The sequence below is a fragment of the Kitasatospora sp. NPDC058444 genome, assembly GCF_042721415.1.
In the GTDB taxonomy this organism is placed as follows: Bacteria; Actinomycetota; Actinomycetes; order Streptomycetales; family Streptomycetaceae; genus Kitasatospora.
Genome location: NZ_JBHXLL010000010.1, coordinates 110,207 through 167,151 on the forward strand (window position 1 = coordinate 110,207; position 56,945 = coordinate 167,151).

Below are 56,945 nucleotides of genomic sequence, written 5' to 3' on the forward strand. Positions count from 1 at the left end.
CTTCCCGATCGGCGGGACGGCTGGCGGCCGCTGGTTCAGGTCCGTCATCTCGACCTCGTTCGCATCGTTCTCCCCCTGGCGCCGCCGGGGAGGTTCGAGCGGCCACACGTCGGTGACGATGTGCGAGCCGGCCAGCCGCCGGTGCTCGGAGACCTCCAGCGGCACCGCGTAGTGCGCCTCGGCCGCCGGCGGCAGGTTGGCAGTCTCCCGCTTCGGCACGGCGACGTGACCGGTGACCGGGAGGTCGATCGGCTGCGGCGTGTGCCACGGGCCGGGCGCGCCGTGGAACTTGGCGTCCAGGAACTCCACGGTCACCGTGAACGGGGTCTCGAAGAGGTCCGCCAGCTCGACGGTCTTGCCCCGGGCGCTCGTCCGGCTGGCCTCGGCGGAGGTACTGCCGTTCATCCAGCCGTGCTGGTAGCCGAGGGTCTCGGTGAGGTCCCGGGCGCTGCCCAGCTTCGCCCTGAGCTGCGCACCCGCGTTGACCTGGGTGAGCCGGTCCTTGGAGACGCCGACCGTGCTCTGCTGCTCCGAGCCGTACTCGAACTCGAAGTTGCGCAGCGTCCTGAGGTGCCGGGCCTCCCCCAGGGCGGCGCTGATCCTGATCTGGCCGGACCACCGGCCCGCCTGGAACGGCACCTCCCGCACGTCCCCCCGGGACAACGCGGAGACCGTCGGACGCAGCGCCTCGCTGCCGAACAGGCTCTCCGCGAGCGTCCGCGCGGCCTTCCCGTCCCCGTGCAGCGCCGCGGTGAAGCGGCCCACGAGGCTCTCGAAGTGCTGCCCCTGGAGGTTCTCCAGGTGCACCAGCACGTCGTAGGCGGACAGCCCGCGCTCCCGGAGACGGGTGGGCGGGGTCGGAACGAGCGGCTGCTCCGGCGGCGGGACGACGATCGGCGCGGCGACCACGAGGGGCGGCTCGACCACGAGGGGCGGCTCGACGACGGTGTCCTCGGTCACCGTGTTCTCGGTCACGGTGTTCTCGGTGGCGCCCGGGTTCAGGGCCAGCTCGATCTGCTGGTCCAGCGAGAGGTGGTCGGACTCGTCCTCCGTGTGCTGGGCGGTCTCCTCCTGCACCTCGACGTGCGCGGGCTGCTCCTGCACCTCGACGTGGAGCGGCTGCTCGTCCGTCCTCGTCGCCGCGGTCTCCATGAACTCCCGGAAGCCTTCGAACAGTTGCTCCTCGGCATCCGTCCGGCCGACCTGGTTGGCGGGCTCCGTGCGCTCCGGCTGCGGGCCGTGCCCGAAGAGGTCGCCCAGCAGCTCCACCAGCTCCGGCGCGTTCTCCCGCACCCACTCGGCGCCGTTGTTGCGGGGCAGCCCCGTGGACGGGTCGTTGCCGTGGTTGTGCCCGAGGTACGCGGTGACCAGCTGCGCGAAGAACTCGTGCTCGTTGCGCGCCGAGTAGTTGCCGACCCGGTTGCCCTTCGCGTCGTTCAGTCCGCCGTCCGGCCAGTTCGCGAGCGGCTCCTCGCCGAACAGCTCCGCCAGGGCGTCCGCGACGCTCCGCTCCCGGTAGGCCTGCCCGATCAGCTCCTTCTCCGCCGGCGTCAGGCCGAACTCGTGGATCGCGTGGGCGAGTTCGTGGGCGGAGCTGGAGTACCCCTCGGCATACGTCGGGATCCCGCCGATCCGCGTCCTGGCGCCGAGCAGGTTCTCCTCGGTGATCAGGACAGTCGTCGGCCCGCTCGATCCCCGGACCACCGCCCAGTCGCGACCGTCGCCCGTGCCGTGCTCGGAGGCCACGAAGCCGGGGACCTCCGTCATCGGCACGTCGCGCGGAACCACGCCGATCCGCACGCCCGACGCCACCACCCGCTCCGCGACCGCCTTGTTCGCCAGCATCCGCGCGACCAGGTTCTCGGCCGTCCGGCGTGCGGCGACCGGCTGGTGGGTCCGGGGATCGACGTCGATGAGCAGCTTCGCCGCCGCCTGCGCGTAGTCCTCCGGCTCCAGTCGACGCAGGCTCTCCTGGAAGGCGCCGTCCTCCACCAGGAGGCGCCGCTCCTCCGACGACAGGTGCTCCAGCGCCTGCACCCGCTCGTGCAGCGGCCCGGGCACCGGCATCCCGCCGCCGCCCAGCCCGACCGGCGCGTGCGCGGCGACGACCTGCCCGTCCTGCCCGGCCGTCGGCGGCGCCGCCATCGTCGTCGGCGGCGGCGGCGAGGAGCCCGCGAGCGAGGACGCCGCCTGCGGATCGACCTTGGGCTTCCGCGCGGCCGGACCCTCGTCGTCCGAACCGCCCTCGTACCTCCGCTTCGGTACGGTCGCCGACGGGTGCGCGGTGGCCTGCGGAGGCGCCGACACCAGCGGAAGGTAGTGACTGCCGCCGACCACCAGTTCGAACCCCGCCCCGCCCTCGCCGCTCTGCGGCCCCATGGTGCGCCACGTATTCCCGTCGAACACCTGCACCTGCCGCTGCAGGACCGAGGCGACCAACTCCGGGACCGCGTAACGGTACGCCTCCCCGGCGTTTCCCGGCGCACCGAGCAACGCGCGGAACCCGTCGGGGTCCAGCTGGTAGTGCGCCGCCCACTGCGCCGTCAGCTCCGGGTTGGCGTCGCTCCAGGTGAGGAACTCGTCGCGCCACTGCTGCGCCCCGCCGGGCTTGCTCTCCAGGACGTCGAGGGCATGGTAGACGCCGAGCTCGCCGGCGGGGACCGGCACGAGCCGACGGCCCGACGAGGCGGCCACGGCGAGACCTCGCTCGAAGGCGCGGAGCCCGGACATCAGGGGCAGTCCGCTGACCGCCGCCCAGTCGTAGAAGGTTCGGGAATCGGCCTCTCCCATCGGCTGCCGGAGGACGGTGTCGTAGCCGTGCAGCAGGCCCGCCCACTGCTCTTCGCCGCCCTGCGCCACGATCGCCTGGCGGAGCTTCTCGTAACGCCGCCACAGGTGTCCGACCCGGTCGGACCAGAAGCCGGACTGATCCACGCGCATGGCGGAGCTGGGATCGAGGCCCTGCCGGATGTCCTGGAGCGCTTCGTAGTCGAAGCCGCGTTCCTCCCGGTACGTCTCGATCGGCTTGGGCCACCAGCCGTCGGGGTTACGCACGTAGGTGTTGCCGGCAGTGCCCTCGCCCCGCCTGTCGAACTGCTGCGCGTACCGGCCGGATCCGGTGGGCGGGCGGGAGACCTGCACCCGCTCGTAGCCCACCGGATCGCCTCCGACCCGGGTCTTTCCGGTTGCGGGGTCGAGATGCCACCTCTCCATCCGCTTCGCCCCGGTCGCGCCGTGTTCCTCCAGGTAGGACACGCTGTGACCGATCAGGGCGACGGATTCCAGGTTTCCGGAACGGAATCCGAGGTGGTCCAGCCGGTTGTGGCGGTGGAAGTAGTCGTACAGTCTCAGCTGCCCCACCCTGGTGTCCTGCGTCCAGGCGGAGACGAGCTCGTTCTGTCCCCGCCAGAAGCCGGTGACGTGGTGGATCTCGTCCTTCCCGAGTTCACCGCGCATGCTCGCGACCAGTTCGTCCCACTTGCCGCTCCGGGTCGGATGGGGGTCACCGGTGATGATCACCGTGTGGTAGTCCCCCGCGAACTCGCGCAGCAGTTGCCGCATGCCCTCGAAGCTCGTGTCGTGCTCCATCCGGCCGGACACATCGGACCACTGGGCCACCTTGCCGCTGAAGCGGGACCAGAGCACGAGAACCTTCGCCCCGTCAGGGGGCAGCTGGATGCCCCGGTCCGTCAGCCACGTGCGGATCTGCGGGTCGAACCGGTCGTGCATGCCCCAGGCCGCGCGGATGGGGTTGCGGTGTTCCGCTTCCCTGAACGCCTGGCCGACGTAGTAGGTGCCGTCCGTGACGTTCCTGACCACCGCCTGCCACGAGCGGGGGTTCTCCCAGGTCTCCCCCCACTCGGCCTCTGCGATCCTGGTGGCCTCCGTCTTCAGGTCGTGCAGAACGCTTTCCATGCCCGTCGAGGTCGTGACGTGGATGCGGCTGCCGACGTCGGGGATCCCGGCGGAACGGTAGAACGCCTCGATCTGTGCGGACTTGTCCCGGAGCGGGTCGTGGCCGGGCTCACCGGGCCCCGGCCCACGTCCGATCAGGATGTGCAGCCGCGGGTTGATGATCATGGCCGCCGCGATGCCCCACTGGTCCCCGGACGCGTAGGGGGGGTGCATGATGATCCATTCGCCCTCCGTCGGCGGGTCGACCCACCTGGGGGGCGGCGCCATCGGCGCAACTGCCTCCTGCGGGCCGCCGTCGTGGCCGACCGTGTTCGGCCTGGACACCGGGTCGACCCAGACGTGGTCGCGCTCGTGCGGAGCCGCCGCGTCGCGGGCCTGCTGCCAGGTCAGGTCCTTCGGGCCGGAGGTCGGGGGCCGTTCCACCTCGCCGACGATCCGGGAGATCAGCGACAGGTGGCGCTCGCGCAGACCGCCCTGGTGGAGGCCGCCGGGGGCGGGGGCGCGGTGGTCGCCGAGGAGGCTGCCCTTGACGTCGGGGCGGTGGGCGAGGCCGTCGGCACGGTACTCGTCGCGCAGGCCGAGCTGGTGGCTCAGCTCGTGGGCGTAGTCGATCGGGTCGGCGTCGGGCCACCACGACTTCTGGTCCATGGGCCGCTCGCGCCCGATCAGGTCGACGGTCAGGTGCTCCTTCTGCCCCGGCTCGACGGGCAGCACCGTGACGTGCATCCGGTCGCCGTTGGCCAGCGTGTAGCCGGGCCCGTTGAGGTACTCCTCGACGCCCCGGACCAGCTTGTCCCACACCGCGGCCGAGTCGTGCCCGTCGCCCCTGCGGATCGCGATCCGCACCGTCAGGTCGGTGACCGGGCCGCCGTGGTCGAAGCGCCGGACGTCGAAGGACGACGCCACGACGAAACGCGGCGTCCGGTCGGGCCCGGGCCGGGGCACCAGGGACTGCGGGTCCGGGGTGCCGTGGCTGCCGACCGTACGGACCGGCGTGGGGGGCTGCGGCGGCGGGGCCGGGGTCTCCTGCCGGACGGTCACGTCCGCGGGCGGCTCCTCGACGACCGGCCGCTCCTCCGTGGGCGCGGGGTGCTGCGGGGTCAGCGCGTCGGTGGTCAGGTCGGCGGCCCCGTCGTCGTTCCGCTCGACCGGCCTGTTCGGCGGCCTGTCCGCCGAGCCGTCCGCCGAGCCGTCCCCCGGCCTGTCCCCCGGCCTGTTCACGACGGTGAGGGCGCCGGCCTCCACCGGCTGGTCGGCGGTCTCCTCGGAGCCGTTCTCCTCGTTCCGGCGGCCGAAGGCGTTCTCGTGGGCGCGTTCGTGGGCGCGCCAGCCGGCCGCGTCGAGGTGGGCGAGCTTCCACAGCTCGCGGTAGCGGGTGAACAGCTCGTCGCCGTACTCGCCCCTGTGGTGGTCGGTCAGCTGCTCGTCGAGGGCGTGGCGGGCGGCGATGCCGTCGAAGCCGGCGGCGGCCTCGCGCAGGGCGGGGGCGGCCTCGTGCTCGAAGGCGACGTGCTCGGCCAGTTCCTCGGTGAGCTCGTGGCGGCCGCGCTGCCAGTGCTCGTGGCGCTCGTCGGTCTCCTCGCGCGAGCGGAAGGACTCGTCGAAGGCCCGGGCGACCCGGTCGCCGTGGCCTTCCGTCAGGCGGTCGGCGGTGGATCCGGTGAGCCCGTTCTCGCGGGCGGCCGTCTGGGCCTCGGTGGTGGCCTGCCGGCGGACGGCGAGGCGCGCGGCCTCGTGGGTGAGCCGCTCGTTGAGGGCGGCGGGGTCGGTGAGCCGTTCGAGGGCACCGCGGAGCCCGGCCGGGTCGCCGACGCGCTCCGCGGCCGCCCGGTCCAGCTCTCCGGCGAGTTCGCGGAGCACCGTGGCCTTGGCCCGCAGGACGTCGGACTCGTCGCCGCCGAACTTCTCGACGAACTGCTTGCGCGCGCCGTTCTCGGCCCAGGAGTCGGCCGCCTTCTCGGCCTCGTCGGCGGCCCGGCGGATCGCGGCCTCGCGGACGGCCTGGACGGCGAACTCGTGCGGCAGCGCCTCCTCGCGCTCGGCCAGCGAGCGGGTGAACAGCTCCACCGCCTCGTCGCGCGCCCGGCGCCTGCCGGTCGCCTCGTCGAGCGGGCCGACCGCCCGGTCGAAGTCGGCGGCGAGGCGCTCGCGCAGCCGGTCCCGGATCGCCTGGTGGCTGCTCGGGGACAGCTCGGGCCGGTCGGTCACCCCGGCGGCCGCGAGGAGCTCCCGGTCGGCCGGGGACAGCCGCTCGTACCAGTCGGCGCCGGCCCGTTCGACCGGTTCCCTGGCCCCGGCCAGGGCGTTCGCCCGGTCGGTGTGCAGGACGAGCTCCGCGCGCACGTGCTCGGTGAGCCGTTCCAGGGCCTTCGCGGCGCGGGTGTTGCCCGCCGCGTCGAGGCTCTCCGCGTCGGCGTAGACCTTGGCGACCTCCGCCTCCGCGCGCACCGTGAAGTCGTTCCGGACGAGGTCCACGACGGGCTCGGGGATCCGGTCGGGGGTGTGGGCGGTCCCGGTGTCGCCGTAGGTGATCCGCGGGGCGCTCCAGGCGCCGACCGTCCGCTCGAAGTGCTGCGCCGCCACCCGGACGGCGGCCTCGCGGACGGAGGCGACCCGCACCAGGCCGTCGAGGTCGCCGAGGATCCGCTCGCGGTCCCCCGGGCGGGCCTCCAGCTCGGTGTACATCATCGCCCGGGCCCGCTTGGTCACCGCCTCGCGCAGGTCCGCGGGCGCCCCTTCGGGGAAGCGGTCGGGGGCGTCGAGGGCCTCGGCCAGCTGCCGCTCGGCGTCCTCCTGGCGCCGGTGGCCGGTGCCGTCCGGGTCCAGCCGCAGTTCCTCGGCCGCCTCGGAGAGCTTCGTCTCGTACCGGTCCTGGAGGTCCCGCTGGGTCTGCCGCCACCGTTCCGCGCGCTCGCCGCCCGCTTCGGCGCGGACGTGCGCCGGGGCCTCGGTGTAGTGGTACGCCGGCCCTGTGCCGCCGGCGTCGCCGTGCGGGGTGGCCGGAGTGGCCGGGGTGGCCGGGTGCGCGGGCGGGTCGGCGAAGGCCAGCGCCCCGGGGAGCTGCCGGTTCGGGTCCAGCTCCTCCTTGGTCTCCGCCCGTCCGTAGCCCTCGGGCGGAACGCCGTCGTGCCCGTTCGGTCCGAGGTGCGCGCCGAGCGGGACGGGGGCCGGCCGCGGGTCCTGCTCGGTCGGCCGCCGGAACTCCAGGAACTCGCCGCCCGGGACCAGCACCGGCCGGCCAGCCGGGTCGTAGCCGACGTGGGAGGCGACCACGAGGTGCCCGGGGCCCTCCACCACGGAGCCGGCCTCGACCTTCGGGACGAAGAAGACCTTCCCGTTCGCGGCGATCGCCGTGGTGCCCAGGCCCTTCTCGCCGAGCAGCCGCATCACCTCGGTCACGTAGTGGCCCTGCACGCCGCCGGCGAGGTCGCAGACGACGAAGTTCAGCGCGTCCCTGCCGTTCCAGGTCCCGCGGTCGGCCAGCTCGATCAGGGTGCGGGCCATCTCGTCCGGGGTGATCGGGGATCCGGCCCGGGTGGGCTGCCCGTCCGCCCCGCCGTGGACGGCCACGGTGAAGGTGTTCTCCCGCACCGGGAAGCGCGAGAACGCCTCGGCCAGGTGCCAGCGCTGGGAGGCGTCCAGCTTCACGTCGCCCATCCAGCGGCCCGGCACGGTGCTGCCGAAGTCCCCGAGCGGCTCGCCGTGCTCCCTCCGGTCCAGGTAGTCGCGCAGCTCCTCCCGGAGGACCTCGTACGACGGCTGTTCCGTCATGGCGTGGTCGATCATGGTCCTGGCGCGCTGCTCCGAGGCCTCGGGCGTCTCGGCCGCGGCCCGGTGCTCGTACGCCGCCACGACCGCGTCGGTCAGGGGCCCCTCCTGGCCCCTCCTGTCGGCCCGGAGGGCGTCCCGGAAGGCCGTTTCCAGCTCGGTGCGCAGCGCCTGCGGCACCGTCCGGTCACCGGTCCGGTTGTAGTGGTCGGCGAGGGTTCCGGAGAGGATCTCCCTGAGCTGGCGGTCGGTGATGGTGAAGTGGCCGTCCGGCAGCTCGACCTGGCGCACCGCGCCCTCGACCCACTGGGCGTCCGCCTCCAGGATCTTGAGCGACTTGAACTGCGCGAAGCCGTCGAAGGCCTCGTTCTTCAGGAGCTCGCCCAGCTTGACCCCGGACTGCCCCACGGGGCCGCCCTCGGAGAGCGGCAGCAGGTGGAACTTGTCCAGCCAGTCCCGCCGGCGGTTCACCATCTCCGTGGGCGCCCCCACGAGCTGCCTCCAGAGCGTGCGCTCCTTCGGGTTGGCGATGGCGTTCACGATCCGGCTGACGGACGAGGTGTTGATCTGCTGGTGCATGGCCAGGGCCTCCACCACCGGGGAGTCCAGGTCGGACCGGCCGCGCAGGTACTCCTGCACGTAGTGCTGGGCCGCCACCAGCGACTGCGCGCCCTGCACGTAGTCGATCATCAGGACCTTGCGGCCCCGCAGCACGTCCGCCGTCAGCGAGCCGAGCTCCGTGTCGAACGCCATCTTGAGGTGGTCGAGCTGCCGCTCGCTCGGGACCGGGTTGGGCCGCCCCAGGTCGCTGACCAGGCCCCATCCGGCGACCGCCATCGGATCCTGCGGCCTGGGCCGGAAGCTCGACAGCGGCATCGACATCGCGCTGTGGTCCGACTCGTGCAGGTACGCCACCACACCGGCGGGGCTGCGCCCCAGGCCCAGGTAGAAGTACTCCGTGGGCGGGTACTCCTCGACCACCAGCTTGGCGGTCCGCTCGACCGCCTCCATCGCCTCCACGTGCTCCCTGCGCCGCTCGTACGAGGCGAAGCGGTACACGTCGGCCAGGAACTCCTCCTGCTGGCCGTGCCGGTAGTCGGTGCGCGGGGCGTCCTCCAGGAAGCGCTGCACCAGCGTCGCCAGGTCCCCCTTGACCAGCGGGCGACCGCCCTCCTTGAGCCAGTCCTCGATCGCCTTGGCACCGTGCCGTTCGCCGTTCACGCTGATCCGGTCGTACGGAACCGGGCGGTTGACGAACGTGCCGTCGACCTCCGTCCACCGGGTCATCTGGAGGACGTCGGACTTCGGCTCCGCCTCGCCGAAGCGGGCGGTGCCGGGGATCGGCTCCGCGACCCGGCCGGAGGTGTAGTGCTCCGGCGGCTTCGAGCCGCGCACGGTCATGATCAGCCCGCCGTCCACGGAGGGCGAGTGGACGAACTCGACCCAGTTGCCGCGGCCCTGCAGCACCGGCCGGCCGGCCGCGTCGAAGCCGACGTTCTCGGCGACGATCAGGTGGCCGGTGCCGGGGCCCGTCCGTGCCGTCGCCGAGCCGTCGAACCCGGGCACCACCCAGACCGGCCCGTCCGCCGCGACCGCCTTCAGGTGCCTCAGGTTCGGGTCCTTCCAGACCTGCTCCATCACCTCCGCGACGTAGTCGGTGTGGCTCGTCCCGGCCAGGCCGCAGGCGACGAAGTCGATCGTCGTCCGTCCGTCCAACTGCCCGTTGCGGGCCAGGGCGCCGATGGCGCCGGCGAGCTTGTCCGCGCTCAGCACCTCGCCCTGATGGACGGGCAGGCCCTCGGCGTCGGTGTGCATCACCAGGGCGTAGCGCGAGGAGTCCAGGGGGCGCAGGTCCAGGGCCTTCAGGGCCTCGGCGGAGGGCGGGTCGCCGACCACCCAGCCGCTCCGGTCGTCGGCGCCGGTCAGGCGCCGGCCGTACGTCGTGGCGTCGCCGAAGTCCTCGGCGGACAGCGGGTGCCGGACGGGGGCTTCCTGCTCGACGTGGTGGGTGGTCCGCTGGTGGTCCCCCGGCTGCTCCTGGTGGACGACCTGCTGCTGCGACGGCTCGGGGTGCCCGCCGGTGGTCGGCACGTGGACCGGCGTCTCCGTGCCGGGCGGCGTGGTGTGCGAGGGCGCCGGCGCGGCGGTCGACTCCGACGTCTGCTGCGCCGTGTGCTCGGGCGTGTGCCCGGGCTCCTCCTTCGCACCGCCGACCGTCGTGCTCCGCTTCGGCGGCTCCGGCGTGGACGGGTCCGAGGAGGACTTCGACGGCGCGGACGGCGCCTTCGCCTCGTCCCCTCCCGTCACCTTCACCGGGGTGTTCGCCGGCGGCTTCGCGGACTTGTCCCCGGACGGCGCGGCCGAGCCGTCGGAGTCCAGCTTCAGGTGTTCCGGCCGGGTGCCCTCGGGCAGTCCCGCCCCGTGCACGGTGCCCCCGGCCCCGGCCCCGGCCCCTTCCGGGCGCGAGACCCACAGCGAGGTCGGGTGGCCCATCAGGGTGGACACCACGGCCAGCGGGAAGCGCGCGTAGTTGGGGAGGTTGATGTCCGAGAGCTTCAGCCGCAGCGGGCCGCCGGCGATGTGCCCGAGGTGGCCGAGCGCCCCCATCGCGACGCCGCCGTAGAAGCTCTCGACGCTGACGGTGAAGGTGTGGTCCTCGCCGAAGGTCAGGTTGTAGGCCCCCTCGCTGAGGACGTTCTGGACGCCCCCCTTCAGGTAGTTGCCGACCCCCTCGCCGAGCCGGTACAGGAACTGCCCGGCGGTCTGCGGGTGCAGGCCGTCCATCAGGCCCACCGCGCGCTCCGCGAGGTCCTGGGTGGCCCGGATGGTCTCCGAGAGGTGCTGCTGCTCCGCCCGGAGGAAGCCCAGGTCCCTCGTCCCGCTCTCCAGCGCGTCGCCGCTGAGGTGCTTCAGCTCGTTCTGCAGCTGGCCGATGTTCTTGAGGACGCCCTTCAGGTCGGCCTTGAGCGCGCCGACCTCGACCCCTCCGGCGGTCTCGGCCAGCGTCTTCACGAGCTTGTTGAAGGTTCCGAGGTCGATGGCGTGCCGGGCGCCCTCGCTGGCGAGCCGCGCGGCCACCAGGCGTCCGGCGGCGTTCGAGAGCTCCTTGTCGACGCCCAGGTGGACGAGCTGCTGCTCGAACGCCTCCCCCATCTGCTGGGTGAGCTTCTCGACCTTGCTGAGCTTCTGCGCGACGTTCTCGACGGCCTCCTTGCCCGCCTCCTTGCCGACGCCCTTGGCGGCGCTCTCCCCGGCCTCCCGGGCGAGGTTGTTCTTGACGCCGTCCGCGATCTCCTTGAGGGCGTTGTTCTGGACCTTCTTCCCGACGTCCTTCGCGACGTTCTTCCCCAGGTCCTTCGCGGCGTTCTCCCGGACCTGCGCGATGGCCTCCCGGATGGTGAGGTTCGTCTCGTTCCTCCGCAGGAGGTTGACGGTCTCCCTCAGCTCGGCGCCGCTCAGCGACTTGAGCTCGTTCTCCGACAGCTTCTTGAACTCGGAGCCGGCCAGCGCCTTGAGGTCGGCCTGGAGCTCCTTGCTGAGTCCCTTGCCGAGGATCCGCCCGAACAGCTTGCCGATGCCGAAGGTGAGCAGCTCCAGCGGACCGGTGAGCAGGCCGTTGATCGCGCCCATCTCGATGGCCTGGATGAAGGACTCCTTCTCCCAGCTGTCCTTGTGGCCCTTGCCGATCTGGATGCCCTGGATGATCCCGTCCATCACCGCGGCGGTGGTGATGGAGAGGAACTCGTGCAGCAGGAGCTGCTTGAACAGCCAGATGAAGATCTGCTTGATGATCGCGCCCGCGGTCTCGTACGCCGCGAAGATCGCCGCGACCGAGCCGCCGAAGGTGATCGGCAGCATGGCGATCGCCCAGGCGATCTGGGCCACCAGCTGGATGAGCTGGGCGATGATCATCCACTTGGCGTACTCGACCTGGTTGGCCACCTTGTGGGCGAAGTCCCCGAGCTGCTTCGCCATCACGCCGGCCGAGGTCACGTAGTCGGTGCCGCCGGTGCCGCCGATGAGCGGCAGCACCCGCTGGTAGAACCGGTCGGCCGCCTCGCCCGCGAACTCGTCGTTGTCGTGGACGGTGGTCAGCAACCGCCGCAGCCAGTCGCGGAGTTCGGGGATCTCCGCGGCGATGGCCAGGTAGTCGTCCCCGGCCGTGCGCAGCCGGTCCTCGTCGGCCTCCGGCCACTTCATGCCGGTCACGATGCTGAAGAACTTCGCCAAGCCCGGCGGCAGCATGATCGACACTGGGGCGCACTCCTGGCGTTCGGGGAGCTCGGGCGGCGCACGGCCGCGGGCGGGAGCCGGTGGGGACGGGAAGCGGGGGTGGGAGCGGGGAGGCCGGGCGGACCCGTCAGGCGTGGCGCCTGGCGTCCTCGTCCGCGTTGTGCAGGATCAGGGAGGTCCGCCGGCCCTTGAGGCCGAGCTTCTCCACCTCATCGCCCACCGTCGCGAGCAGCTTGACCAGGTCGACGGTCGCGCTGTCCACGTTCTCGTGGTACGTCTTGCCGATCTCGTCGTTCCCGGCCGACTCCTTGTTGAAGGTGTTGATCTCGTCGCACCGGCGGCCGATGTCGTCGAGGATGTCCGAGAGCGGCGCGAACTTCTTGAACTTGGCGTCCAGGTCCGCGCCGATGTTCAGCTGGTTACCCACGGAACTCCTCCTGCCGGTCGCGCTTGCGCCGCTCCTCCGCGGCTTCCGTCTCGGCGTACCCGGGGCGCATCTCCCGCAGCGGCGCGAAGAGTTCGTCCAGTTCGGTGCCGCCGGTCATCGAGGCCCGGAGGGTCTCGCCCAGGCCGCTGAACGGCCCCATGGTCTCGACCAGCCGCTCGCCGAGGTCGGCCCGGGCGGTGTTCAGCACGTCGGCGATCATCGCCCCGAGCTGGGCCGGAGCCATCGTCCGGTACCCGGTGGTGTGGAAGACCAGGGACACCACCTGGCCCTGCGCGCCCACCGTGGCGGTGACCATCCGGTCCTTGCTGGTCGCCGAGGCGGTGGCCGCCTGCAGCTCCTTGGCCGCCTCGGCCATCCTGGCCTGCTGTTCCGCCAGGGCCGCCATGGCCTGGTCGATCTGCTCGGCGTACGAGAACGTCATCCGCCCGTGTCTCCCGTCTCTTCCCGGTGTCCCCGCGGCGCGTCCCGGACCGGGGGTCCGGCCCGGGACGCACCCGCTCGTGGGGTCGTACGGTTCTCTCTACGGCCGGGGTGCGGCCCGCGGTTCGACGCCGGGCCGGATCGGCCTGCCCCGGCGGTCGCTCCGTCAGCGGCCGATGACGCCCGTCACCGCGCCCGAGTCGGTGCCCCAGACCTCCTCCTCCTCGGACAGCCAGGTGGTGCGCTGCCGCTCCTTCTCGCTCTGGCCGGGCGCCCCTGCTCCGGCTCCGGCACCGGCGCCCATCGGCGGCATCATCGGGCCGCCCATGCCGCCGGTGGTGGGGATGCCCCGGCCCGAGAGCTGGGCCTCCTCGGCGGCGGCCGCGGTCCTGCCGGCCGCCGCGGCGCGTCCCGCCGCGGCCTCCTCGGCGGCCAGCTCGGCCGTCGGTCTGACACCCATGGCCTCGGCCAGCTTGCCGCCGACACCGAGGTTCGCCGGGCCGGAGGAGACACCTCCGACGGTCTTCGGGCCGGCGGCGCCCCGCGGCTCGCCGAACAGGTCCGACCCGGCCCCGCCGGATCCGCCCGAGCCGAACGAGATGCCGCCACCGCCGATCGAGCCGGGCAGCCCGCTCCAACTGCCGCCCCCGCCGGTGCGGATGTCCCCGGCGCCCCTGGAGAGGGCGTGCTCCTCGTCGGTGAGCAGTTGCTCGAACTGCGAGACCGGCCGCCCGTTCGCGTCCTTGACGGTGCCGTCCTCGGCGATGGTCCGGTCCTTGCCGAGCACCACCGGGTTGCCGTTGGAGTCCCTCACCAGCGTGCCGTCGGGGCCGGTGACCGTCCCGTCGTCGTTCTTCTTCGAGCCCGGCGGCACCTTGAACGGCGCGCCCGATCCGGTGCCCGCGCCGCCCGACCCGGTGGTGGAGCCGCCGGAGCCCGTACCGGGCTGGCCCACGACGGTGCCCGGCGGCACCGTCCGGGGCTTGCCGTCCTTGTCCAGCAGCGGCTTGCCGTCCTTGTCGACCAGCTGGCCCTTGTCGTTGACGCGGGTGCCGGGCGGGACCATCTGCGGCTTGCCGTCCTTGCCGAGCAGCGGCTTGCCGTCCTTGTCCAGCAGCGGGACCATGCCGGTCGTCCCGCCACCGCCGGTCCCGCCGATGCCCCCGATGCCGCCGGTCTTCCCGCCGCCCTTACCGCCGCCGATGCCCCCGATCCCGCCGGTGCCGCCCCCACCGGCGCCGCCGCCCCCGGTACCGCCGGTCCCCGGGGGCCCCTTGACGTCGGTCTTCGACCCGTCGCCGCCCTTGTCGTCCTTGCCGTCGGGGGTGGTCTTGGGATCGACCTTGTCCTTGGGCAGGTCGAGCGTGACCGGCCTGATCGGGATCAGGAGCTTGCTCGCGTCGTCGTAGGCGTCGCTCAGGAGCCTCCCCGCGTTGGTCGCGGCCGAGTCGAGCTTCTCGATGACCCAGTCGTTCCACTTCTTCTTCGCCGCGGCCTCCAGCTTCGCGACGAAGGCGTCCAGGGCTCCCTTGTCGACGCCCTTGTCGTTGGTCGCCAGGGTGACCCCGCCACCCGAGACCGTGGCGTCGGCCGAGAGGCTCCCGTCCTCGTAGCTGATCGTGGTGAGGGTGAGGACCGCGGTGAGGTCCTTGACCAGCTCGGTGAACGCGAAGTGCACGCACGTGTACGGCGAGGCGAAGCTGCCGCCCTTCGAGCCGTCGGTGTACTGCCAGTGCTCACCCTTGTCGTTGCTCGCGCCGACGGTCACCAGGGCGGAGTTCCCCATCCAGGGCTCGTAACCCTGGTAGTACATGTTCCCCTGCTGCTGCTTGAGGGCGTCCCCGGCCGCCTTCAGCTTGGTGACGATGGGGTTGCTCGTGGACCCGTCCTTGGGCGGGTCCTTGGGGGGGTCCTTGGGCAGGTCCTTGTACGCGCCGAGATCGCCGCTGAGCCCGAAGTGCATGGCGATGAACTCGTTCTCCAGGCCGTACAGCACCTCCTTGAACCGGCCGGCCGCGCTGCCCTGGAACTCGCTGTCCGAGCCACCCACGTCGTTGAACCAGGTGTGCACCTTCCTGCGCTGCTCCACGAAGAAGGTGTCGACCTCGCCGATGATCCGGGCGGCGTCCCACAGCGTCGGAGGCGCCGTGACCTCGTTGCCGGAGCAGCTCCCCCAGATCGACGGGCCCATGATGTCGCCCGGGTTGGCCTTGAACCGGGTCCACGGGGTCGGCGTCTTGTCGTCGGGCTTGCCGTCCCAGAAGTGCCAGTCACAGGTCACGCCCAGGATCGTGCTGTAGGTGCCGCCGCCCTCGACCAGGTACACCCACTCGGCCCACATGTCGTATCCGGCGTCGCCCTTGGCGATGCCGTTCTGGACCTTGCGCTTGTCGTTGTTGGCCTTGGTGTCCGTGTACAGGTAGCGGGCCTGGATCCACTGGGGGCCGGTCACGTCGGTGCGCTGCGCGACGTCGCTGTGGTCCGTCCCGGCGAACACCTTCAGCATCTGTTCCCAGGTGTACTTCGTCTCGTCGGCCATGGTCATCCTCCGGGCGGAGTGGAACGGTTCTCGGGCAGCGGTGTGCCGTCGGCGCCGGCGGGCCGGGCGGCCCTGCGGCGCCGACGGCGGGCTCCGGGCGTCAGGGGAGCTTGGTCGTCGGGGCGACGCCGGTGAGCACGTCGTGGAGGACCTCCAGCAGCTGGGCCTCCGTGAGGGCGTCGTCGTTGCCCTCGTGGAGCGTCCGCCCGGCCTTCAGCAGGTCGTTGACGATGTCGTCGAGCGTCTTGCGGACGGCCTCGATGCCCTCGCCCACGCTCTTCGCGTAGTCGAGGTAGGCCTGCTTCAGCGCCTTGGCGGACGGGAACGCGTCCTGGCCCGCCTTCAGCGCCGACGGCGCCTTCGCCCAGTTCGTCTTCTGGCCGTTCACCTCCTGCTCGAAGGCCCGCAGCTCCGCGAGGCGGCCCTCCAAGTAGGCGATGGTGATCTTGGTGGTGTCGCCGCTCATGCGCGGACCCCCCTCCTCGTCAGGCGAACTGGTTCCCCGCGTGGACGTCCGACTCGACCATGATCTCGTGCATCGTGCTGAGGGTGTTCGCGGCCGCCGTGATGTCGTCGTCCATGGCGGACTCGTTGGCCGTGACCACCCGGGAGAGGTCCTCGAAGGCCGTGGCCGCGACACCCTGGAAGTGGCCGCCGTCGATCACGCCCCGCAGCTTGCTCATGAGTTCGTCCAGGTTGCTGCGCATCATGTTGCCGGCCTGGCGCAGCTCGCCGACCGCCTGCGACACGGTCTCGTGGTGGAGCTGGATGTTGCCGAAGTCCATGGGGTTACTCGATCCTCTTCTGGTGATGAACCGTCAGGCGCCTTGCAGGCCGTTGTAGATGCCGTCGGCGGCGTGGGCACGGGCGTCGTCCTCGGCCTGGGTGAGGATCGCGTTGGCGCCCTGGGTGGACTGCACGAAGCGCTCGAAGGCGCCGATGACCTGCTGGTAGCGCGTCATCCAGTCCTCGACCTTCCGTTGGAACTCGCTGCTCGCGCCGGAGATGTAGCCCCCGGCGATCTCCTCCTTGATCCGCTCGACCGTGCGACCGGCGGTCACCATGTGCTCGATCTGCTGCTCCAGGCTCGCCAGGACCTGGCGGATCGCTTCGTCTTCCTTGGTCAACATGCCCGGTGTGGTCATGCTCTGCTCCCTTCCCTGCGCTCGCCGGACGGACTGCCCGGCCGAGACGTCTGATCGGACCAACGGCCCTGTTGAGGACGGTGGTTCAGCTGCACGCCGACGGACTCGCCGCCGCGGGTGCCGGCGCGGCGGCGATCGCCGCCACCGTCGGCGCGGCGGTGGGCGCGGCGGCGTCCCCCATGGCCGCCGGATCGAGGCTCGGGCCGGAGGGCAGCAGCGCCACCACGGCGGCCGGGACGGCGGTCGGCGTCGCACCGCCGTAGCCGAGCTGCCTGACGACCGCCGGCGAGGGCAGCGGGTAGCGCACCCCGCCCTCGGTGACCAGGTACTCGGTGCCCCCGGCGCCCGCTCCCGACAGCGCCCGCACCAGGGCGCCGCGGCCCGGCCGGACGGCGATCCGGTCGGCGACGGCGCAGGCCGCACCCCCCGCGGCCCCCGCGTCGGTCGGCGGCGTCGGCGGACGGCCCGCGTAGGCCCGATCGGCGGGCAGCACGGTGACGGCGGTGGTCGGGGCGCCGGCGCCGGTGTGCAGGTCGGCGCAGACGCCCTCGCCGTGCAGCGGGGCGACCAGCGCCGGCGGCGACTCCGGGAGCCCCTGGGGCGGCGGTCCGCCGGGCGCGGCGTGCCCGGCGAGGTCCAGGGCGCCGATCGGCGCGGGCGCCGGGGCCGCACTGCCGTACGCCTCCTTCTGGGTTCGCGGATCGCCGAGCAGCAGGGCGTACAGGGTCGGGGTGAGCGGAGCGAGGCCGTCCTTGGTGAGCAGGTAGTGCGCGCCGCCCGGGGCCTCGAAGAGCTGGCCGATGCGGGTCGGCTTGCCGCCCAGCGCCGGGCCCGCCTCCCCGCGCCGGGCGACGGCGGGCGCGGCGAGGTCGGGTCCGGCGGGCAGCGCGTTCAGCACTCCGGCCGGCACCGGGAACGGCGTCGCACCGCCGTAACCGAGCGCCTGGAGCGCCTGGTTGGCGGTGTCGACGCGCAGCCGCTGGCCCTGCCAGAGCAGGTGCGTCGAGCCGTCCGGGGTCGCGACCAGGAGCCCCTGGCCGGGCGTCAGCGCCCGCCCCTCGGCCGCCGGGTCCACCAGCACCGCCAGCTTCGGCACGGGGGTGCCGGTCGGGCCGGGCTGGGCGGTGGCGCAGACCAGCCAGGTGCCGCCGGCCAGGTCGGCGGCCGGCGGCAGCCCGTCCGGGGCGCCGACGATCCCGACCGGGGCGCCGCGCGGCGCGTCCGCGATCGAGGCCCGGCTCACCTGCCGCACCGTCATCTGCTCGCCGGCCAGCAGCCTGGCGCTGGTGTCGTTCAGCACCGGATGCAGCTGCCCTCCGACGGACAGGTACCGGGCACCGGTCTCCTCGACCACCACCAGCGTGCCGGGCTTGGCCCAGCCGTCACCGCCACCGGGCCGGATCACCCCGTACACCGTGACGCCCAGCCCAATCAGCACGCCCACCGCCAGGCCCGTCATGGTGCCCCGGGTGGTGCGCCCGGTGGGGGTGTCCGGCGCGTCGGGCTCCGCCCGCAGCATGCCCGAGGCCAGCCTGCTCATCACGAACAGGTGCGCCTGCACCTGGTCGCGTCGGGACTGCATCCAGTTCCTCCCCGGTTCCTCACGGACGCCCCCGCTGCTTCGCGGCCGCACCGCTGCGCGCGCCCACTTCGGTCCTACGGCCCCCCGCACCGGTCGGGTTCACCACCCCGTCCGGCGCGGGGCGGCGACCGCCGCCACCCGGCCCGCCACGTCGCCGCGTACCGGGGCCGACGCCCCGGCGGACCCCCGCGGACCACGCGCGGGCCCCCAGGACCTCGCGCGGGACGCCTCCGCGTCAGCAGATCGTCAGCGGAGTGTCAGCAGCCCGTCAATCCGGGCCTCGGCGCCCGCGGAGCGGCGGAAGCTGGACGGACCGCACCTGCACGACCCGCAGGTCCTCCCGGAGGTGAGCCGCATGTCCGTCCTCGCTGCGTTCCATTCCGTCGTCCCCGACGCGCGCCGCCACGGCCACGGCCTGCGCACCACCGTCGCGCGGGTGCTGGACCGGCTGGCCGCCAGCCCGCTCGACAACACCGTGCTCGGCGCCATCGGTACGCCCCGCCCGGTCACCCGCCCGGTCGCCCACCCGGCCGGCCTGCACGCCCGGTGGCACCGCGCGCCCCGGCCGGACGGCTCCACCGCCCTCGAAGCCACCTGGCACCGGGACCGCTGACGCCGCCCGCACCGCCTTCCGCGCCCCGTCCGCGCCCGGCGCCGGCCGGGCGCGGACCGCCGTTCGGCGCAGCGCTCCCCCGCGCGGCCGGGCCCCGGCCCGGGGCGCGTGCCTAGGGTGGGCGAATGACCGATCGTCGGACCGCCCGGCCTGGTGTCACCCGGGTGGGGTACCTCGTCGCCGCCGCCGCCTTCGCCGTCTGCATGGCGGGCACCACCCTGCCCACCCCGCTCTACGGGCTGTACCAGGAGGAGCTCGGCTTCTCCGAGCTGACGGTGACGGTCGTGTTCGCGGTGTACGCCTTCGGTGTCATCGGCGTCCTGCTGCTGATCGGCAACGTCTCGGACTCGGTCGGGCGCCGGCCCGTACTGCTCTGCGGGCTGCTCTGCTCGGCCGCCAGCGCCGTGGTCTTCCTGAACGCGGACAGCGTCGCCCTGCTCTGCCTGGGCCGCCTGCTGTCCGGGTTCTCGGCGGGCCTGTTCACCGGCACCGGGACGGCGTACGTGCTGGAACTCGCCCCGCCCGGGCACCGGGCCCACGCGGGCTTCGTCGCGACCGCCGCCAACATGGGCGGGCTCGGCTGCGGGCCGCTGCTGTCCGGTGTGCTCTCGCAGTACGCGCCGCACCCCCTGGTCCTGCCCTTCGCCGTGCACCTGGGGCTGCTCGCCGCCTCCTTCGCGCTCACCTGGCTGCTGCCCGAGACGGTCCCCGGGACCCGCCCGCTGCGCACGGCCCGGCCCGACCGGCCGTCCCTGCCGCCGGAGGTCCGACGGGTGTTCGTGCCGGCCGCGGTCGCCGCCTTCGCCGGCTTCTCCCTGCTGGGCCTGTTCACCTCGGTCAGCCCCGCCTTCCTGGCCACCGAGCTGGGCGTCCACAACCGCGCGGTGGTCGGCCTGGTGGTCTTCACGGCCTTCTTCGCGTCCACCCTCGGCCAGCTCCTGGTGCCCCGGCTCGGCACCGCCCGGGCGATCCCGCTGGGCTGCCTGGTGCTGATCGCCGGGATGGCCCTGCTGGCCGTCTCGCTCGCCCGGGAGACCCTGCCCCCGCTGGTGCTCAGCGCCCTCGTGGGCGGTGCCGGGCAGGGCATGGGCCTGCGCGGGGCGGTGGGCGAGGTGGCCGCGGCCGCTCCCGCCGAGCACCGCGGCGGCGCCCTCTCGGCGCTGTTCGTGGTCGCCTACTTCGGCATCTCGATCCCGGTCATCGGGGTGGGCCTGCTCACCGGGCCGCTCGGCCTGGCCGACGCGGGCCTGGTCTTCGCCGCCTGCATGGCCGTGCTCGCCGCCGCCTCCGGCCTCTACCTGCTGCGCCGGTCGCGCCCCGCGAGCTGACCCGCGGCGTGCCCCGGCTGACCCGTGGCGTGCCCAGGCAGGCGCGCGGCCCTCGCCCGCGCGCTCCCGTCACGCGCCACCCGCGCACGCCCGCCGGCTGCCGCCCGGACCCGCTTGCCGCCCGGACCGGGTACCGATAGACACGGACCAGACACCTCGCGCGACATCCGGAGGTCCCCGCCATGAGCGTGACGAGTCGCTACCTGGGCGCCTGGGAGGGCTTCTGGCGCGACGCGCCCGAGGAACCGGGCGCGGTGATCTGGGACGCCGACCCGGCCCTCAGCGCCGAACGCCACCTCACGCTGTTCCGCCCCCACCTGGCCGACCCGGCGCTGCCGGTCATCGACCTGGGCTGCGGCAACGGCACCCAGACCCGCTTCCTCGCCGAGCGCTTCCCGCTCGTCCTCGGGGTCGACCTGGCCGCCGCCGCGGTGGACCGCGCCCGGCGCGGCGACCCGGCCGGGCGGGCCGAGTTCACCCGGTTGGACGCCACCGACGCCGAGGCCGTCCGGGCGCTCCACCACCGCCTCGGCGACGCCAACGTGTACGTGCGCGGGGTGATCCACCAGAGCGAGCCGGCCGACCGCCGACGGGTGGTCGACGCCGTCCGCGTCCTGATCGGGGCACGGGGCCGGGCCTTCGTGTTCGAGCTCGCCGAGGCGGCCAAGGGCGTGCTGGGCGAGCTCGCCCGCGACCCGGCCGGCCCGCCCCCGAAACTGCGCCCGGTCCTCGACCACGGGCTCGCCCCCGCTGATGTCGCCGACGCGGCCTTCCCCGAGCTGTTCCGCACGGCCGGACTCGACGTCCTCGCCGGCGGTGAACTGCCGCTGGCCACCACGGAGTCCACCGCCGACGGCGCCCGGATCGAGCTGCCCGCGCACTGGCTGATCGCCGGGCCGGGCGGGTCCGCGCCGCGCTGACTCCGGCGCGGCAGGCCCCGTCGGCACGGCAGGCGCGGCAGACCCCGTCGGCACAGCAGGCGCGGCAGGCCTCGCCGGCGCGGGAGGCGCGGTCGGCGCGGCAGGAGCGGCCCTACTCCGGCCGGATGTTCAGGTTGCCGCGCAGGACGTTCCCGGGGTCGTAGGCCTTCTTCACGGCCGCGAGCCGGGCGTAGCGCTCCGGGCCGTAGATGTCCCGCGCCCTCCGGTCGCCCTCGCCCTGGACGTAGTTGGCGTACGCCCCGCCGGTGCCGAAGGCCCGCAGGCCCTCGATCGTCGCCCGCGACCAGGCGATGTGCTCCGCGTCCCGTTCCGGGTCGGTCCAGTGCGCCTCCGCCGTCACCTGGTAGGGCGCGGCGCGGCCGGGGAAGGCGGAGTCCCGCTCGGGGACGTCCGCGATGGCCCCGCGCAGGAACTCGAAGTCGATCGAGCAGAGCGCGGACGGGTTGGCCCGGGTCGCCTCGACCATCCCGGCCACGGCCCCGGGCGAAAGGTCCTGGAGGTAGCGGGACTTGACGAAGTACCGGTCGCCCTTGGGCTCGCTGCTGTCGCCGAGCGCCTGGAGCTGCGGGTACGACATGGGGATGCTCACCCGGGCCGCGGGCGCGACCTCCCGGTAGAGCGCCTCGGTGTGCGCGCGGCCCTCCTCCTGGTCCCCGTTCCACACCGCCAGGAGCAGCAGCGCGTGCCGCCCCCGCAGGTGCTCCGGTATCCAGTCCTGCTCGCCCGCGCGCTTCAGCCCGCCGACGACGTGCAGGCCGGCCGGCTGCCGCTCGGTGTACGCCCGGTAGGCGGCCAGGGCGTCGGGGACGCCGTCCACGGCGTGCACGCCCATGCTGAAGAGCGCCGGTCCGACCGGGCGCAGCCGCAGCGTGAAGCGGGTGACCACGCCGAAGTTCCCGCCGCCGCCGCGCAGTGCCCACAGCAGTTCGGGGTGGCTCTCCTCGGTGGCCTCGACCACCGAGCCGTCGGCGAGGACGACCTCGGCGGCGAGGATGTGGTCGCAGGTCAGGCCCCAGCGGCGGGCGAGCCAGCCGTATCCGCCGCCGAGGGCCAGTCCCCCCAGGCCGGTGTGGGAGATGACGCCGGCGGGGCAGGCCAGTTCGTACGGCGCGGTGGCCTGGTCGAGGTCGCGCAGCAGGCAGCCGCCCTGGGCCTCGGCGGTGCGGGCCCGCGGGTCGACGGTGACGGCGCGCATCGGCGACAGGTCGATCATCAGCGCCCCGTCGGCGACGGCGCTGCCGCCGACGTTGTGGCCGCCGCCGCGGACGGTGACGTCGAGGCCGTGGGCCGTCGCGTGGCGCAGCGCCTCGCTCACGTCGGCCGCGGTGCGGCAGCGGGCGATGTGGGCGGGGCTGCGGTCGTGCATGCCGTTCCACACCGTGCGCGCCTCGTCGTACCCGGCGTCGCCGGGGCTCAGCCAGTGGGCGGGCGGTGTGGCCCGTGGCAGAACGTCGTCCTCCGGCATGGTGGCGGCTCCCCGTGATCGATGCGCCGATGCGATGGCGCACACACGATAGGTGGCCCGTCGACGGCCCGGAGGTGAAGATTTGATGATCCATCACCTTTCGGCCATCCTCCGTTCCTGGTCGAACCGTCCCGGACGGGCAACGCCCGCTGCCCGGCCGGTCCCGATCTCCGCTGGTCAGCCTCGGACCGCCCGGCGAGCCACCCAAGTCCCTTCGGCCACCGGGATCTTGGCGCATTTGCGGGGCCGGAGCGACGAAAGCGCTCGAACTACGGAGCCCGCCGTGTTTTGCTTCCCTGCACATGACATCGGTCGGCGCGGCAACGGGGTGAGGGATGACTGGGACCGAAGGTACTCCGGACCGACCGCGTCCGTCGGGCGTGGCCCGCTACCGCACCCGCGGCGTCCCCGACCTGCACCACCGCTTCATCCGTGACGCCCGCTCGCACGACTGGGAGCCGGCCGAGGTGGTCCACCGGGCCCTGCGGGACCGCCCCGGGACCGCACCGCCCTCCGAGCTCTCCTGGCTGATCGCGAGCGGCAGCACCTACGCCGAGCAGGTCGGCATGGACGTGGCGGCCGGCCTGCTGCACGCCTGCCCCGAGGGCGACATGAAGCTGGTGCTCGCCACCGCGGTGGCCGACGAGGCCAAGCACTCGGCCGTCTTCCACCACTACGCGCACGCCGTCGCCGGGTCGGTCAAGGATCCGGGCGACGCCGTCGACGAACTGTCGCGCGACCTGTGGTCCCTGGACGACTACACCGCCCGCTTCCTGGCCCACACGCTGGCCGAGGGGTTCGCCGCCGACGAGTTCCGCTGGTTCGACGAGGGCCTGCGCGGGGACGGCCTGGGCGAGGTGTACCGGCTGGTGCGCCGCGACGAGTCCCGCCACGTCGCGCTCGGCATGGCCTACCTCACCCACGGCCCCGGCGCGGACCGACTGCGCCGTCTGCCCGCCGAGTTGCTGCTCGCCGCCGAACAGGTGGTGCTGAAGCACAACGACGTGGACAAGCTGGCCTCGCTGGTGCACCGGCTGCTGCCCGGTACACCGGCACCACTGGTCGCCGCCCGGCTCCGGGCGCGACACGCCACCCGCATGCGGGTGCTCCTGAACGTCCGGGACGACCGGCAAGACCTGTCCCGGCACGGCAAATCCACGCGAGAACACATGGAGGTGTGATGGAGATCAAGAAGGTTGCCGTCCGCGCTGAGACCAAGGCGGCCAACAAGTACAGCGTGAGCACACGCCGCGCGAGCAAGTAAGGCGCACTGGTTCCACCCGAGGCGGCCGTACCCCCGGTGGTACGGCCGCCTCTTCCACTGCCCGCTCCACCGCCCGAGAGTCCGAAAGTCCGAAAGTCCGAAAGTCCGAGAGTCCGTGAGTCCGTGAGTCCGAAAGGCCAGGGAATGCGTATCGCGCTCGTCTCCATGCCGTGGCAGGCCCTGGAGATGCCGTCGCTCCAGGTCGGCCTCCTGCACGCGCTCGTCACCCGGGAACGGCCGGCCGACGAGGTCGCCGAGTACCACGGGTGGCTGCGCTGGGCCGAGTTCCTGCTGGAGCACAGCGACGGCGAACTGACCCCGACGGAGTACATGACCGTCGCCGACGACCAGGTGTTCGACGGCTTCGGCGACTGGGTCTTCTCGGGCTGCCTCTACGACGACGACCAGTGGGGGACCGAGCAGCTCACCGCCTACGCGGCCCGCACCGGCTCGTCGATCGACAGCCTGCTGCGGATGCGGCCGCACGCCGCCCGGTTCATCGCCGAGGCCGCCCGCGACGTGCTCGCCACCGACCCCGACGTGGTCGGCATGACCACCACCTTCCTGCAGAACGTGCCCTCGCTCGCCCTCGCCCGGGAGATCAAGCGCCTGCGGCCCGAGGTCGTCACCGTGCTGGGCGGCAGCAACTGCGACAGCGTCATGGGCCACGCCCTGCACCGCAACCACCCCTTCCTGGACCACGTCGTGCGCGGGGAGGCCGAGCGGGCCTTCCCGGCGCTGCTCGCCCACATCGAGCGCGGCACGGCCCCCGCGGACGTCCCCGGGGTCTGCTGGTGGGACGGCGGGACCTCGCGCGCCAACCGGGAGCCCCGCGGCACCGTGCCGATCGGACTGCTGCCCAGCCCCGACTTCGACGCCTGGCAGGAGTCCTTCGACTCCTCCCCGGTGGCCGAGTTCGTCGAGCCCAAGCTCGTGGTGGAGGGCGCCCGGGGCTGCTGGTGGGGCGAGAAGCACCACTGCACCTTCTGCGGGCTCAACGGAAGCCTGATGGAGTTCCGCTCGAAGAGCGGTGAGCAGCTCTGGTCCGAGATCGAACGGCTCGTCCACCGGCACAAGTTGCTCGACGTCATCACGGTGGACAACATCATCAGCATGGACTACTTCCGTGACTTCCTGCCACGGGCCGCCGAGAGCGCGTGGGACCTGCGCATCCACTACGAGGTGAAGTCGAACCTCAGCCAGGAGCAGATCGCCCTGCTGGGCCGCGCCCGGGTCACCCACGTCCAGCCCGGCATCGAGAGCCTGAACAGCCGGGTGCTCGGTCTGATGGACAAGGGGGTCACCGGCGCCCGCAACGTCCGTACCATGAGGGAGTGCGAGAACCACGCGCTCACCTGTGTCTGGAACTACCTCTACGGGTTCCCGGGCGAGCGCGACGAGGACTACACGGAGATCATCGACCAGATGCCGGCCCTGCGCCACCTCCAGCCCCCGGGCGGTGCCACCCGCATCGCGCTGGAGCGCTTCAGCCCGCACTTCACCAACCCCGCGCTGGGCTTCACCGAGCGCCGCCCCGCCGACATCTACCAGCACGTCTACCAGCTGCCGCGGGAGGAACTGGAGGACCTGGTCTACCTGTTCGACGCCCCGGCCACCGGCATCCAGGGCGAGCTGGAACGGCGGCTGGTGGAGGAGATCGACCGCTGGACGGAGGCCTACCCGTCCTCCCGGCTCCTGCTCGAACCGGTCACGGACGGCCCGGACGGCGGCGACGGCGAGCAGGGCGACCTGCTCGTCCACGACGAACGCGAGGGCTGGCCCCGGCGCACCCACCGGCTGACGCACTGGCGGGCCGCCGCCTTCCGCGAGCTGGAGCACGGCCGTACGCCCGCCGCCCTGCACCGCCGCCTGGCCGAGGCCGGGTACGAGGTCCCGCTGGACGAGCTCACCGCCTGGGGGCGCGAACTCCTGGCGCACGGACTGGTGTTCAAGGACGGCGACACCCTGCTCGCGCTGCCCACCCGGGCGGTTCCGGTCCGCGCCCCCGGCGTCGGCGCCGCGTTCCCCGCCGCCCTCCCCACCCCCGAGGAGGTGGCGTGATGCCGATCGCCAAGCCCTCCCTCGCGGCCCCGGACCGGCCGGACCTGCCGGACACCGTGCCCCACCGGCTGGACGGCCGGCTGGTCGTCCTCGCCGCACCGGTCCGCCTCGGCGCGGGCGGGCGCCCGGCCGCCGAGGCCGTCCGGCTGCTGCGCGAGTGCCAGGGCCAGGTGCTCCCGGTGCGGTGGTCGCTGGCCCCGGACGACCCGCTGCTGCACGACCCCGACGCCGCCGACTTCGCCCTCCACCACCTGCACCACCTGCCGCCGCCCGCCGCTTCGGCCACAGAGGCCACAGAGGCCACAGAGGCCGAACGTGCCCTGGCCGACTGGCGCTCCGCCTACGCGTACGGGCGGTTCTACTACCGGCAGGGACCGGACTTCCTCCAGGTCCGGGACCGCCGGGACCCGGACGCCTCGGCCCGCTTCGCGCTGGACCACCCCGACCTGGTGGCCACCTTCCGGGCCTGCCTGACCCCCACCGCCCTGGACGACCTCAGCAGTACGGGCCGTGAGGCCGTGTCCGTCCTGGCGTCCGAAGGCCTCGTGCTCGTCACCCGGGGTTGGGCGGTGACACTGCCTCCACGCATCCGCCACTGGACCGTGCCCGACACAGGAGTCTGATACATGGGATCTTCCACGGCCGAGGAGTCGTCCGTACCCGCGGAGTCCGGCCCGCCCGCGACACCGCCCCCGGCCCCGGAATCCGTACCGCTGCGCCGGCACCGCCCGCTGCTGCTGCTGGTCACGGAGCAGATGACCAGCTCGGTGGGGCGTCAGGTGACGGCGCTGGCGCTGCCCCTGCTGGCCATCGCCCACCTGCACGCCGGCCCGCTGGGCGCCTCGGCGCTGATGGCGATGTCGTACCTGCCCGGCGTCCTGCTCAGCCCCCTGATCGGCGTCGCCGTCGACCGGGCCCGGCTGCGGAGGATGCTGGTCTCGCTGTCCTGGCTACAGGTGCCCGCCATCGGCAGCGTGCCGCTCGCCGCCGCGCTGGACGGCCTGACCTGGCCGCACCTGTTCGCCGCGGCCGCCGCCTCCGGGGCGCTGAACTCCGCCCAGGGCATCGCGCTGCAGTCCTGTCTGCCCCGCGTGGTGCCCGCGGAACGCCTGCTGCCGGCCAACTCCTCGCTCACCGGAGCCCGGACCGTCGGCCTGATCGGCGGGCCGGCGCTCGGCGGCATCCTGATCGGCGTGATCGACCCGGCCCCGGCGCTGCTGGTCGAGTGCGCCGCCTACCTCGTCGGCGGGGCCCTGTTCCTCGCGCTGCCGGCCGCCCTGAACCGGTCCGCGCAGGAGGCGGGCAGCGGCGCGCGGTCCCGCCTCGACGCCCTGAAGGAGGGCCTCGACGTCATCCGGCGCGAGACCCTGCTGCGCCGCCAGGCGCTGGCCGCGGCCGGGCTCAACCTGGGCGGCGGGGCCGGCGGCGGCCTGTTCGTCCTGTACGCCGACCGGGAGCTGCAACTGCCCCCGTGGCAGCTCGGCGCCGTCTACGCCGCGTACGCCGTCGGAATGGGCAGCGGCGTGCTGGCCGCGACCTCCGTCACCCGCGCGCTGGGCATGGCCCGGGCCATCCGGCTGTGCGCCGTGGGCGCGGGGGCCGCCCTCTTCCTCATCCCGGCGGCTTCGCTGGGGCTGTCCTTCCCGGTCCTCGTCCTGTACCAGCTGCTGTTCGGACTGCTGGCCACCGTCTGGGCGATCGCCATGACCACCGGGCGGCAACTCGTCACCCCCGCCCACCTGTTGGGCCGCGTGAACGCCTTCCTCCAGGCCGTGCTGACCGCCACCCTGCCGGTCGGCGCCTTCGTCGGCGGGTGGCTCGCCTCCCGGGTCGGCATCGTGCCGGTGCTGGTCGGCGCGGCGGCCGTCGCCCTGGCGGGCGCGAGCAGTCTCTGGTTCCCGCGCGACATGCTCGCCGAGATCGAGCGGGCCGCGGAGCGGAAGAAGGCCGCCTGAGGCCCCGCCACCCCGAGTCGGACCCTCGCACCAGATCCTCGACACACGTCCTCGACACCACGTCCTCGACACCACGTCCTCGACACCACGTCCTCGACGCCACAGGAGGCCGCATGCCCGGCGCAGCGGGAACCGTGCTCATCACCGGAGCGAGCAGCGGAATCGGAGCGGCCACCGCGCGCCGGCTCGCCGCCCGCGGCCACGACCTGGTGTTGATCGCCCGGCGCGAGGAGCGCCTCAAGGCGTTGGCCGCGGAGCTGTCCGCCGAGCACGGCACCGCCGTCGTCGCGGCGCCGCTCGACCTGGAGCACACCGAGGAGCTCGCCGACGCGCTGACGGCCGTCCTCGCCGCCCTGCCCGGCCCGCTAGCCGGCGCGGTGCTGGCGGCCGGGCACGGCCGCGGCCACGGGCCGGTACGGGAGGCCGACAGCGCGCCGTGGGAGTCCCAGCTGCGGGTCAACCTGCTCGCCCCGATGATCGTCACGCGCCAGCTCCTGCCCGAACTGGACGCCCGCGGCGGGGACTTGGTGCTGGTCGGCTCCGTGTTCGGCACCCGGCCCTCGCCCGGCTACGCGGCCTACTCCGCCACCAAGCACGGACTGGCGGGCTTCGTCCGCTCGCTCGCCGAGGAGGAACGGCCGCCCGGCGGCTGCCGGATCTGCCTGATCTCCCCCGGTGCCACCAACACCGAGTTCGCCTCGGTCCTCTCCGGGGCCCCGGCCCCGCGCGTCCACCAGGTCACCGACTGGCCGTACCACCCGCTGCTCGCCGAGGACGTGGCCGCCGCCGTCGAGTGGGCGATGAGCCGCCCCGGCCACGCCCGGATCGCGGAGCTCACCCTCGACCCCGCCGACGCCCGGTACTGAGCCGCCCCGGGACCGGACGAGTCGCCGGGGCTCGCGCCCCGGGCGCATCCTGGAGAGGACCCGTACCGCCCCCTCCCGGGAGGACAAGCCATGGCGGTCCACCGCGTCGGTCTCGTCGTGCACAAGGGACGGCCCGAGGCCGTGGCGGCCTCGGACCTGGTCCGGACCTGGTGCGCGGACCACGACGTCCGGTGCTCCGAGATCGACGTGTGGGACGCGGGCGTGCAGCGGCGCGGCGCCCGCGAGGAGCTGGCCGCCGCCGGGGAGCCGGACCTCATCGTCACGCTGGGCGGCGACGGCACCTTCCTGCGCGGCGCCCGCCTGGCCGCGCACAACGGCTCCCTGCTGCTGGGCATCGACTTCGGGCACGTCGGGTTCCTCACCGAGGTGCCCGCCCACGACGTGCTCCAGGCCCTGGACGCCGTCCAGGAGTCCCGGATCACCGTCGAGCACCGGATGCTGCTGACCATGCGCGCCTCACGGCCGCTCTCGCCGCCCGAGGAGCTCGATCCGCTGGGCCTGTACGGCCGCCGGCCGGGGCTGCCCCCGCCGCAACCGCGGGCGGGCTGCGAGGTCGGCGGGGGCTGGGGGGTGGCGCTCGACCTGCTCGGGCTGAACGAGGTCGTGGTGGAGAAGTTCGCCCGGGACGGCCGGGTCGCCGCGGCGGTCTACTTCGCCGGGCGGCTGCTCGCCTGCTACGCCGGCGACGCGCTGCTGGTGGCGACCCCGACGGGCTCGACCGCGTACAGCTTCGCCGCGGGCGGGCCGGTGGTCTCGCCCCGGGCGGAGGTCCTGGTCTTCACCCCCGTCGCGGCGCACATGGTCTTCAAGCGCTCGGTCCTCGCCGCCCCGGACGAGCCGATCGCCATCCGGCTGCTGTCGAACTCGGGGACCGCGGCGGTCAGCGTGGACGGCCAGCTCCGCGGGGTGCTGGAGCCCGGGGACTGGGTCGGCGCCTACGCCGCGCCGACCCGGCTGCGGGTGGCGCGGCTGGGGCCGACGGACTTCTACGGCCGGGTGCGCCGGCGGATGCGGCTGACCGACGCGCCCGCCACCTCCTCCGACGGCGAGGTGCCGTCGGCGTGGCCGCTGACGTCGCCGCCGCCGCACGACCTGGAGCACCTGAACCTGCCCACGCTGCAGGCGGGCCGCCACCTTCCCTCGGTCGTCCGCCGGGCCGAGGACGAGGACTGACCCGCCCGGTGCCGTCCTAGGCGCCGTCCGTCCGCACCTCGGGGCGGGCGGGCTCGGCCCAGAGGGTGTGGAAGCTGCCCGGACGGTCGGTGCGGCGGTAGGTGTGGGCGCCGAAGAAGTCGCGCTGCCCCTGGACCAGCGCGGCGGGCAGGTGCTCGCTGCGCAGGGTGTCGTAGGAGGCGAGCGCGGCGGAGAACGCCGGCACGGGGATGCCGTGCTGGGCCGCGCCGGCCACCACGGTGCGCCAGGCCGCCTGGGCGTCGGCGACCTCCGCCGCGAACTGCTCCTCGGCGAGCAGGCTGACCAGGTCGGGGTCGGCGGCGTGGGCGGCGCGGATCCGGTCGAGGAATGCGGCGCGGATGATGCAGCCGCCGCGCCAGATCCTCGCCACCGCGCCCAGGTCGATGTCCCAGCCGTACTCGGCCGCGGCGTCGCGGATCATCGTCCAGCCCTGGTCGTAGGCGATGACCTTCGAGGCGTAGAGGGCCTGTTCGACGTCGCGGGTGAAGCGCTCGGCCTCGTGCGGGCGCAGCTCCTGCCGGGTGCCCCCGGGCAGCGGCCGGTAGGCGGCCCGCAGTTCGGACCGGGCGGAGGCGACCCGGGCGAAGGTGGCCTGGGCGATGGCGGTGACCGGGGAGCCGAGGTCGAGGGCGGTCTGCACCGTCCAGCGTCCGGTGCCCTTCTGCTCCGCGGCGTCCTGGACGATGTCGACGAAGGGCTTGCCGGTGGCGGCGTCGGTGTGGGCGAGCACCTCGGCGGTGATCTCGATCAGGTAGGAGTCCAGCCGCCCCTTGTTCCAGTTCCGGAAGGTCTCGGCGATCTCGGCGGGGGTGTACCCGCCGACCTCCCGCAGGAGGTGGTAGGCCTCGGCGATGAGCTGCATGTCGGCGTACTCGATGCCGTTGTGCACCATCTTCACGAAGTGGCCGGCGCCGTCGGTGCCGATGTGGGTGCAGCACGGATCGCCGTCCACGTGGGCGCTGATCCGCTCCAGCATCGGGCCGAGGACGGCGTAGGACTCGGCGGAGCCGCCGGGCATGACCGAGGGGCCGTGCAGCGCGCCCTCCTCCCCGCCGGAGACACCGGTGCCGACGAAGTGGATGCCGCGTTCGCGCAGCGCCCGTTCCCGGCGCCGGGTGTCGGCGAAGTGCGCGTTGCCGCCGTCGATGATCATGTCGCCCGCCTCCAGCAGCGGGGCGAACTCCTCGATGACCTCGTCGGTGGGCTGCCCCGCCTTCACCATGATCAGGAGCCTGCGGGGCCGCTCCAGCGCGGCCACCAGCTCCTGCGGCGACCGTGCCGGGACGAACGTGCCCTCGTGGCCGAACTCCTCCACCAGCGCGTCGGTCCGCGCCGGCGTGCGGTTGTGCACCGCGACCGGGTAGCCGTTGCGGGCGAAGTTCCGCGCCAGGTTGCGGCCCATCACCGCGAGCCCCGTCACGCCGATCTGTGCGGATGCCTCCATGGGCGGCTGCTTCCTTCCTCGGGGAGTCCCCCGGGCAGGGACCCGCGGGCCTGCGCCGCGGCCGCCCGGGCCGGCCGCTCCCATGCTCACCACCCGCCCCCGCCCGCCGCACGGGGGACTGCCCCGTTCAGGTGCCCCCGGCGGCGGCCGGACGGCCGCTGCCCGGACAGCCGCTGCCCGGGGGCGCGCTCAGGCGCGGCCGAGGACCCGGTCGACGGTGATCTCGATGACCACCCGGTCCGGGTTGACCCGCGGCTGCCGGTAGCGCTCCGCGTAGCGGCGCTCCGCCGCGGCGACCTGCTCGGGCTCCTCGCGGACGACCGCCACGCCCTCCAGGGTCGACCAGCGGGCCCGGTCCACCTGGCAGACCGCGACCCGCTGGCCCTCGGGTCCGGCCTCGGCGACGTTGCGGGCCTTGCGGCTGGTGCGGCTGGTGATCACCCGGGCGGTTCCCGTCTCCGGCTGGTACGTCACACCGACCGGCACCACGTGCGGCGTGCCGTCCGGGCGGGTGGTGGTCAGCGTGGAGATGTGCCGCTCCCGCCAGAAGGCGAGGAAGGCGTCGTCGAGGTCGCGCGGGTCATGGGCCATGATCGCGATGGTACGGCCCCCGGGGAACGGTCGTTCCCCGGGGGCCGTCCGGGTGGGGCGGGGCCCCGCCCCGGTGCCCGTCAGTGCCCGCGCGCGATCCACTCCGGCAGGGCCGGGGCCTCGGCGCCGATGGTGGTCGGGTCGCCGTGACCGGTGCGCACCACGGTCTCGGCCGGGAGCGTCAGCAGCCGCTCGCGGATCGAGTCGATGATCGTCGGGAAGTGCGAGAACGACCGGCCGGTGGCACCCGGGCCCCCGTGGAACAGGGTGTCCCCGGTGAAGACGGTGCCCAGCCCGGGCGCGTACAGGCAGACCGCGCCCGGCGCGTGGCCCGGGGTGTGCAGCACGGTCAGCTCGGTGCCGGCCACCTCGATCCGCTGGCCGTCGGCCAGTTCGCCGTCCGGCAGCCGCTCGGGGTGGGTGAGCTTCCACAGCGGCAGGTCGTCCGGGTGCAGCAGGATCGGCGCACCGGTGCGGGCGGCGAGCGCCGGGGCAGCGTCGATGTGGTCGTTGTGCGCGTGGGTGGAGACGATCGCCAGCAGCCGGCGCCCGCCGAGCGCGGCCTCGATGGCCTCGGCGTCGTGCGCGGCGTCGATCACCACCGCCTCCTCGTCGTTCCCGACGATCCAGACGTTGTTCTCCACCTCCCAGCTGCCGCCGTCGAGTTCGAAGGTCCCGGCGGTCACCAGCCGTTCGACGACCGCGGTCACAGGACCACCACCGAGCGCAGGACGTCGCCCTGGTGCATGCGCTCGAACGCCTGCTCCACAGCGTCGAGCTCGATGGTCTCGGTGACGAACGCGCCGAGGTCCAGGCGGCCCTGGAGGTAGAGGTCGATCAGCATCGGGAAGTCCCGCGAGGGCAGGCAGTCGCCGTACCAGGAGGACTTCAGCGCGCCGCCGCGGCCGAAGACGTCGAGCAGCGGGAGCTCCAGCGTCATCTCCGGGGTCGGCACGCCGACCAGGACGACGGTGCCGGCCAGGTCCCGGGCGTAGAAGGCCTGCTTGTAGGTCTCCGGCCGGCCGACCGCCTCGACCACCACGTCCGCGCCGTTGCCGCCGGTCAGCTCGCGGATCGCCTCGACCGGGTCGGTGGTGCGGGAGTTGACGGTGTGGGTGGCGCCCAGCGCGCGGGCGGTCTCCAGCTTGCGGTCGTCGATGTCCACGGCGATGATCTTCGCCGCGCCCGCCAGCCGGGAGCCCATCACGGCCGCGCCGCCGACGCCGCCGCAGCCGATCACGGCGACCGAGTCGCCCCGGCCGACGTTGCCGGTGTTGATCGCGGCGCCGAGGCCCGCCATCACGCCGCAGCCCAGCAGGCCGGCGACGGCCGGCTCGGCCGCCGGGTCCACCTTGGTGCACTGACCGGCCGCGACCAGGGTCTTCTCGGCGAACGCGCCGATGCCCAGCGCGGGGGACAGCTCGGTGCCGTCCAGCAGCGTCATCTTCTGCTTGGCGTTGTGGGTGTTGAAGCAGTACTGCGGGCGGCCCCGCTTGCACGCGCGGCACTGGCCGCACACCGCACGCCAGTTGAGGACCACGAAGTCACCGGGCTCGACCTCGGTGACGCCCTCGCCGACCGACTCCACGATGCCCGCGGCCTCGTGGCCGAGCAGGAACGGGAACTCGTCGTTGATGCCGCCCTCCCGGTAGTGGAGGTCGGTGTGGCAGACACCGCACGCCTGGATCCGGACCACCGCCTCGCCCGGGCCAGGGTCCGGCACCACGATCGTGGCCACCTCCACGGGCTCGCCCTTGGCGCGCGCGATGACTGCCTTGACCTGCTGGGGCATCCGATTCCACCTCCGTCTGCCGGTGCGGCTCTGCACCGGCGTGACCTGCGACAACACGACTGCAGACGAACTGCCCACGAAGCGTATCGCCCGCCCGGCCGGTCACCGGCGGAGCATCCCGGGCGATCCGGTGTGACGCGGTGTGATACGGCTCACCGCGCGTGCCGACGGCGTGTCCGCCGCCGCCGCGACGGCTCACGGGTCCTCACGTGGCAGGCGCCGGCCGGGTGTCCGCCGAGGGCGCGGAGACCCGCCCGGCGCGGCTTCGCCGAGGGGGGCGCACGGGCGGCGCTGAGCGCCCGTCAGCACTCCTCTAAGTGCCCGGAAAGCACCCGCGTTGGCTGGAATCGCCGCAGACGGGCGCCCGCCACCCACGTACGGTCGTAGCTGAGACGGTCCACACGACCACGCTCAGCACACCCGCCCCGCCCGTCGGCGCGCGACAGCGCACCGACCGCGCCGGGTGCGCGCCGACCGCGCACCCGCGCACATTTCGCGCCACACCCCGTAGGAGCCCGACCGACCCCCCGGCCCGTGTCGAGCCGCCAGCCGGCCGCATCACCCGTCCCCGCACGATCCCCGGATCCACCCCCCGTCGGGTCGCGTCCCCGCGGCCCACCGCCCTGGAGTCTGGAGTACGGATGTCCACCGAGAACAGTGCGACCAGCGCCGGCACCGCCCCGCTCCCCCCGCTGCACTGCATGCGCCTGCTCGAACCCGGCCCGCCCCGCCTCGCCGCGCTGCCCACCGGCACGCCGGTCTGGCTGGTCAGCCGGCACGCCGACGTGCGCCAGGTGCTGACCGACCCGCGGCTGGGCCGCGCCCCGCTCTACGCGCCGGACGCCCCGCCGATCACGGTCACGCCCAACATCCTGGACGATCCGCAGATCATGCTGAACATCGACGGCACCGAGCACCAGCGGCTGCGCCGCACCGTGCAGCGCGCCTTCACCCCGCGCGCGATCGAGCGCTGGCGGCCCTGGGTGGCCTCGGTGGTCGAGTCGCTGATCGACGAGCTGATCGACCACGGCTCCCCCGCCGACATCATCGCCGGCTACTCCCGCCCGCTGCCGGTCGCCGTGATCAGCCGGCTGATGGGCCTGGACAACCTGGACGGCAAGCGGCTCGCGCACTGGAGCGACCACGCGATGTCCGTCACCGCCTACAGCGCCGACGAGATCGTCACCGCGATGACCGAGTTCGCCGCCTTCGGCGCCGAGGTGATCGCCGAGCGCCGCTCCGCCCCCGGCGAGGACCTGGTCAGCAGCCTGCTCGCGGCCGCCGCCGAGGACGGCTCGATCACCGAGGGCCAGCTGGTCACCCTGGTCATCGGCCTGGTCGTGGCCGGCCACGAGACCACCATGACCAGCCTCGGCAACGCCCTGGTCTACCTGCTCCAGGACGGCCGCGAGGCCTGGCAGCGGCTCTCCTCCGACGAGGCCAGCGCCGCCGCCGCGACGGAGCAGATCCTGCGTGCCGTCCCGCTCGGCGACCGCCAGGAGTACATGCCCGGACTGATGCGCCGCACCGTCGAGGACGTCGAGATCGGCGGCGTGGTCATCCCGGCCGGCAGCGTGGTCGCCGCCGACGCGGCCGCCGCCAACCACGACCCGGAGGTGTTCACCGGGGACCTGCTCACCGAACTGTTCGCCCCGCTGGCCGCCCCCACGCTCACCTTCGGCGCCGGGCCGCACCACTGCCTGGGCGCCTGGCTGGCCCGGATGGAGCTGGAGCTCGCCCTGCACCGGCTGGCCCGCCGGCTGCCCGCCCTGCGGCTGGCCGACCCGGTCGAGCGGATCGACTGGCGGCGCGGCCTGCTCACCCGCAGCCCTCACTCCCTGCGGGTGGAATGGTGACGGGCCGCGCGGACATCGAGCCGGTGGTCGTCCGGGTCGACCGGGACCGCTGCATCGGCTCCGGGATGTGCGTCCTCAGCGCCCCGGACTCGCTGGTCCTCGGCGCCGACGGGCTGGCCGCACCGCTGGCGCGGTACGCGGACGGCGGCGCGGAGCTGACGGACGGGCTGAGCGAGGCGGTGGACTTCTGCCCGGTCGAGGCGCTCAGCCTGCACTCGGCCCGCGGCGGCCACCGGATCGTCCCCGCGGAGTGAGCGCTCCCCGGTGGTGCCCGTCGCGACGACCGCGGCGGGCACCACCGGGAGCTCCCCCGACCGGCACAGGCCGGGCGATCGATTAGTCAGGCTCATCGGTCGATGAGCTCATCGATCTTGTCGGGCCCTTCGGCCGGCTGATGGGCTGGCCGCATGACACATGCCGACACCCTGGCCCCACCGGCCGGTTCACCCACCGCCCACCGCTGGTCCCCGGTCCTCGCCGTCGCACTCGCCACCTTCACCGTGGTCTCCTCCGAGATGATGCCGGTCGGCCTGCTCACCCCGATGTCCCACAGCCTCGGCGTCACCGACGGGGTCACCGGCCTCTCCCTCACCGTCACCGGCCTGATCGCCGCCGTCCTCTCCCCCTTCGCCCCGCGGCTCGTCGGCCCGCGCGACCGCCGGACCGTCCTGGTCGCCTTCATGCTGCTGCTCGGCGTCGCCAACGCGGTGACGGCACTGGCGCCGGACTTCGCCGTCCTGGCCGCCGGGCGCATCCTGCTCGGCGCCGCCATGGGCGTCGTCTGGGGCCTCGCCGCGAGCCTCGGCCCCCGCCTCGCCGACGGCCCGCGCCTCCCCCTCGCCATGACGCTGATCTTCTCCGGCGTCTCCATCGCCTCCGTCCTCGGCGTCCCGCTGGGCACCTACCTGGCCGCGCTGCTCGACTGGCGCGCCGCGTTCTGGGCACTCGCCCTGCTCGGCGCCGCCTCCGCCGCCGTCCTCGCCACCACGCTGCCCGCGCTGCCCGCTCCGACCGCTCCGACCGCCCAGGAGAGCGGACGGCTGGGCGGGCTGGCCGGCGTCCGGTACCACCGGGGCGTCGCCGCCGGGATCGCGATCACCGCCCTCGTCGTGCTCGGCCACTTCGCCGGCTACACCTACGTCCGCCCGGTCCTCGAAGCCGACGCGGGCCTGAGCAGCGGCGTCATCGCCGCCTGCCTGCTGGTGTACGGACTCGCGGGCGTCGCCGGGAACTTCACCCTCGGCCCGCTCGCCGGGCGCCGCCCGAAGACCGCCGTCGCCCTCGCCCTCGGCGGCGTCGCCCTGGCCGCCGCCCTGCTCGCGTACGCCGGCGGCGTCGTCACCGTGCTGCTCGTCCTGGTCGTCTGGGGAGCCTCGTACGGTGGCGTGTCGGTCGCCACCCAGACCTGGGTCCGGCTGGCCGCCCCGGCCCGGGTCGAGGCCTCCGCGGCGATCTGGGCGGGCGTGTTCAACGCGAGCATCGCCCTCGGCTCCCTGGCCGGCGGCCTCGTCGTCGACCGGGCCGGGAACCGCGCCGCCCTGCTCACCGCCGCCGGGCTGGCGGCCCTCGGCCTGCTGCTCACCCTGCTCTCCCGGCCGGGCGCCGGAAGGCCGGACCGGCCGTAGTCCGTCGGCTCCAGCCGTTCGGCGACAGCCCTTCGACTCCAGCCCTTCGGCTCAGTCGACGTGGCCGGCCAGCAGCTCGACGAACCCGGCCGCCAGCCGGTGCGGGCGCCGTTCCTGCTGGACCACCTCCAGCGCCGTCGGCTCCAGCCCCGGCACCGGCAGGAAACGGATGTCCGGCCGCTGGACGTACGTCGTGCTGCGCTCGCACAGCAACAGCCCCTGACGGGTGCCGGCCACCATCGACAGGCCCTCCTGGATGGTGGCCGCACCCGCCGGGTAGGCCAGCTCCCGCCCGTCCGGCGTCCGCCGGGGCGCGTTGACCCGCCGCCAGTACTCGGGCGCCGGGCCGCGCGGCTCGATCAGCGGCAGCGCGGCCAGCTCGTCCACGCTCACCCCGTCCGCCCCGCCGAGGCGCCTCGCGGCCGAGACCGCCACCCGCACCGGCTGCCGGGAGAACTCCATCAGCACCTCCAGCCCCGGTTCCCGGCACGGGGCGAGCACGATCGCCAGGTCGATCTCACCCCGCGCGAGGTGCGAGAACGGGTCCGCCCACGGCAGTTCGACCAGCTGCACCGTCCCCTCCGGCAGGCTCGCGACCACCCGGGCGACCGGCTCGTACACCGCGCACTGGAAGCCCAGCCGCAGCGGCTCCGCCGTCGCGGCCCCCGCCCGGGCGGCCTCGTACCCGTCCCGGAGCCGCTCGAAGGCGGGCACCACCTGCTCGGCCAGCGCCCGCCCCAGCTCCGTCAACTCGACCCGGCGGCTGGTCCGTTCGAACACCGGCGCGCCGATCCGGCTCTCCAGCCGCTTGATCAGCTGGGACACCCGCCCCTGCGAGACACCGAGGCGCTGCGCCGTCCGCCCGAAGTGCAGCTGGTGGACGAGGACGGAGAAGCACTCCAGTTCCTGCAACGGCAGTTCGGGCAGGACGGGCGGCCCGAAGGCTCCGGGGGCCGGCGTCGGTCGTTCCATCCGGGAAGTCTACGTCCGCCGCGCGACCGGGCCGCAGGCCAGGACGCGACGCAGCTCGGAGGCCGGGTCGCCCTCGTGGTACGGGCGCTCACTCGGCTCGATGTGGTCCAGGAACTCCTGGTAGCGCAGGGCGTAGGACAGGTGGTGCAGCGGCTCGGCGAGGTGGAGGGCGCGGCCCGGGTCGGAGCCGGGGGCGTGCCGCCGCCAGGCCTCCGTCCAGATCCGGGCGTGGTGCTGCCAGGCCTCCGGGTTGAGGTAGGCGCGGGGGCGCAGCCCGTCCAGGGCCGGGTGGCCGAGGCAGGAGTCGGCGTAGTCGACGACCACCGTGCGCGCGCCGTCCGAACGCCAGTTGCCGGGGTGGAAGTCGCCGTGCACCAGGGTGTCCGGCAGGCCGCAGTCGGCGAGCCGGTCCAGCAGCCCGGGCAGGTCGGCGGCGAAGCCGGCCAGGCCGTCCAGCTCCTCAGGCGTCAGGTCGCTCTCCCCGGCGAGCCGGTCCAGCAGGGCCGTCAGCTGGGCCGCCAGGGCGCGGGGGGTGCGGTCGCGCAGTCCGGCCAGGTCGGCCGGCCGGTCGGAGAGGGCGGCCTGGGCGGCGACGAACCGGGGGACGAGGTCGGCGACCGTCCCGGCGGACGGAGCCCAGCAGTCCTCGCCGGGGACGTGGTCGAGCAGCAGCCGCCCGCCGGAGGGGTCGGCGGCGAGGACGGACGGGACGAGCCCGCGGTCGACGCCGCCGAGCAGCTCGATGACCTCGCCCTCCCGGGCGTTGAACGCGGGCGTCGTGGTCTTCAGCCAGGCGTCGACGCCGGTGGCGGTGGGGAGGCGGAAGATGCCGGAGAGGTTCCAGGTCCGGATCTGCCGGGCGGGCCCGGCCTGCGGGCGGCCGACGGCGGCGAGCTCCGCCTCCGCCCAGGCCAGCGCCGCCCGCAGGCCCGCGGGCGTGGCCCAGGCGGCGCGGCGCTCGGCGGGGCCGAGCAGCGCGGCCGTCCCCTCGTCCGGAGCGCCGGCGTCGAGCCCGGCCGGTCGGCGCAGCGCCTCGGCGTGGTAGCGCACCCGCCCGCCGTGGCCCGGGTCCTCGCTCCGCCCGTCGACCAGCCGCGCCACCAGCACCGGCACCGCGGCGGCCTCCGTCGCCCGCGCGACCACCTCGTCCACGGCGGACCACCAGCCGAGGTCCACCTCGAAGGGGCCCAACTGCCCGAAGTACTCGTCGCCGTACGTGAGATCGACCGTCACGGTCCGAAGGCTCGCTCGCTGCATCCGAGCAGCTTCGCCCATCCGATCGGTCGGACGCGAGCGATTTACCGGCGGCCCCGGGGGGCGGTCGGCCGGGCCCGTTCGCGTCCGCCGCCGCCCTCGCCTGCTCCCGGGCACCGTCCCCGGGCCGGCCCGACCCCGGCCGGCGGAACGGCCGCGCTCGGGCCGGTGACACGGCGATCGGGCACGGTGGCGCTGGTGTGCGGCCTGCCCGCGGCGGGCGGGACCACGTAGACGAGGGGCACCGTCCGGCGTGGCTCCGCGCGGCTGTCGGTCGACCGGGTGGGGCGAGGGTGAGCCGGTCCCGCCGCAGCCCTCGCCCTGACGTCCGGAGCCGCGCGCTAGCCGATCGCCACCGCCGTGCCGGAGACCCGTACCCGGGTGTCCTCGGCCCGCAGTTCGACGCGCAGCAGGCCCGGGCGGCCCAGGTCCTCGCCCTGGTGGAGGGTCAGCACGGCCGGGGCCGTCACCGCGCCGAGCTCCCGCAGGTACGCGCCGAAGGCGGCCGCGGCGGCACCGGTCGCCGGGTCCTCGACCACACCGCCGACCGGGAACGGGTCGCGGACGTGGAAGACCTCGGGGCCCTCCCGCCAGGCGAGCTGCAGGGTGACCAGGTCGCGGGCGCGCATGTACGCGGCGAGGCCGTCGAAGTCGTAGTCGAGCCGGGCCAGCCGTTCGCGGGTGGCGACCGGCAGGACGAGGTGCCGGGCGCCCGCGTAGGCGATGCGGGGCGGCAGGGCCGGGTCGAGGTCGGCGGCGGACCAGCCGAGCAGGGCGAGCGCCTCCGCGACGTCGGCCGCCGGCACCTCCTCGACCTTCGGCTCGACGCTGGTCAGGGTGGCGCGCAGCAGCCCGTCGGTCCCGCGGGCGACCTCGACCGGCACGTCCCCGGCCGCGGTCGCGAAGACGTACCGCCCGGGGCCGGTGTGCTCGGCGAGGGCCACGGCGGAGCCGACCGTCGCGTGCCCGCAGAACGGCACCTCGGTGAGCGGGCTGAAGTACCGTACGCGGTACGTCCCTTCGGCCGGGCCGGCGGTCAGGAAGGCGGTCTCGGAGTACCCGACCTCGGCGGCGACGGCGAGCATCCGCTCGTCGGTCAGCCCGGTGGCGTCGAGCACCACGCCGGCCGGGTTGCCGCCCTCGGGGCGGGTGGCGAAGGCGGCGTAGCGGAGGATCTCAGGGGTGGCGTCGTCGGTCATGATCGGGCGAACGCACCGGACGCGCCGACTGTTCCCGCTCACCGCGGCACCGCCTCCGGGAGGTCCGGGCCGAGCCGGGCGCTGCCCGCCCGGTCCGGCGCGTCGAGCGGGTACCGCCCGCGCCGCCGGGCCGTCAGCAGCCCGGCCCTGAGCGGCACGGCCGGCTGCCGGGACACCTCGGGCGCGCTGAGCTGCCGGGCCGAGGCCGGTCGCCGGCGGTGTGCGGGCCGACGGGGACGCCGACGGGCCGACGCGGCGGGCACCCGCCGGTCGGCACGCCCCGGTGGGATGATCGGCCGCATGGCGCTGACCCCGCACCAGCAGCACCTCCGCGACCGGATCCTGGCCGCCGAGGTGACCGCCCCGCCGGAGCCGTGGCGGCCGGTCGGCCGGGGCCTGTTCGCGGTCGGCGGACTGCTCGGCATCGGCTTCGCCGTCCACCCGGAGAGCGGGCACGACCTGGTGCTGACGGTCTCGCACGGCGGCCACGGCCTGTTCGACGCGGTGAGCGGCCTCAAACTGGCCCGCGACCACGAGCCCGCCGAGGACCCGGACGGCCTGGACCTCGCCTGCCCCGGCCTCGGCCAGGTCGCGGACGTGCGCATCCCGGTGGCGGGACTGTGGGGCGGCGGGCTGCACACGGCCGCCGAGGGCGGCTGGCACGTCGAGGTGGTCGCGCCGGAGTGGCCGCACCACCGGGTGCTGCTCGCCAACGGCCGGGGGCCGTGGCAGGGCGAGCACGGCGAGAGCTGGTGGCTGGTCCTGGACTCCGACCGGTCCACCTTCCGCGCGGCCGGCTTCTCCCCCACCGGCCGGACCCTCGCGGTCGCCACCAGCAGCGACCTCACGCTCTGGACCCGCGGGTAGGGCGCGGGCGGCGGAGCGCCGGGTCCGCGGGAGGCACCCGGCCCCTCCGGATGCGGACGCCGCGCCGAGCACCGATGCTGACGGCGAGGCGTGCCGGCCAGGAGGAAGGACAGTTCAGCCCATGAGTGCTCTCGACTTCGAGATCATCGACAGCCCCGACAGCTCGCTCAACAAGACCTCCGTCCTGGTCACCGGCCCGAACGACGCCCTGCTGGTGGACGCCGGGTTCACCCGCTCCGACGGCCGCCGGCTGGTCGAACGGATCCGGGCCGTCGGCAAGCGGCTGACCACCGTCTTCGTCAGCCACGGCGACCCGGACTTCTACTTCGGCGCCCAGGAGGTCCAGGACGCCTTCCCGCAGGCCCGCTTCCTGGCCACCGCCTCCACCGTCGAGCACATCCAGGAGACGTACGAGGCCAAGCTGCGCGCCTGGGCGCACCTGGGCCCGGAGCTGCCCACCCGGCTGGTGCGGCCCGAGGTGCTGCACGGCGACGAGCTGGTCTTCGAGGGGCACCGCTTCGAGCTGCGCGGCGCCGACTTCCACCTGCCGGACCGGCACTACCTCTGGCAGCACCACCACCGCGCCGTGCTGGGCGGGGTGCTGCTCTTCGAGGGCCTCCACGTGTGGACCGCCGACACCCCCGCCTCCGCCCAACGGGCCGCCTGGATCGACCTGCTGGACGGCATCGAGGCGCTCCACCCGACCTGGGTGGCGGCCGGCCACCGGATCGCCGGCGCGCCCACCGACCTCAACGCCGTCGACCACACCCGTGCCTACCTGCGCGCCTTCGAGACCGAGATCGGCCGGGCCCCGGACGCGGCCGCCGCCAAGGAGGCGCTGGAGCGGCGCTTCCCGACGCTGGGGCTGCGGATCGCGGTGGACATCGGCACCAAGGTCGTCATGGGCGAGATGGCCTGGGGGTGAGCGGACGGTGATCGAGATCCCCCGGGACGTGTCCTCCTTCGCGGAGTCCTCCGCCCCCGCCGACGTGGTGCGCCGCCAGTACCTGGCGTCCGCCCGCGGCGACCTGGCCGCGCTGCGCGCCACCCTGGCCGAGGACGTGGAGTGGACCGAGATGGCCGGCTTCCCGCTGGGCGGCACGTACCGCACCCCGAAGGGCGTCACCGCCAACGTGATGGAGCGGCTGGCCGCCGACTGGGACGACTGGACGGCGCACGACGACACCTACGTGGTGGACGGCGAGACGGTGGTGGTGCTGGGCCGCTACACCGCCGTCCACCGGGCCACCGGAAAACCGCTCGCGGTCCGGGTCGTCCACCACTTCACCGTGCGCGGCGGCCGGATCGTGCGCTTCGAACAGTTCACCGACACCGCGCTGGTCAGGGCGGCGATGACCGACTGAGGCCTGCCCGGGCCCCGGGCATCACCCGTTCGGGCGAGCGCGGCGCGGCGCGCCAGGCGCGGTCTCGACAGACCACCCGGACGGCGGCAGGCTGGCCCCGACCACGGCCGGAGAGCGAGGAGTCGAGCATGGCGGGCACGGACACGGGCACCGGGGCGGCCGGAGCGGACGGCGGGCGGGAGCGCCCGATCGTCATCGTCGGGGCGTCCCTGGGCGGCGCGAAGGCGGCCGAGGCACTGCGCGAGGCGGGATACCGGGGCGGCATCGTCCTGATCGGCGAGGAGCACGAACGCCCGTACGAGCGGCCGCCGCTGTCCAAGGGCTACCTCCAGGGCAAGACGGCCCGGGAGAAGATCTACGTCCATCCGCCGCAGTGGTACGCGGAGCACGACGTCACGCTGCGCCTGGGCACGGCGGTGGCCGCGATCGACCCGGCCGGGCACACCGTGACGCTCGCCGACGACGGCCGGGTGGAGTACGCCAAGCTGCTGCTGACCACCGGCTCGGTGCCGCGTCGGCTGCCGGTGCCCGGCGCGGACCAGGACGGGGTGCTCTACCTGCGCCGGGTCGAGGACAGCGACCGGATCAAGGCGGCGCTGCGGCCCGGGGCCCGGATCGCGGTGATCGGCGCCGGCTGGATCGGCCTGGAGGTGGCGGCCGCGGCCCGGGAGGCGGGCGCCGAGGTGACGGTGCTGGAGGCGCTCGAACTGCCGCTGCTGCGGGTGCTCGGCCGGGAGGTCGCCCAGGTCTTCGCCGACCTGCACCGGGAGCACGGGGTGGACCTGCGCTTCGGCGTCAAGGTGACCGAACTGACCGGCGAGGGCGGCACGGTGAGCGGCGTGCGGCTCGCCGACGGCACGACGGTGGCGGCCGACGCGGTGGTGGTCGGCATCGGCATCTCCCCCGCCACCGGCCTCGCCGAGGCGGCCGGGCTGGAGGTCGACAACGGCGTCAAGACCGACCAGCACCTGCGCACCTCGGACCCGGACGTCTACGCGGCCGGTGACGTCGCCAACGCCTACCACCCGCTGTTCGGCCGGCACGTGCGGGTCGAGCACTGGGCCAACGCGCTCAACCAGCCGCAGACCGCCGCCCGCGCGCTGCTCGGACAGCCGGACGCGGTGTACGACCGGGTCCCGTACTTCTTCACGGACCAGTACGACCTCGGCATGGAGTACGTCGGCTACGTCGAGCCGGACGGCTACGACCGGGTGGTGTTCCGCGGCGACCCGGCCACCCGCGAGTTCATCGCGTTCTGGCTGTCCGGCGGCCGGGTGCTCGCGGGGATGAACGTCAACGTCTGGGACGTCACCGACCCGATCCGCGAACTGGTGCGCTCGGGGCGGGTGGTGGACGCCGAGGCGCTGGCCGACCCGGACACGCCGCTCGGGGACCTGTAGGGCCCGGGCCCGTCCGGCCGGTCCGACGGGACCCGACGGGACCCGACCGCGAGACCCGCCGGACAGGCCCTATCCGACCGGGACGCCGGGGTTCACCAGGCCCCGGCCCCCGGTGACGGTGTTGCCCGCACCGATCGTGGTCCCGCACGTCGCCGCGTCGTAGTCGGTCACGTCGATCGCGTACCGGTCCGGGCCGGTGGCGCCGGTGAGGTCGGAGCGGTTGCCCCGGAAGACGGTGCCGCAGCCCCAGCCCGGCTGGACGCTGTGGGTCTGGTAGCCGTCGTCGGTGGTGCGCCGGCCGGTGTTGTTCTCGATGACGTAGTCGTTGCCCTTCACGTCGACCCAGGAGTCGTCGTAGTTGCGCCCGGTGAGGCCGTCGCCGTCGAAGGTGTTGCCGGAGACCAGGCCGCCGGTGGTGCCCTCCTTGAGGTCCACGTTCTCGCCGCCGATGTTCGGGCCGAAGGTGTTGCCGGTGATCCGCACGTGGTCGCTGCGGTCGGCGAGGGTGTTGGCGGTGCCGACGTAGACACCCTCGCCCATGCCGTCCCCGCCGAGGCCGGTGTCGTGGACGCGCGAGTCGCGCAGCGTGCCGTACGCGCTGGAGTTGCGGAAGTGCACGCCCTCCATGGTGGTGTGGTGGACCGTCACGCCGTCGAGCAGCACGTGGTTCGCGGCGTCGGCCATGATGCCCTTCTGGGCGCCGGTGACGGTCAGCCCCTGGACGGTCCAGTAGCTCGCGCCGTTGAGGTGGAGGCCGTAGCCGCCGCCGGTGGGGGTGGTGAGGACGGCCTTCGCGGTGCCGGTGAGGGTGATCCGGGCGGCGGCGGTGCCGGCGGTGGTGGCCTTGAAGTTGCCGGAGTAGGTGCCGTCGGCGAGCTGGATGGTCTGGCCGGGCGCGGCGGCCGCGAGGGCGCTCTGGAGCTGCTTGGCGGTGGTGACCTTGACCACGGCCGCCGCCGGGGCGGCGGGGTCGGCGGCCACGGCCGCGGGGGCGCCGCCGAGGGTGAGGGCGGCGAGCGCGGCGAGGACGGCGGGGGCGGTGCGGCGTTTGGTCACGGACGGTGCTCCTCGCGGTGGTCGGGACCGGCCGGGGCGGCCGGGGGGCCGGTGGTGACAGGAACATGCCGTCACCCAGGGTGGACTGGACCATTCCGGGGCGTCAAGAGCGCCTCGCCCGCGTGATACTGGAGCCCCGGGGGGAATCGCGGGGCAGTCGCGGGCAGTGGCGGGCAGTCGCGGACAGGGAGGCGGCGATGGGCGGTACGGCCGGGTTCGCGGTGGTGGTGTTCGGTGCGCTGGGCGGCGTGGTCGCCTACCTCGCCGGGGCGGTCGGTCTGCGCGAGCTTCGGCGGCTGCGGCGGGTCGGCGTCCCGGCGCGGGCGCTGGTGCGCGAGCGCGCCCTGGCACCGGAGGACCGCGCGCTGCCGCCGCGCCCGCTGCTCCAGTTCGAGACCGAGGACGGCCGGGTGGTCGAGGTCTTCTCCCCCGTCCCCTCCACCGCCCGCCACCCACTGCCGGACGGCGGCTTCGTCCCGGTCCGCTACGACCCGGCGGACCCCCGGCAGGTGCTGGTGGACGGGCGGGAGCGGGCCGGGCTGGAGTACGGGTTCCTCGCGCTCGGGGTGCTGGTGGTGCTCTGCTCGATCACGCTCGGCGCCGCGGTGCTCTGAGCGACCGCGGCGCTTCGAGCCGTGCCTTGCGCGGTGCCTTGAGCCGTGCCTTGCGCGGTGCCTTGAGCCGTGCCTTGCGCGGCCTTGAACCGTGCCTTGAGCGGCAGGGACGGGCGGGCTGCGCGCGGCTCGGCGCACGACCCGCCCGGCATGCTCAGACTGTGGCGGCGGTGGTCGCCGCCACGGTGGCCGCGGTGGTGACGGCGGCCATGGTGGCCTGCATGGTCCGGATCGCCTCGCGGACGGACTCGGCCGCCCCGTCACCGGCGGCGATCTCGGCGAAGCGCGGCTCGACCTGCTTGCGGGGCAGCTCGGGGAAGGCCAGCCGGTGCAGCCGGGAGCCGTGCAGCAGGGCCACCAGGGCGGCGGTGCGCAGGTCCGGCTCGGCGCCGTTCAGCACGGCCGCGGCCAGCCGCTCGCGCAGTTCCCGCTCCGCGCTGCCGTCCGCCTCCGGGTAGCGGCGGACCGGGAAGATCCCCAGTGCCCGGCGGCGCTCCTCGACCACCAGGCCGCGCTCGCACAGCCGCCCGACAGCGTCGGCGACCACCGTGGCCCGGTCCTTGGTCAGCCAGTCGGCCGCCTTGGCCTTGCCGGAGCGGTGTCCGGCGGCCCATTCGTCGAGCCGGGCCAGTCGGCCGTCCACCAGCGGCTCCCCGGTCGGGGTCCGGTCGGTGACGGTGAGCCGCCCGTCCTCGATCGCGACCCGCCCGGCCAGCACCAGCTCGGCCAGGATGCCGCCCGCGGCGGCCCAGGCGGCGGTGAAGGCGTCCTTCGCCACGCCGGACTCGTCGTCCAGCGAGAGCAGCATCAGCTCCTCGGCGAGGGTGACGTGCATCGGGTGTCCTTTTCTCTCGGTGTCGTCGGTGTCGTCCGGCGTCGGCGGACGCAGTTCGCCGCGCCGGCGCCGCCTCAGCCGCGCAGGGCCTCGACCAGGCGCCGGGCCCGGGTGTCCTCCTCCAGCAACGCCCGGACCAGCCGATCGGTGCCCTGACCCGCGGCGTCGGCCAGGAAGGCCTCGACCGCGCGCGGGTCGGCGGGCAGCACCACCTCGCCGGAGTCGAGCGCCGCGTGCGCCCGGGCGTAGTCGAGGCCGAGCCCGGCGAGCAGCTCACCGGCGCCGTCCTCCACCGCCAACCCCGGCTCGTGGCAGGACACTTCGTGCGCGGCCAGCAGCGCGAGCAGGACGTGCTCGGTGCCGGGCGTACGGCGGCCGAGTCGCTCCGCCTGGGCGTCGGCCTCCGGCCGGATCCAGGCCGCCGGCGCGGACGGGCCCGGCCGCAGCAGACGCTTCCAGCGCGGGGCCGGGTGGGTGCGGCGGGCCAGCAACGCCTCCCGGGTGGGTCGGAGCAGCGGGTCGAGGCCACCGCCCTGCGGCACGGCACCGTCCAGCCGGTCCAGGACGGCCTGCGGCGCGACGCCGGCCGCGCGCAGCAGCTCGGCGGCGCGGGTCCGGCCGCGGTGGCTGTCGGGGCTCCCGTCACCGTTCACGTCACCGGGCCCATCGGCGTGGCCATCGGCAAGCAGGGCGCGCAGCAGGTGTTCGGCGGTGCAGCCCGGTTCGCCGTCCCGGCGGGCGTGCTCCGTCGCGACGGCCAGCGCCCGGGCGGCGGCCCCGCTCAGCGGCCGGCCACCCTCCCGGCCGGCGGCGGGCCCGTCGTCCGCCGTCGAGCGCCCCTCGCGCTCCCGGACCAGGGCGCGCAGGGTGTCCGCGCCCGCCCCGGCGGCCGCGAGGGCCGCGCCGGCGGGGCCCTCCTCCCCGGCCACCGCGACCAGGAGGTGCTCCGTCCCCAGCGGCCCGTCACCCGGCCAGTCTCCCTGCCCACCGCCCGGCCCACCGAGCGCGTGCCAGTCCGGCTCCAGCATGGTCGTGTCCATCGGCCCCTCCCACGACTGCGGCTTTACTCGAACAATACCTCTGCTTTTCCCCCTCTTGGGCATTTCCCGCACGCCACCCGCACGCCCCCCGTACGTCAAGAACGCGTCAGCACGTCATCGGCCGAGGACGCGGAAGACCGGGCGCCCCACCGTTGTTGCCATCTGGTGCCATCATGAGAACCGCGCCCGCGAGAGGGGTGAGCACCATGGCCGACACGCTCCCCGGGCCGGGCCCGGTCCCCGAGGCGGAGGCTCCGCTGGACGCCTACTCCCGGATCGTCACCTCCGTCGCCGCCGCGCTGACGCCGCGGGTCGCCGCGCTCCAGGTCCCCCGGCGCGGGCGGGGCGGCTGGTTCAGCACCGCGCTCGGCTCGGCCGTGGTCTTCACGGCGGACGGGTTCCTGCTCACCAACGCCCATGTCGTCGGCCACGCCGACGCCGGGACACTGGCCTTCGCCGACGGCACCACCTCCCCCTTCCACACCATCGGCGCCGACCCGCTCTCCGACCTCGCCGTGCTGCGCGCCGACGGGCCGACCCCGACGCCGGTGGCGCTCGGCGAGGCGACCGGCCTGCGGGTCGGACAGCTGGTCGTCGCCGTCGGAAACCCGCTGGGGCTGGCCGGGACGGTCACGGCGGGCGTGGTCAGCGCGCTCGGCCGCTCGATCCCGGCCCGCTCCGGCAGCACGGTGCGGGTCATCGACAACGTGATCCAGACCGACGCCGCGCTCAACCCGGGCAACTCCGGCGGCGCGCTGGCCACCGCGAACGGCGAGGTGATCGGCATCACCACGGCGGTGGCCGGGAACGGGCTCGGCCTGGCCGTCCCGATCGACGCCACCAGCCGCCGGATCGTCGCCGCTCTGCTCTCCGACGGCCGGATCCGCCGCGCCTACCTCGGCCTCGCCGGGGTGCCCGCGCCCCTGCCGCCGGCCCTGCGCCACCGCACCGGGCAGCGCACCGGCCTGCGGATCGTCGAGGTGGTGCCCGGCGCACCCGCCGACCGCGCCGGGCTGCACGAGGGCGACCTGCTGCTCACCGCCGCCGACGAGCCGATGGGCAGCGCCCAGGCCCTCCAGCGCCTGATGCTGGCCGACGCGATCGGCCGCCCGCTGCCGCTGACCGTCCTGCGCGGCGAGGCACTGGTCGACGTGCTCGCCGTCCCGGCGGAGCTGCCCGCCGACGACTGACCGGGAGCTACGAGCTCGCCGCACGCCGCATCACCCAGAGCTCCGGCCCGTCCTCCGGCAGCCTGACCTCCTCCAGCACCTCGAAGCCGAAGTGCCCGTAAAGCGCCAGGTTCTCCTTCTTGGAGGACTCCAGGTAGACGGGCAGCCCGTCCGCGTCCGCCTTGGCCAGTCCCGAGCGCAGCAGGGCGCCGCCCTGCCCCTGGCCCTGGGTGGCCGGCTCTGCGCCGATGACCGCCAGGTACCAGTGCGGCTCCTGCGGCACGTCGGCGGCGGCCGCCTCGACGGAGCGCCGGAACGGCTCGGCCCGGTCGCCGAGCAGCTCCGCCAGCTCCCGGAGCGTCTCCTCGTCCGGGACCGCCTTGTCCTGTGCCTGCGGCGGCACCCAGAAGGCCGCCGCGTTCGCGGTCCGCTCACACACCCCGTGCCGCCCGTACTGCCGGGTGAACAGCGTGGTGAAGTAGCCGTCCAGCCCCGCCGGCCGGGTGGCCGCGTCGGGGAAGAACCAGCACATCATCGGGTCGTCGGCGAAGGCCAGGGCCAGCGATCGGCTGATGGACGACACGTCGTCGAGGGTCGCCGCCCGGGGCACGTTGGTCATCTGCATACGGACATCCTGCGCGCCCTTATCCCCGGCGCGGCGGGCAGGGTCGACATGATCTGACAATCACTCAGATGCAAGGCCGTCGGTGCGGTGTTCCTGGGTCGTGGCGCCCCTACTGATGCTCGTGGCCCTCGTGTTCGGCTGAACCGGGGCGCCGCGCCCGCCACCTGCCTCCACCGGTTCGCCGGGGAAATCCGGATACCGGCCGGAGCCCCGCTTCCCCGGTGAGGTCCGTACGGGCGGACCGTCCATGGGCCGCGCCCTCAGCGCGGAGCGCCGAGGCGCGGCACGGCCACCCGTACCCGTCGGGCCGAGTGCGTCCGCACCGCGGACTACCGCTGCATCGGGGCGAGTTCGCGCTCGGTGGCGACCGCCAGGTGCCACCGGGTGTGCCGGTGCAGCGCCTCCAGGTCGTGCAGCAGCTCGGGCACCGGGACGGTCAGCACCGGGCAGCCGGCCCGCCGGGCGCAGTAGGCGGGCACCGCGCGGCGCAGCCGGCGCCGAAGCGGGCCGCCGCTGCGCCCGAGGACCAGCAGGTCGTCGGACCGGTCGGCGATGTGCAGCAGGGCCGGGCCGGTATCGCCGCGGACCACCACCGGGCTCAGCGGCACGCCGGGGTCGGCGCCGCCGAAGGCCGCGTCGAGGGCGTCCCGCAGTCGCCGTTCGGCGGCCTCCCGGACGGCGGCGAGCAGCGGCGGGCAGGGCGAGCGCCGGTAGCCGTGCTCGCCGCCGGGCGGTTCCCAGGCGAGCACCGGCACCAGGACGGCGCCGCGGTCGCGGGCCTCGGCGACACCGCGGTGCAGCGCGGCCAGGCTTCCCAGCGACCCGCTCACCCCGACCACCACCCTGGGTGCCGCGCCGTCGTCGTGCCGCCTGTTGCCGTGCATGATCCGTCCTCGTGTGGTCGTCTTCGCCGTCGTCCTCCACCCAACCGCCACAACGGGGCCGACCTGCACTCCTTGACGGCTTCCTGACGTTCCGGCCGCTGTTCCCAACGCTCTCCATACGCGGCCCGCCGGGTGCCCCGACCATTCCGACCTCACCCGTTCGGCGTGGGGCCCACGCCTCCGCCGCACTCGCGTGCGAGCTGGAGACGCGGGCCCGACGGACGGCCGAACGAGGCCAGGCGCCTACTCGGGATCCTCCCGCAGGTTGCTGGAGGTGGCGGGCTTCTGCTGGTCCGACTTCGGGGGCCACGCGTACGGGGGGAGCCTCCGGTGCAGGGGCCGTCCGGTCCCGCCGTCCTTCTCCTCGAACGAGGCGGCTCGGATGGTGCCGAAGGACACCTCGCTGTCCCGCATCACGTCCACCCCTTCCACCCGGAAGGCGATCCATCCCGCGCCGGGCTGGGGCCCCGAGACCCAGGGGGTGACGACGCTGCGGACGTTGGTCTCGCCCGCCACGATGGTGCCGCGGTGGCCGTCGGGGTCGGTGATCTTCACGCCCGTGTCGGTGAAGGCGAGGCGGCTCTTCGTCCCGCTGGGGCCTTCGGTCCACTGCGTGGTGACACTGTTCAGATCCGCCTTGTCGGCGGCGACCGTGCCCAGCTCCTGGCCGCCGTCCCTGCGGACACTGATGCCCGCCGACGGGAACTCGACCCGGCCGTCCGTGGGCCCGCGGCCCTGGACCCATTCGGTGTTGACCCCGTTCAGATCCGCCTTGTCGGCGGCGACCGTGCCCAGCTCCTGGCCGCCGTCCCTGCGGACACTGATGCCCGCCGACGGGAACTCGATCCAGCCCTTGCCCGCAGTGCGGTCGCCGACCCATGAGGTGTTGACGCCCTCGGCGTCGATGCGCTTGGCGACGACGGCACCGAGTTCCGGGCCGGGGCCATGATGGACGGTGATGCCGGTGTCGGGGAGTTCGATCCAGCCGGCGTCCGCGCCCTTCCCCCTGACCTTTTCGGTCCTCACCTCGTTGACGTCGGCGGTCCCGGCCAGGACCGTCCCCAGGGTGCCGTTGTCGTTGTCGACCCGCACGCCGCCCGTGGTGAAGGTGACCCGGCCCTGCTCTTCCGTTCCTTCGGCCCACGGGGCACGCACGCCGCTCTCGAACTCGGGGATGCGCGCATGAACGGTGGTGGTGAGGAAGTACCCCTCCTGCACCTCTCCGTTGCTGTCGGTCGTCCCGGCTACGAGGGTGTAGGTGGTGCCCCGGTTCAGGGCGAGGGCGGGAGTGTGCCGGTGCGGCCCGAACCGTACGGGAGCGGGACGTGCCGGCGGGTCGGCGGGCTCCAAGGTCCCGTCCGGATAGCGGATCCAGTACGTGAGGCTGTCCGGACCGTCCCAGTGCAGGACGACGTCATCGCCGGCGTCCACCAGGGCGATCTCCGCGCGGAGGTTCTGCGGGACCAGTGGCGTCTGCTTCACCAACGCGAGGTTGGTGACGAAGGGGTAGCGGTTGATGGACGTGCCGCCGTTGGCCGCCTTCTCGTTCATCCCGATGACGACCAGCCCTGCCTGGTCGGAAACCGGGATGTTCTCCAGTTTCAGGACGAAGGACTCCTGTCCGGGCAGCTTCACCCGTTTCCCCGAGGTGAAGGCGAACCGGAAGCGGCTTCCGCTGTGCCAAGCGAAGCTCGGCTCCGTACCCGACGGCTTTTCGTAGGTCCCGGTGACACTCGCCTTGATCGCCGAGACGTCGTCTGTCAGGTCACCGCTCCCGGTGCCGACCGGAATCAGCACATCGATGTGCTCGATCTTCACCTCGGACAGGCTCGTGTTGGAGACGACCACGTACACCGCGCCTACGGACGGCGCGCCGGGACGCGAGACTTGAAGCGGTGTCGGATCCGTGACGATCTCGTAGTGCAGCACAGAGGGCACGGGTATGGACTCCCTACCTTGGCTTTCACGGGGTGCGGGCAGAAGACGCGCGTTCGACTCGGGCTGTTGCCGGGTGCCGCCGAGGTCCTACGAGGGTCACATGTCCCGCTGGGGAATGCCGGCAGCTCCACCGACAGTAGGCACCCCCTGTTGTCCGAACTCTGCTGTCCTCGGGCTCTGTCCCGAATTAGCCCCGGCCTGACCAGAAGCAGCTCGCAGCACCGTCGAGCCTTGCGAGGGGAGGTGATCCACCCCGGCTGGTGAGCTGCCGCGCTGGAGCGTCTCCGCCTTCCGACCGGCGGGCGGGAGGACTCCCGGAAACATGCATGGTGCTATCGTCAGTAGCACCATGTTGCTGAAGCTGGACATCGGGGACACCCGACCGCTGCACGAACAGGTCGCCGGCGCGATCAGACGGGCCGTCGCCGAGGGCGAGTGCGCCCCCGGGGACAAGCTGCCGCCGGCCAGGGAGCTCTCCCGGGCGCTGGGGGTGAACACCAACACCGTCCTGCGCGGGCTGCGCACGCTGCGCGACGAGGGGGTGCTGGAGTTCCGCCGGGGCCGCGGCATCACGATCGCGACCGGCGCCGACACCCGCTCCGAACTGGTCGACCGCGTACGACGGTTGGTCGAGGACGCGGCCCGGGCCGGTTACAGCAGGAACGATCTCGTGGACATGATCAGGGGGATGTCGTGACGGACGACGTGACGGACGAGGGGACAGCGGGGACGGCGGAGGAGCCGACCGCGGCGGAACGACCGGCTCGCGGCGCGGTCTGGGCCGCGGCGGCCTGGTCCGTCGGCGTGGCGGCCCTGCTGATCGCCCTGCCGCTGGTGGCACGCCACCGGCTGCCGGACCCGCTGGCCACCCACTGGAACGGGCGGGAGCCGGACGACTCGATGTCGCTGACGGCGGCCGCGCTGTTCCCGGCCGCGTTCTGGGCGGTCCTGGTGCTGACCTCGGTGGCCCTGCGGCGGTACTGGGCCGGCCGGTCGCCCGGGGCCGCGGCGGCCACGCTGGCGGCCGGCGGGGTGCTGCTGACGGGGGCGCAGACCTCGATCGTGCACGCCAACCTGGACCGCGCCCGCTGGCAGGACGCCGCACCGATGGGTGTCGAGGTGGTCCTGATCCTGCTGGCCACCGGCCTCGCCGGGCTGCTGGCCTGGCTGGCGGGCCGCCGCTACGGCGGCCGGCCCGAGCGGCGCCCGGTGGCCGGGGCGGCGCCGCTGGACCTGCCGCCGGGCGAGCGGTTCGTCTGGCTCTCCCGGGCCGCCAACCCGTGGCTCCAGCTGACCGCCGCGGTGTTCGGGCTGGTGACGGTGGCGGGGGTGGTGGCCGCCGCGAGCGGGGTCGCCGAGCTGGACTGGGCACTGGTGGTGCCGTTCGCCGTCGTCGCCCTCGCCTCCCTCGGCTGCTCCTCGGTGCGGGCGCGGGTGACCGCCCGCGGCCTGACCGTCGGCTTCGGCCCGTTCGGCCGGCCCGCCCGGCACTGGTCCCCCACCGAACTCGAGTCCGCCCGCGCCGAACGGCGCACCGCCGCGCAGGCGGGCGGCTGGGGCTACCGGATCAACGGGCTCGGCACCACCGTGATGCTGCGCGGGGGCGTCTGCCTGGTGGTCCGCACCCGTCGGGGCGCGGACTTCGCGGTCAGCGTCGACGACGCCGAGCGCGGGGCGGCGCTGCTCAACGCGCTGATCGCGCGCACCCGGGAGTCCACGGGCTGAACCGTTTCAGCGGAGGCGGAGGCCGAAGTCGAGGCGGAAGCTGAGGCGGAAGCGAGAGCGGGAAGCGGAGGCCGCGGAAGGCGGTCCGGCCGACACGGCCGGGCCGCCTTCCGCCGCGCTCAGGAGTCCCCCGCCCGCAGCTCGGTGGCGATCTGCCGCCGTCCGGCGACCAGCGTCTCCAGCACCACCCCGAGGCAGGCCACCAGCGCCAGTCCCGCCGTGGGCAGCAGCACCGGCAGCACCGCCGGGTCCAGCGCGTTGCCCTCCTTGCCGCCCTTGGCACCGACCAGGGTCGAGAGGTCGAAGGCCGGCCCGAGCAGGACGGCCGCCACGGCCGCGACCACCGCGCCGCCGACGGCCGCCACCAGCGTCCGCGGCAGCGCCTCGGCGATGATCAGCGCCAGCCCCTGCCGGGGCCGCAGGCCCATGGTGCGCAGCCGGGCGAGCACCGCCGTACGGTCGGGCGCGGCCCGGAGGAGCGTCAACAGGACGGCGAGGACGGCGAATCCGGCGCTGGCGGGGGCCGCGTACCAGAACAGCCGCCCGGCGGCCTGCTGGAGCGGGTCGTCGGCGAGCTGTGCGGCGTACTCCCGGCTGCTGCCCACGGCGTAGGCGGGCGGCAGTCCGTGGCTGCCCTTGCCGGCCGCCGCGGCGGCGTCGGCGATCCGCTTCGCGCTGCCGGTCGGCTCGATCACGCCCCGCTCCCGCAGGAGGGACCTGACCTGCCCGGGGTCGAGGTCGCCGACGGCGAGCCAGCCGTTGGCCCGGCCCAGTTCGGGCAGGCGGTCCAGCGCGGGCCCCGAGGGCACCACGACGAACGGCAGGCTCGGGTCGGGCAGCGCCGGGGTCGCGGTGACGATCCCGGCGACGGTGGTGCGCAGCTCGTTCGCGGTGGACAGGTGCACCAACGGCGCGCCGGCGGCCAGGCGTCCGGCCAGGTTGCGGCTGAACAGCGCGGGTACCGGGGTGTCCGGGCCGCCGGGGGTGCCGGCGAGCGTCGCCGGGTCGAACTCGCCGACGCCGAGGGTTCGGGCGATCTCGGCGTACGCGGTCGGCTCGGCGACCACGAGGGTCACCTTGGTGTAGTTGTTCAGGCCACCGCCGACGAGCAGGGCCGTGCGGTCCACCCGGACCCCGGTCGCGCCCCGGGCGCCCGGGAGTGCGCCGGCGGCCTTGAGGAAAGGTTCCGGCAGGGTCGCGTAGCCCGGGACGGAGACGGCGATGTCTCCGCCGGTGGCGATGCGCGCGGCGCGCAGCCGCCCGTGGTCGACCGAGTCGAGCAGGGTGGCGCCGAAGCCGGTGGCGGTGACGGCGATCAGCAGCGCGAGCAGGGGAAGCACGGAGGGCTTGCGACGGCCGGAGGCGTCGCGGGCGGCCCGGGCCAGGCCGAGGAAACCGACCAGGCCGCGGCCCCGGCCGACCAGGGCGGCCAGCCGGCCGACCACCACCGGCTCGATCCTCGCCAGCAGCAGTCCGCCGGTGACGGCGAGCAGCAGCGGGGCGGCGACCAGCAGCGGGTCCACCCCGGCGCCGGAGTGGCCGACGCCCCGGCGCCGGACCTCCGCCACCGCGGCGACGGCGGCGGCCAGCAGGGCGAGTTCGCCGATCAGCCGGCGCCAGGGGCCGGCCGGCCGGGGACGCGCCCACAGCAGCGCGGCCCGGGCCGGGAACGCCAGCAGGGCGAACAGGGTGGTGGTGAGGCCGGCCGCCACCGCGGCGCCCCACCGGGGAGTGGGCAGCAGCACCAGGGCGAGCACCGTCGCGAGCGCGGCGGCGGGCAGGACAGTGACCACCCCCTCGCCGAGCAGCCGCCGCAGCACCCCGCCGAGCGAGCCGCCGCGGGCCCGGAGCAGCCGGAGTTCGGCGGCGCGCCGGTCGGTGGCGAGGGCCGCGGCCAGGCCGAGCACCACCACGGCGACCCCGGCGACCCCGGCCGGGCCGATCGCGCTCAGCCGCATCGCGGCCCGGTAACGCTCGGCGGCCCCGGTGAGGACGTCGGGCAGGAACGAGCTGATCCGCAGGTCCGCCCGCCTGGTCGCGGCGATCAGGGCGTCGTTGTCCGGGCCGGCCAGCAGGTGGGCGACGTCGGCCCGGGTCCGGTCCAGCCGGTCGGCGCGCAGCGGGGCCGGGTCGACGGCCAGCCGCCAGAAGTGCCGGACGTCCTCGCCCCAGGCGGTCAGCGCGGCCAGGCTGCCGCCGTCGACGATCCCGGTGAACCGCAGCCAGTCGTCGCCGTACTGGCCGAGGTCCAGGCAGGGGCGGTCGGGGCAGCCGAGGTCGTCCCAGAACGGGTCCAGCGGGTCGTCGACCCGGTAGACGCCGGTCACCACGCTGGTCCGCCGGTCCTGGCCCTTGCTCCCGCTGTCGACGACGTCGCCGATCCTGATGCCGATCATCTCGGCGGCCGTGCGGCTCACGGCCATCGGCAGCGGCGCGCCGGCCGTGGCGGGGCCCGGCCAGCTGCCCTCGGTCAGGGTGGCCCGGTCCGCGAAGCCGTCCAGGTACATCAGGGAGAGCCGCGGGGGGACGTCGGCGCTGATCCGCGCGAAGCCCGGGTTGTACACCTTGTCGGCCGCGGTGACGGTGCCGTGGGCGTGACCCGGCGGGGACAGCGGCAGCTTCCCGCCGAACCCCGCGGCGAGCTCCCGCTGGACGGCGTCGAGGTCGGCGACGGTGTCGGTGGGGCGGGCCTTCGAGGCGGCCTGCAGGCTGGTGGTGTGGATGCCCTTCTGGCGCACGTGGTCGCGCAGGGCCGCGTCCGCGCCCCGGTCCACGAGGCGGGGGACGGCCACGGACAGCAGGACGGTGACGAACGCGAGGGCCGCCATCAGCAGGGCGGCCGCCGGGCTCGCGCGCAGCCGGGTGCGGACCCAGCGCGCCGGGCGGTGGGCGTCCCCGGGGGTGCCGGGGGTGCCTGGGGCGGCGGGGGTGCCGGGG

Annotated in this window: 44 protein-coding genes (2 of these 44 running past the window's edge); 20 read left to right on the plus strand and 24 right to left on the minus strand. The window is 74.5% G+C overall.

The window, feature by feature from the left end; translation table 11 throughout:
* The 8 genes from ACFWP2_RS14165 to eccB all read right to left on the minus strand — a co-directional run.
* Positions 1-11,937, minus strand: partial view of a hypothetical protein gene (locus ACFWP2_RS14165; protein ID WP_380450685.1) — the 5' portion only. The gene continues 6,909 nt to the left of window position 1, outside the view; the window shows 11,937 of its 18,846 coding nt (coding positions 1-11,937); the start codon lies at positions 11,935-11,937; its stop codon lies off the left edge, out of view.
* Between the two features lie 106 nt (positions 11,938-12,043).
* On the minus strand, positions 12,044-12,343 hold the full coding sequence (locus tag ACFWP2_RS14170) for a hypothetical protein (protein ID WP_380450687.1): 300 nt from the start codon (positions 12,341-12,343) through the stop codon (positions 12,044-12,046).
* A complete protein-coding gene (locus tag ACFWP2_RS14175; protein WP_380450688.1) occupies positions 12,336-12,785 on the minus strand; it encodes a YbaB/EbfC family nucleoid-associated protein in 450 nt (149 codons plus the stop codon). Before ACFWP2_RS14175 ends, ACFWP2_RS14170 begins: the two co-directional genes overlap by 8 nt.
* Positions 12,786-12,950: 165 nt before the next feature.
* Entirely contained in the window at positions 12,951-15,323 is a 2,373-nt protein-coding gene (locus ACFWP2_RS14180) for a hypothetical protein (RefSeq protein ID WP_380450690.1), read from the minus strand.
* 100 nt (positions 15,324-15,423) lie between these two features.
* Complete coding sequence (locus tag ACFWP2_RS14185; RefSeq protein ID WP_380450692.1) at positions 15,424-15,789, minus strand: hypothetical protein; 366 nt, start codon at positions 15,787-15,789, stop codon at positions 15,424-15,426.
* A gap of 19 nt (positions 15,790-15,808) precedes the next feature.
* Positions 15,809-16,108, minus strand: coding sequence for a hypothetical protein (locus tag ACFWP2_RS14190; RefSeq protein ID WP_380450694.1), 300 nt, complete (start codon positions 16,106-16,108; stop codon positions 15,809-15,811).
* Positions 16,109-16,141: 33 nt separating this feature from the next.
* Positions 16,142-16,468, minus strand: coding sequence for a hypothetical protein (locus ACFWP2_RS14195; RefSeq protein ID WP_380450695.1), 327 nt, complete (start codon positions 16,466-16,468; stop codon positions 16,142-16,144).
* A gap of 85 nt (positions 16,469-16,553) precedes the next feature.
* Positions 16,554-18,050, minus strand: a complete 1,497-nt coding sequence (eccB, locus tag ACFWP2_RS14200) for a type VII secretion protein EccB (protein ID WP_380450697.1) — start codon at positions 18,048-18,050, stop codon at positions 16,554-16,556.
* Between the two features lie 355 nt (positions 18,051-18,405).
* On the opposite strand from eccB, the gene ACFWP2_RS14205 reads away from it, so the two are divergent.
* From ACFWP2_RS14205 to ACFWP2_RS14215, 3 genes are all read left to right on the plus strand, one after another.
* The gene (locus tag ACFWP2_RS14205) at positions 18,406-18,663 is read left to right on the plus strand and encodes a hypothetical protein (protein ID WP_380450698.1); all 258 of its coding nucleotides are present in this window, start codon (positions 18,406-18,408) and stop codon (positions 18,661-18,663) included.
* 125 nt (positions 18,664-18,788) lie between these two features.
* The gene (locus tag ACFWP2_RS14210; RefSeq protein ID WP_380450700.1) at positions 18,789-19,991 is read left to right on the plus strand and encodes an MFS transporter; all 1,203 of its coding nucleotides are present in this window, start codon (positions 18,789-18,791) and stop codon (positions 19,989-19,991) included.
* Between the two features lie 182 nt (positions 19,992-20,173).
* Positions 20,174-20,911, plus strand: a complete 738-nt coding sequence (locus ACFWP2_RS14215; RefSeq protein WP_380450701.1) for a methyltransferase domain-containing protein — start codon at positions 20,174-20,176, stop codon at positions 20,909-20,911.
* 112 nt (positions 20,912-21,023) lie between these two features.
* Here the strand turns inward: ACFWP2_RS14215 and ACFWP2_RS14220 are convergent, their stop codons facing one another.
* The gene (locus ACFWP2_RS14220) at positions 21,024-22,397 is read right to left on the minus strand and encodes an FAD-binding oxidoreductase (protein WP_380450702.1); all 1,374 of its coding nucleotides are present in this window, start codon (positions 22,395-22,397) and stop codon (positions 21,024-21,026) included.
* 335 nt (positions 22,398-22,732) lie between these two features.
* On the opposite strand from ACFWP2_RS14220, the gene ACFWP2_RS14225 reads away from it, so the two are divergent.
* The 6 genes from ACFWP2_RS14225 (at position 22,733) to ACFWP2_RS14250 (ending at position 29,737) form a co-directional block, all read left to right on the plus strand.
* The gene (locus ACFWP2_RS14225; RefSeq protein WP_380450703.1) at positions 22,733-23,578 is read left to right on the plus strand and encodes a ferritin-like domain-containing protein; all 846 of its coding nucleotides are present in this window, start codon (positions 22,733-22,735) and stop codon (positions 23,576-23,578) included.
* Between the two features lie 227 nt (positions 23,579-23,805).
* On the plus strand, positions 23,806-25,722 hold the full coding sequence (locus tag ACFWP2_RS14230) for a RiPP maturation radical SAM C-methyltransferase (RefSeq protein ID WP_380450705.1): 1,917 nt from the start codon (positions 23,806-23,808) through the stop codon (positions 25,720-25,722).
* A complete protein-coding gene (locus ACFWP2_RS14235) occupies positions 25,722-26,345 on the plus strand; it encodes a DUF5825 family protein (protein WP_380450706.1) in 624 nt (207 codons plus the stop codon). The genes ACFWP2_RS14230 and ACFWP2_RS14235 overlap by 1 nt, the downstream gene beginning before the upstream one ends.
* 3 nt (positions 26,346-26,348) lie before the next feature.
* Complete coding sequence (locus ACFWP2_RS14240; RefSeq protein WP_380450708.1) at positions 26,349-27,677, plus strand: MFS transporter; 1,329 nt, start codon at positions 26,349-26,351, stop codon at positions 27,675-27,677.
* A 113-nt stretch (positions 27,678-27,790) separates the two neighbouring features.
* On the plus strand, positions 27,791-28,543 hold the full coding sequence (locus tag ACFWP2_RS14245; protein WP_380450710.1) for an SDR family oxidoreductase: 753 nt from the start codon (positions 27,791-27,793) through the stop codon (positions 28,541-28,543).
* A 90-nt stretch (positions 28,544-28,633) separates the two neighbouring features.
* Positions 28,634-29,737, plus strand: coding sequence for an NAD(+)/NADH kinase (locus tag ACFWP2_RS14250; protein WP_380450712.1), 1,104 nt, complete (start codon positions 28,634-28,636; stop codon positions 29,735-29,737).
* Between the two features lie 16 nt (positions 29,738-29,753).
* Here ACFWP2_RS14250 and gndA read toward each other — a convergent pair whose 3' ends face one another.
* The 4 genes from gndA to ACFWP2_RS14270 all read right to left on the minus strand — a co-directional run bounded on the left by gndA (position 29,754) and on the right by ACFWP2_RS14270 (position 33,585).
* On the minus strand, positions 29,754-31,202 hold the full coding sequence (gene gndA, locus ACFWP2_RS14255) for an NADP-dependent phosphogluconate dehydrogenase (protein WP_380450713.1): 1,449 nt from the start codon (positions 31,200-31,202) through the stop codon (positions 29,754-29,756).
* 189 nt (positions 31,203-31,391) lie between these two features.
* Positions 31,392-31,793 (minus strand): pyridoxamine 5'-phosphate oxidase family protein, encoded by a 402-nt coding sequence (locus ACFWP2_RS14260; protein ID WP_380450715.1) that lies wholly within the window; start codon positions 31,791-31,793, stop codon positions 31,392-31,394.
* Between the two features lie 80 nt (positions 31,794-31,873).
* The gene (locus tag ACFWP2_RS14265) at positions 31,874-32,503 is read right to left on the minus strand and encodes an MBL fold metallo-hydrolase (protein ID WP_380450717.1); all 630 of its coding nucleotides are present in this window, start codon (positions 32,501-32,503) and stop codon (positions 31,874-31,876) included.
* Positions 32,500-33,585: an S-(hydroxymethyl)mycothiol dehydrogenase gene (locus tag ACFWP2_RS14270; protein ID WP_380450719.1), complete on the minus strand. Its 1,086-nt coding sequence runs from the start codon at positions 33,583-33,585 to the stop codon at positions 32,500-32,502. The genes ACFWP2_RS14265 and ACFWP2_RS14270 overlap by 4 nt, the downstream gene beginning before the upstream one ends.
* A gap of 641 nt (positions 33,586-34,226) precedes the next feature.
* Between ACFWP2_RS14270 and ACFWP2_RS14275 the strand changes: the two genes are divergently transcribed.
* The 3 genes from ACFWP2_RS14275 (at position 34,227) to ACFWP2_RS14285 (ending at position 37,066) form a co-directional block, all read left to right on the plus strand.
* Positions 34,227-35,441 (plus strand): cytochrome P450, encoded by a 1,215-nt coding sequence (locus tag ACFWP2_RS14275; protein WP_380450720.1) that lies wholly within the window; start codon positions 34,227-34,229, stop codon positions 35,439-35,441.
* The gene (locus tag ACFWP2_RS14280; protein ID WP_380450721.1) at positions 35,435-35,695 is read left to right on the plus strand and encodes a ferredoxin; all 261 of its coding nucleotides are present in this window, start codon (positions 35,435-35,437) and stop codon (positions 35,693-35,695) included. The genes ACFWP2_RS14275 and ACFWP2_RS14280 overlap by 7 nt, the downstream gene beginning before the upstream one ends.
* A gap of 153 nt (positions 35,696-35,848) precedes the next feature.
* Complete coding sequence (locus tag ACFWP2_RS14285) at positions 35,849-37,066, plus strand: MFS transporter (protein WP_380450723.1); 1,218 nt, start codon at positions 35,849-35,851, stop codon at positions 37,064-37,066.
* A 51-nt stretch (positions 37,067-37,117) separates the two neighbouring features.
* Here the strand turns inward: ACFWP2_RS14285 and ACFWP2_RS14290 are convergent, their stop codons facing one another.
* From ACFWP2_RS14290 to ACFWP2_RS14305, 4 genes are all read right to left on the minus strand, one after another.
* Positions 37,118-38,038, minus strand: a complete 921-nt coding sequence (locus ACFWP2_RS14290) for a LysR family transcriptional regulator (protein ID WP_380450724.1) — start codon at positions 38,036-38,038, stop codon at positions 37,118-37,120.
* Between the two features lie 9 nt (positions 38,039-38,047).
* Positions 38,048-39,271, minus strand: a complete 1,224-nt coding sequence (locus ACFWP2_RS14295) for a phosphotransferase (protein ID WP_380450725.1) — start codon at positions 39,269-39,271, stop codon at positions 38,048-38,050.
* A gap of 362 nt (positions 39,272-39,633) precedes the next feature.
* Positions 39,634-40,491 (minus strand): PhzF family phenazine biosynthesis protein, encoded by an 858-nt coding sequence (locus tag ACFWP2_RS14300; RefSeq protein ID WP_380450726.1) that lies wholly within the window; start codon positions 40,489-40,491, stop codon positions 39,634-39,636.
* A 38-nt stretch (positions 40,492-40,529) separates the two neighbouring features.
* Positions 40,530-40,667, minus strand: a complete 138-nt coding sequence (locus ACFWP2_RS14305; protein WP_380450728.1) for a hypothetical protein — start codon at positions 40,665-40,667, stop codon at positions 40,530-40,532.
* A 124-nt stretch (positions 40,668-40,791) separates the two neighbouring features.
* Between ACFWP2_RS14305 and ACFWP2_RS14310 the strand changes: the two genes are divergently transcribed.
* The 4 genes from ACFWP2_RS14310 (at position 40,792) to ACFWP2_RS14325 (ending at position 44,122) form a co-directional block, all read left to right on the plus strand.
* Entirely contained in the window at positions 40,792-41,358 is a 567-nt protein-coding gene (locus ACFWP2_RS14310) for a hypothetical protein (protein WP_380450730.1), read from the plus strand.
* Between the two features lie 121 nt (positions 41,359-41,479).
* On the plus strand, positions 41,480-42,283 hold the full coding sequence (locus tag ACFWP2_RS14315; protein WP_380450732.1) for an MBL fold metallo-hydrolase: 804 nt from the start codon (positions 41,480-41,482) through the stop codon (positions 42,281-42,283).
* A 28-nt stretch (positions 42,284-42,311) separates the two neighbouring features.
* Positions 42,312-42,722 carry a nuclear transport factor 2 family protein gene (locus tag ACFWP2_RS14320; RefSeq protein ID WP_380450842.1) on the plus strand — a complete coding sequence of 137 codons (411 nt, stop codon included), beginning with the start codon at positions 42,312-42,314 and terminating at the stop codon, positions 42,720-42,722.
* Between the two features lie 128 nt (positions 42,723-42,850).
* Positions 42,851-44,122 (plus strand): NAD(P)/FAD-dependent oxidoreductase, encoded by a 1,272-nt coding sequence (locus ACFWP2_RS14325; protein ID WP_380450734.1) that lies wholly within the window; start codon positions 42,851-42,853, stop codon positions 44,120-44,122.
* Positions 44,123-44,191: 69 nt separating this feature from the next.
* On the opposite strand, the gene ACFWP2_RS14330 is transcribed toward ACFWP2_RS14325, so the two are convergent.
* Positions 44,192-45,178 carry a right-handed parallel beta-helix repeat-containing protein gene (locus tag ACFWP2_RS14330; RefSeq protein WP_380450735.1) on the minus strand — a complete coding sequence of 329 codons (987 nt, stop codon included), beginning with the start codon at positions 45,176-45,178 and terminating at the stop codon, positions 44,192-44,194.
* Positions 45,179-45,375: 197 nt separating this feature from the next.
* On the opposite strand from ACFWP2_RS14330, the gene ACFWP2_RS14335 reads away from it, so the two are divergent.
* The gene (locus tag ACFWP2_RS14335; protein WP_380450736.1) at positions 45,376-45,792 is read left to right on the plus strand and encodes a DUF3592 domain-containing protein; all 417 of its coding nucleotides are present in this window, start codon (positions 45,376-45,378) and stop codon (positions 45,790-45,792) included.
* Between the two features lie 154 nt (positions 45,793-45,946).
* Here the strand turns inward: ACFWP2_RS14335 and ACFWP2_RS14340 are convergent, their stop codons facing one another.
* Both ACFWP2_RS14340 and ACFWP2_RS14345 read right to left on the minus strand, forming a co-directional pair.
* On the minus strand, positions 45,947-46,627 hold the full coding sequence (locus ACFWP2_RS14340) for a GPP34 family phosphoprotein (protein ID WP_380450738.1): 681 nt from the start codon (positions 46,625-46,627) through the stop codon (positions 45,947-45,949).
* A 74-nt stretch (positions 46,628-46,701) separates the two neighbouring features.
* Positions 46,702-47,667 (minus strand): Clp protease N-terminal domain-containing protein, encoded by a 966-nt coding sequence (locus tag ACFWP2_RS14345; RefSeq protein WP_380450739.1) that lies wholly within the window; start codon positions 47,665-47,667, stop codon positions 46,702-46,704.
* 206 nt (positions 47,668-47,873) lie between these two features.
* On the opposite strand from ACFWP2_RS14345, the gene ACFWP2_RS14350 reads away from it, so the two are divergent.
* The gene (locus ACFWP2_RS14350; protein WP_380450740.1) at positions 47,874-48,857 is read left to right on the plus strand and encodes a S1C family serine protease; all 984 of its coding nucleotides are present in this window, start codon (positions 47,874-47,876) and stop codon (positions 48,855-48,857) included.
* A gap of 7 nt (positions 48,858-48,864) precedes the next feature.
* On the opposite strand, the gene ACFWP2_RS14355 is transcribed toward ACFWP2_RS14350, so the two are convergent.
* From ACFWP2_RS14355 to ACFWP2_RS14365, 3 genes are all read right to left on the minus strand, one after another.
* A complete protein-coding gene (locus ACFWP2_RS14355; RefSeq protein ID WP_380450741.1) occupies positions 48,865-49,461 on the minus strand; it encodes a GNAT family N-acetyltransferase in 597 nt (198 codons plus the stop codon).
* A 329-nt stretch (positions 49,462-49,790) separates the two neighbouring features.
* Complete coding sequence (locus ACFWP2_RS14360; protein ID WP_380450743.1) at positions 49,791-50,345, minus strand: universal stress protein; 555 nt, start codon at positions 50,343-50,345, stop codon at positions 49,791-49,793.
* A gap of 243 nt (positions 50,346-50,588) precedes the next feature.
* Positions 50,589-52,283, minus strand: coding sequence for a hypothetical protein (locus ACFWP2_RS14365; RefSeq protein WP_380450744.1), 1,695 nt, complete (start codon positions 52,281-52,283; stop codon positions 50,589-50,591).
* A 349-nt stretch (positions 52,284-52,632) separates the two neighbouring features.
* Here ACFWP2_RS14365 and ACFWP2_RS14370 point away from each other — a divergent pair, with 349 nt between their 5' ends.
* The gene (locus ACFWP2_RS14370) at positions 52,633-52,980 is read left to right on the plus strand and encodes a GntR family transcriptional regulator (RefSeq protein WP_360346479.1); all 348 of its coding nucleotides are present in this window, start codon (positions 52,633-52,635) and stop codon (positions 52,978-52,980) included.
* Positions 52,977-54,008, plus strand: coding sequence for a DUF1648 domain-containing protein (locus ACFWP2_RS14375; RefSeq protein WP_380450746.1), 1,032 nt, complete (start codon positions 52,977-52,979; stop codon positions 54,006-54,008). The genes ACFWP2_RS14370 and ACFWP2_RS14375 overlap by 4 nt, the downstream gene beginning before the upstream one ends.
* A 119-nt stretch (positions 54,009-54,127) precedes the next feature.
* On the opposite strand, the gene ACFWP2_RS14380 is transcribed toward ACFWP2_RS14375, so the two are convergent.
* A protein-coding gene (locus tag ACFWP2_RS14380) for a hypothetical protein (RefSeq protein WP_380450747.1) crosses the window boundary here: on the minus strand, positions 54,128-56,945 show its 3' portion. 17 nt of this gene lie beyond the right edge of the window; the window shows 2,818 of its 2,835 coding nt (coding positions 18-2,835); its start codon lies beyond the right edge, outside the window; the stop codon is at positions 54,128-54,130.

Coding starts and splice junctions, on each gene's coding strand:
- ACFWP2_RS14240 (WP_380450708.1), top strand. CDS start 26,349: ATGGGATCTTCCACGGCCGAGGAGTCGTCCGTACCCGCGGAGTCCGGC.
- ACFWP2_RS14360 (WP_380450743.1), bottom strand. CDS start 50,345: ATGCACGGCAACAGGCGGCACGACGACGGCGCGGCACCCAGGGTGGTG.
- ACFWP2_RS14275 (WP_380450720.1), top strand. CDS start 34,227: ATGTCCACCGAGAACAGTGCGACCAGCGCCGGCACCGCCCCGCTCCCC.
- ACFWP2_RS14340 (WP_380450738.1), bottom strand. CDS start 46,627: ATGCACGTCACCCTCGCCGAGGAGCTGATGCTGCTCTCGCTGGACGAC.
- ACFWP2_RS14270 (WP_380450719.1), bottom strand. CDS start 33,585: ATGCCCCAGCAGGTCAAGGCAGTCATCGCGCGCGCCAAGGGCGAGCCC.
- ACFWP2_RS14235 (WP_380450706.1), top strand. CDS start 25,722: ATGCCGATCGCCAAGCCCTCCCTCGCGGCCCCGGACCGGCCGGACCTG.
- ACFWP2_RS14215 (WP_380450701.1), top strand. CDS start 20,174: ATGAGCGTGACGAGTCGCTACCTGGGCGCCTGGGAGGGCTTCTGGCGC.
- ACFWP2_RS14250 (WP_380450712.1), top strand. CDS start 28,634: ATGGCGGTCCACCGCGTCGGTCTCGTCGTGCACAAGGGACGGCCCGAG.
- ACFWP2_RS14180 (WP_380450690.1), bottom strand. CDS start 15,323: ATGGCCGACGAGACGAAGTACACCTGGGAACAGATGCTGAAGGTGTTC.
- ACFWP2_RS14245 (WP_380450710.1), top strand. CDS start 27,791: ATGCCCGGCGCAGCGGGAACCGTGCTCATCACCGGAGCGAGCAGCGGA.
- ACFWP2_RS14290 (WP_380450724.1), bottom strand. CDS start 38,038: ATGGAACGACCGACGCCGGCCCCCGGAGCCTTCGGGCCGCCCGTCCTG.
- ACFWP2_RS14325 (WP_380450734.1), top strand. CDS start 42,851: ATGGCGGGCACGGACACGGGCACCGGGGCGGCCGGAGCGGACGGCGGG.
- ACFWP2_RS14225 (WP_380450703.1), top strand. CDS start 22,733: ATGACTGGGACCGAAGGTACTCCGGACCGACCGCGTCCGTCGGGCGTG.
- ACFWP2_RS14370 (WP_360346479.1), top strand. CDS start 52,633: ATGTTGCTGAAGCTGGACATCGGGGACACCCGACCGCTGCACGAACAG.
- ACFWP2_RS14335 (WP_380450736.1), top strand. CDS start 45,376: ATGGGCGGTACGGCCGGGTTCGCGGTGGTGGTGTTCGGTGCGCTGGGC.
- ACFWP2_RS14345 (WP_380450739.1), bottom strand. CDS start 47,667: ATGGACACGACCATGCTGGAGCCGGACTGGCACGCGCTCGGTGGGCCG.
- ACFWP2_RS14175 (WP_380450688.1), bottom strand. CDS start 12,785: ATGACGTTCTCGTACGCCGAGCAGATCGACCAGGCCATGGCGGCCCTG.
- ACFWP2_RS14280 (WP_380450721.1), top strand. CDS start 35,435: ATGGTGACGGGCCGCGCGGACATCGAGCCGGTGGTCGTCCGGGTCGAC.
- ACFWP2_RS14300 (WP_380450726.1), bottom strand. CDS start 40,491: ATGACCGACGACGCCACCCCTGAGATCCTCCGCTACGCCGCCTTCGCC.
- ACFWP2_RS14260 (WP_380450715.1), bottom strand. CDS start 31,793: ATGGCCCATGACCCGCGCGACCTCGACGACGCCTTCCTCGCCTTCTGG.
- ACFWP2_RS14350 (WP_380450740.1), top strand. CDS start 47,874: ATGGCCGACACGCTCCCCGGGCCGGGCCCGGTCCCCGAGGCGGAGGCT.
- ACFWP2_RS14230 (WP_380450705.1), top strand. CDS start 23,806: ATGCGTATCGCGCTCGTCTCCATGCCGTGGCAGGCCCTGGAGATGCCG.
- ACFWP2_RS14285 (WP_380450723.1), top strand. CDS start 35,849: ATGACACATGCCGACACCCTGGCCCCACCGGCCGGTTCACCCACCGCC.
- ACFWP2_RS14310 (WP_380450730.1), top strand. CDS start 40,792: ATGGCGCTGACCCCGCACCAGCAGCACCTCCGCGACCGGATCCTGGCC.
- ACFWP2_RS14355 (WP_380450741.1), bottom strand. CDS start 49,461: ATGCAGATGACCAACGTGCCCCGGGCGGCGACCCTCGACGACGTGTCG.
- ACFWP2_RS14220 (WP_380450702.1), bottom strand. CDS start 22,397: ATGCCGGAGGACGACGTTCTGCCACGGGCCACACCGCCCGCCCACTGG.
- gndA (WP_380450713.1), bottom strand. CDS start 31,202: ATGGAGGCATCCGCACAGATCGGCGTGACGGGGCTCGCGGTGATGGGC.
- ACFWP2_RS14195 (WP_380450695.1), bottom strand. CDS start 16,468: ATGACCACACCGGGCATGTTGACCAAGGAAGACGAAGCGATCCGCCAG.
- ACFWP2_RS14205 (WP_380450698.1), top strand. CDS start 18,406: ATGTCCGTCCTCGCTGCGTTCCATTCCGTCGTCCCCGACGCGCGCCGC.
- ACFWP2_RS14210 (WP_380450700.1), top strand. CDS start 18,789: ATGACCGATCGTCGGACCGCCCGGCCTGGTGTCACCCGGGTGGGGTAC.
- ACFWP2_RS14185 (WP_380450692.1), bottom strand. CDS start 15,789: ATGAGCGGCGACACCACCAAGATCACCATCGCCTACTTGGAGGGCCGC.
- ACFWP2_RS14315 (WP_380450732.1), top strand. CDS start 41,480: ATGAGTGCTCTCGACTTCGAGATCATCGACAGCCCCGACAGCTCGCTC.
- ACFWP2_RS14190 (WP_380450694.1), bottom strand. CDS start 16,108: ATGGACTTCGGCAACATCCAGCTCCACCACGAGACCGTGTCGCAGGCG.
- eccB (WP_380450697.1), bottom strand. CDS start 18,050: ATGCAGTCCCGACGCGACCAGGTGCAGGCGCACCTGTTCGTGATGAGC.